This window comes from Candidatus Dedyshia acidiphila (genome assembly GCF_051025295.1).
Lineage (GTDB): Bacteria > Acidobacteriota > Terriglobia > Terriglobales > Acidobacteriaceae > KBS-83.
Map to the genome: position 1 here is coordinate 1 of NZ_JBMGJV010000021.1, position 57,671 is coordinate 57,671.

Here is a 57,671-nt window from a genome sequence, read left to right on the forward strand (position 1 = left end):
GCCGCAAATCGAAGCGACCCTTCCTGATCAAGTGCAGGCAAAATCCTGCGATCAGCAACTCAAAAACGTATGCCAAAATCTTGGGCATTCTTCGTCTGAATGCTCTGACCCGGCTGAGTTGAAAAAAAGTTCGCGCTCAGATCCAGTTTGCCTGTGACCCGGGTCCATCTGCTGACGAGTTGAGGCAACAGGAAATGCGGGAGGCGCGCGCAAACCGCCTCGTCGTTGTCGGTCAGGGCGATTTACCCTCCCACCGGCTCGACAAGCTCATGCTCGTTGACTACGACACGGAAGCTGTCCTTCTCGAATTGCCACCGGATGCTCTGGCCGGCAAGATCTATTGGAAGCCGCTGGTCCAATCGCAATGGATCAAAGCAGCCGCGCCTGCTGGCGAGAATGGTGCAATTGCCGCTGTCCCTCGGATGAGTGCGCCGCCCGTAGCGAACGGTGAGGATTCATCGATTTCGAACGCGCTAAGTGCATGGGCCCGTGCGGAAGAGTCCAACGATCCCGCCACGCTCGCCGACTGTTATGCAGCCGAGATGGACCGCTACTTCCTTCGTCGCCATGTCTCGAGAGAATACGTTCGTGACTATCTGACGAACTTGTTCCGGCGGGACAGTCGCAGGGTCGTCACGTTCGTGCCTAAGGTCGTCGCGTTCGAAGATCAGTCCCCAGATGAAGTAAAAGTCCGATTGATGAAGGACGTCCTCACTACGGATCAGCAGGGAACAGTTGAGCACCTCATCCGCTCAGTGCTGTACCTCAAAAAGGAAGGCTCCCAGTGGAAGATCTTCAGTGAGCAGGACTTGAAATAATTGCCAGTTCGCACCTGATGAAAGGAATGAAACGCCGGAATCCGCATGAATTTACTGTGAACTCCGCTGAAGCCGTCGCCATTTTTCATCGCATCGCAACTCGCACCACCTATCGATAGTCGGGGCGGATGGTTCTGCTCCGGCTTCTCTCCTGAGGACTTCTCTCCCGGGCGCCAGCCGGGCGATCCGCTTCGGCATTGCGCCGGAGCCAGCGGTCTGTTCTCAAGGAGACAAGCATGACTTACGAAATCGCGCGGAAGGCCATCGCGCTCAGCGCAGCACTTTGCGTCGTGGCATCTACTGCAGCCCCAGTTCTGGCACAGAACGATGACTTCCCGACCCGCACGCCCATCAAGCACGTCGTCGTCATCTTTCAGGAGAACGTGTCGTTCGACCACTACTTCGGCACTTACCCGCACGCGCAGCCCAACAAGAACAGCACGGTCTACTTCGGCCAGGCGAGGCGTGACACGCCGCGGGCCAACACCCTGTTGAGCGCCGGGCTGCTGACCGCCAATCCGAATGGCGCCAATCCGTTTCGCATCGACCGCAGCGTGCCGAATACCTGCGATCAGGACCACGGCTACGGCGACGAACAGTTTGCCTTCCATGGCGGCCTGATGGATCGCTTTACCTCGCCGCTGCCCAACGGGCGCAACTTCAGCTGCAACGATCCGGTGCTCGGGCCAAACAGCACGCTCGGCTACTACGACGGCAACACCGTCACTGCCCTCTGGAACTACGCGCAGCACTACGCGATGAGCGACAACTCGTACGGCACCAGCTTTGGCCCGTCCACCCCTGGACTGCTCAACCTGGTCGCGGGCACCACGTATGCCGCCACCATCACGAATGGCCTTTCCCCGAACGGCAACATCGCGAATGGCGCAACGACTGGCGCTGTGATCGGCGACCCCGATCCGGCTGACGATGTCTGCTCGAACCCCAAGCGCGCGCAGATCAGGATGAGCGGTGAGAACGTGGGCGACCTGCTCAACAAGGCAGGCGTGACGTGGGGCTCCTTCATGGGCGGCTTCGCGGATTGCGCGCATGTCTCGACCGGCATCACCGGGCTGACGACTGGCGATTACATTCCGCACCACGCCTTCTTCCAGTACTGGAAGTCGACGTCCAACCCGAACCACACCCGCCCCACGTCGGTGGCCCTGATCGGCCATGCCTCCGATGCCGCCAACCACCAGTACGACATCAACGACTTCTTCTCGGCGCTGAACGCGAACAATCTTCCGGCAGTCAGCTTCCTTAAGGCGCGGGCGATTGAAGATGCGCACGCCGGCTACTCGGATCCGCTCGACGAACAGAAGTTCCTCGCCGAGACGATCAACGCCATCGAGCGCAGCCCGGAGTGGAAGGAAACAGCGGTCATCGTCGCGTACGACGATTCCGATGGCTGGTACGACCACGTGATGGGCCCGATCGTGCACCAGTCGAACGTGGCTGAGGATCAGCTTCTCGGCGCCGGCAACTGCGGCACCCCGAAGGCTACCGGCGATACTGGTGTGCAGAACGGACGCTGCGGTTACGGTCCGCGTCTGCCGCTGCTCGTGATCTCGCCGTACGCGAAGAAAAACTACATCGACCACCGCGTTACGGATCAGGCATCCATCACCCGCTTCATCGAAGACAACTGGAACCTCGGACGCATCGGCAACGGCTCGGCCGATGCCATCGCCGGCACTCTGAACGGCCTCTTCGACTTCGATGACAAGGGGAAGGGCAAGAATGCGCCACTGTTCCTCAACCCGATTACTGGTCAGCTGCTTGACTCCGAAACCGAATAACAACTGCCTTGCACGCAAAAAGCCCCGGCACCGTGCCGGGGCTTTCTGCTGTCCGCTTCTGCTGGACGTCTAGCTCTGCTTCGCCTTCTGGAAGCGCTCGTTCACGTTGTCCCAGTTCACCGTGTTCCACCAGGCCTTCAGGTAGTCGGGGCGCTTGTTCTGGTACTTCAGGTAGTACGCGTGCTCCCACACATCATTGCCCAACACCGGGTACTTGCCTTCACTGATCGGGTTGTCCTGGTTGGGCGTGGTTACGATCTCCAGCTTGCCGCCGGACCAAACCAGCCAGCCCCAGCCGGCGCCGAACTGCGCCGCGGTCTTTTCCTCGAACTGCGTCTTGAAGGTTTCGAACGAACCGAAGTCCTTCCTGATCTGGTCCGCGATCGCGCCCGTCGGCTCGCCGCCGCCGTGCGGCTTCATGATCTCCCAGAACATCGAGTGGTTCAGGTGGCCGCCGCCGTTGTTGCGCACCACTCCGCGCACATCGTCGGGCACCTTCGAGAGATTGCGGATCAGCTCTTCCGGGCTCTGGTTGCCGAGCTCTGGATGCTTGTCCACGGCGCCGTTCAGCTTGGTCACATAAGCCGCGTGGTGCTTATCGTGGTGCAGCTTCATCGTCGCTTCGTCAATATGCGGCTCGAGCGCGGCGTAGTCGTAGGGAAGCGGTGGCACTTCGTAGGCCAAGGGAGTCCTCCTTGCGGGTGTCTTGGGCTGGGGGCCGAATCTGCGGCCGATGTGATGCCAGAACGAGCATGCCGTACAGCGGCGCCATGCCGCGTCTCAGCATCTCTTTGTATACACAAAGAGGAGATGCGCGAGCAGCGCCGCCGGTCTCACTACCTGTGTGCGTCTCGTCATGCTGCTGCAAATGATCGGGTTCCGTGCGAGTCTAGATTGCAGGGCTCCCGCGCTCGAGCAGTCCGCTTGCCGGCTCCCGGATTTGCTGTTGCGCTGGACCTTCGGACCGTTTGCCAAGACGACGCATAACTCGACGCGATCTGCTGCGCGATGCCGGGGCCGCCGGCGTGCTGGCGCTGGGGGCTCCCGCCACTGTCGCCAGCGCGCTGCAGAATCAGCCTGCTCCGCCGGCCGGCAGCACGGCCCCGAAACCGCAGGAGCAGGCGGCCGAGCAGTATCGCCATCCCCCCGGCGTCTTCATCAACCGGCCGCTCACGCAGGTGCCCAAGGCTGCGGAGGCGCTGCTCGATGACATGGAGGGTCGCAACTGCGACTTCTTCTACAACGAAGCTCACCCCAAGACTGGCCTGGTGCGCGACCGCGCCCCGTCGAATGGCCGCTCGCTCAGCCGCGCCGCTTCCATCGCTTCCACCGGCTTCGGCCTCAGCGCCATGTGCATCGCGCACAAACGCCACTACCTCCGCCCGCTCGACTGTGAGCAGCGCGTCGAGAAGACACTCGCCTACCTGCTGAACGACTGCCCGCACGAGCACGGCTTCCTCTACCACTTCATCGACTGGGAGAGCGGCAAGCGGATGTTCAACTCCGAGCTGTCCTCCATCGACACGGCGCTGCTCATGTGCGGCATCCTGCACTGCCGCACCTACTTCGACGGCAACGCTCGCATCGCTAATCTGGCGACCACGCTCTACCGCCGCGTCGACTGGCAGTGGATGCTCAACGGCGGCGACACGCTCTCCATGGGCTGGCTGCCGGAGCAGGGCTTCCTGCGCCATCGCTGGGACATCTACGCCGAGCTGACCACCATGTACCTGCTGGCCATCGGCTCGCCCACGCATCCCGTCACGGCCGCAAGCTGGGAGGCGCTGCAGCGCCCCATCGTGCCCTATGGCGGCATCGACTACATCACCGGCGTGGCGCCGCTCTTCATCCATCAATACCCGCAGGCCTGGTGTGACTACCGCGGCGTCCGCGATAAGCACGCCAACTACTTCACCAACTCCATCGCCGCCACCCGCGCCCACCAGCTCTGGTGCCTCGTGCTCGGCAGCAAGTTCCCTTGGATCGATCAGGACCTGTGGGGCATCTCGGCCTCGGACTCGCGGCAGGGCTACCGCGTCTGGGGCGGACCACCCGAGATGGGTCAGCCCGACGGCACTCTGGTGCCCTGCGCCTGTGCCGGCTCCGTCGTCTTTCTGCCCGCGGAGTGCACCCACGTCCTGCTCAACATGCGGCAGCGCTATGGCGACCGCGTCTACCAGCGCTACGGCTTCGTCGACGCCTTCCAACCCACCGCCGGCTGGTTCGCCGAAGATGTTATCGGCATCGACGTCGGCATCGGCCTGCTGATGGCCGAAAATCTCCGCAGCCAGTTCGTCTGGGAGACATTCATGAAAAACCGGGAGATCCAGCACGCCATGCGCGACTGCGGCTTCCGTGCAGACCCCGACGCCAACTCGCAAGTCCTCTGAAACCAAATCCGTTTCCCGTGCTCTTATGTCTGGCAGCCACACCCCGCTGTATGAATGCGCGGTGAATCGCGGTGAGTTCCCGGTGGCAGTGCAGACTGGCTCTTGTGCCGGCGCCTGGTACCGCCGACGATGGCTAAGAAAGTGGAGAGGATGCAAAGCGAGTGAGCGAGAACTCAGTGCTGTACCGCTGGATCGATGGTCACGGCGAGGCGCCCGGCGCGCCCGGGCTCGAGCCGCGATGGACCTCCAGCCAGAAGGATGTGGTCGGCACTGCTTACTCGGCCTCGAGCAAGGTCTGGTGGACCTTGTCGCACGGCACCGTCAACGAGATCTATCACCCCACCATCGATCGCCCCCAGATCCGCGACCTCGAGTTCCTCATCACCGACGGTGACACGTTCGTTCACGAGGAGAAGCGCGACCTCGTCCACGACTTCTCCTACATCGCCCCGCATGCTCCCGCGGTTCGCATCATCAACAGCGACCCCGGGGGACGCTATCGGCTGATCAAGCGCGTCATCAGCGACCCGCACGCGCCGGTGCTGCTGATCGACGTCACCGTCGAGGCCCCGCCCGAGCTGCTGCGCAAGCTGAAGGTCTACGCCCTGCTCGCGCCGCATCTTGAGGTCGGCGGAGCCGACAACAGTGGCCGCGTGCTCGATGTCGCCGGCCGCACCATGCTGCTCGCCTGGAAGGGCAACGCCGCACTGGCCATGGCGGTCGATGGCGGATTCTCCAACGCTAGCTGCGGCTTTGTCGGCGCCAGCGACGGCTACCAGGATGTCACTCGTCACTACGGCATGCGCTGGCATTACGGGTCGGCGCTCAACGGCAACATCGCGCTCACCGGCGAGATCGATGTCGCCGCGCACCCGCACTTCCTGCTCTCCGTCGGCTTCGGCTCGGCTCCGCACTCCGCGCTGACCCGTACCGTCGGCTCGCTCAATGTGCCCTTCGACGAGCAGTTGTCCCGCTTCATCGTGCAGTGGGAGCGCGTCAAGCCGGTGGTCAAGCTGGCCGGTGCGGCGCAGGATGGCGGCGAATTGCTCAACACCAGCTACCAGGTCCTGCTCTCCCACGAAGACAAAACTTACGCCGGCGCGTTCATCGCCTCGGCCTCCATCCCCTGGGGGCAGGCGCGGTCCGACAGCGACCTGGGCGGCTATCACCTGGTCTGGACCCGCGACATGACCCAGACCGCGACTGCTCTGCTCGCCTGCGATCACCAGTCGAGCGCCATGCGCGCCCTCACCTATCTCGCTGTCACGCAGAAGGCCGACGGCAGCTTCCCCCAGAACTTCTGGGTCAATGGCGCGCCCTACTGGTCGGGCGTCCAGCTCGACGAGACCGCGTTCCCCATCCTGCTCGCCTGGCGTTTGTGGAAGCTCGACGCACTCGGCATCTTCGACCCCATGCCCTTCATCGAACGCGCTGCCGCCTTCCTGGTGCGCCATGCGCCGGTCACCATGCAGGAGCGCTGGGAGGAATGCGCCGGCTACTCGCCCTCTACGCTGGCCGTGGTCGTCACCGCGCTCGTCTGCGCTGCTGACCTGCTCCGCTCCCGTCACCGGCCGGAGCTGGCCGCCTTCCTCGAAGAGCAGGCCGACTGGATCGAATCGCACCTCGAAGACTGGACCGCTACCAACGATGGCATCCTGGTTCCCGAGGTCCGCGAGCACTACATGCGCATCCGCCCCGCGGAGCCTGCCGGCGCTGAGCCGTACATCCATAGAGGCCCCGGCACGGAGACGATCCGTATCGCCAATCGCGCGCCCGGCGAGCGCTACGAATTCGAAGCGCGCGCCGTCGTTGACGGTGGCTTCCTCGAACTCGTCCGCTACGGCGTTCGTCCCGCGGATGATCCGCTCATCGCGGCCAGCGTGAAAGTGGCCGATGCGGTCATCCGGCGCGAGCTTCCGCAGGGTCCGGGCTTCCGCCGCTACAACCACGATGGCTACGGCAACCACCCCGACGGCGCGCCGTTCGACGGCTGGGGACAGGGCAACTGCTGGCCTTTGCTCACCGGCGAGCGCGCTCACTATGAACTCGCGCGCGGCCGCAAGGTCGCGGACCTGATCCGCACCATCGAGGGCTTCGCCTCCACAGGCCACATGCTGCCCGAGCAGGTCTGGGATGGCGAGGACTGCCCGCCCTGCGGCATGTTCAAAGGCCGCCCCACCGGCTCTGCCATGCCGCTCGTGTGGGCGCACGCCGAGTACATCAAGCTGCTGCGCTCCGCCACCGACGGCCGCGTCTTCGACCGCGTCGAGCCGGTCGCCGAACGCTATCGTCAGCCGCGCTCGCACGCCAATCATGAGGTCTGGCGCCTCGACCGGCAGGTCGCGCGTATGGCAGTCACGCGGAAGCTCCGCATCGAGGCAGAGAACGCCTTCGAGCTGTCATGGTCCGGGGATAGCTGGCAGACGACGGGGTCCATTCGTGCCACCAGTGTCGCGGCAGCAGGCTTCTATGCCGACCTCCCGCCCGGCGCCGGCGACGCGCTCGAGTTCACGTTCTACTGGCCGGGACAGGCGCGCTGGGAGGGACGAAACTTCCGCGTGCTCATCGAACGAGGTGGGGCAACACGTGGCGATTAGCACGCCTCTTGGTGTGCGCAATCCGCACAATGGTTGCCTCGCCGACCTGTGGACACCCTTGTCATCAGACACGGCTGCAGAGCATGTAGAGTTGAGTGGTGCGCGCCCTTGGCGCGGTGTCAAGATGAAGGTCCCGAATCGATTGCACGCGCTGTTCCCGCCTGTCTCGCAGAAACGCGAACGCGCAGCGCCCGCAACCCCACTGAAAGAAAGCGAGCCCGCACATGAGTGACATTCAGCAAACAGCCATCAACGCACTGCGCTTTCTCGCCGTCGACGCGGTCCAGAAGGCGAACAGCGGCCACCCTGGCGCGCCGCTCGGCGATGCTCCCATCGCCTACCTGCTCTTTCACAATTACATGCGGCACAATCCGAAGCACTCGAAGTGGGCGAACCGCGATCGCTTCGTGCTCTCGAACGGCCACGCGTCGGCGCTGCTCTACGGCGTGCTCCACCTGTCCGGCTACGACGTCACCATCGATGACCTGCAGTCGTTCCGCCAGTGGCATTCGCGCACGCCCGGTCATCCCGAGTACGGCGACACGGACGGCGTTGAGGTGACCACCGGTCCACTCGGCCAGGGCTTCGCAATGGGCATCGGCATGGCCGCGGCAGAGCGGCACCTCGCGGCGGTCTATAACAAACCCGGTTACGACATCGTCGACCACTACACCTACATCCTGTGCGGCGATGGCGACCTGATGGAGGGCGTCTCGCACGAGGCCGCCTCGCTCGCGGGCACACTTGCGCTTGGCAAGACAATCGTCCTCTACGACGACAACCTCATCTCGCTCGACGGCCCGACTGAGCTCTCCTTCACTGAAGACGTGCTCAAGCGCTTCGACGCCTATCACTGGCACACCCAGATCGTCGAAGACGGCAATGACCTCGAAGCCATCGGCAAGGCCATCGAAGCCGCCAAGGCAGTTACAGACAAGCCCTCGATGATCGCGGTGCGCACGGTGATCGGCTACGGCAGCCCTAAGGCCGGCACCAACAAAGCCCACGGCGAGCCGCTCGGCGCAGAAGACGTCACGAAGACGAAAGAGAAGCTGAACTGGCCCGCGGACAAGACCTTCTACGTTCCCGAGGACGCCGCCAAGCATTGGCTCGAAGCCGTCGACAAGGGCGCGAAGGAAGAGCAGGGCTGGAACGATGTCTTCGCGCGCTACGCGAAGGAGTTCCCCGAACTCGCCGGCCAGTTCCGCCGCACCATCGATGAACAGAAGCTGCCGGACGGCTGGGAGAAGTCGCTCCCCGTCTTCGAAGCGACCGCCAAGCCCATCGCCACCCGCAGTGCCGGCAACACCGTCATGAACGCGTTCGGCAAGGTCGTCCCCGAAGTCTTCGGCGCGCCGCCGACCTCACCACCTCCACCAAGACCATCTTCAAAGACGGCGGCAACTTCCACGTCGACCCCGCAGGTCGCAACGTGTTCTTCGGCGTGCGCGAGTTCGCCATGTGCGCCATGGTCAACGGCATGGCCGTGCACGGCGGCCTTATCCCCTACGGCTCCACCTTCTTCAACTTCGTCGATTACGCCAAGCCGGCGCTGCGCATCGCGGCCATCATGAAGTCGCACTCCATCTTCGTGTTCACGCACGACTCCATCGGCCTCGGCGAAGACGGCCCCACGCACCAGCCCATCGAGCAGCTCATGATGCTGCGCGCCACGCCCAACCTGATCGATCTGCGGCCCGCGGATGCGAATGAGACAGCCGCCGTCTGGAAGGTTGCGCTCGAGACCAAGGCGCCGTCCTTCATGGCGCTCTCTCGCCAGGACCTGCCCATTCTCGATGCAGCCAAGCTGAACGTCATGGCAAACGTGGCCAAGGGCGCCTATATCGTCGAGCAGGGTGGCGAGCAGCCGAAGCTGCTGATCGTCGGCACCGGCGCTGAAGTCTGGCCCGCCATCGAAGCCGCGAAGCGCCTCAGCAGTGAGGGCATTCCGACGCGCGTGATCTCGATGCCGAGCTGGCGTCTCTTCGAGCAGCAGGACGAAGCCTACAAGGACTCGATCTTCCCGGATCATCTGCCCAAGCTCGCTATCGAGGCCGGTTCGCCGCTCGGCTGGTGGAAGTGGGTCGGCCGTCACGGAGATGTCATCGGGCTCGATCGCTTCGGCGCCTCGGCTCCCGGCACCACCGTGCTTGAAAAGCTCGGCTTCAATGCAGAGGGCGTCTACCAGCGCGCGAAGAAGCTGCTCGATCGCTATCAGCACGAGACCACCGCCTCCTCGAGTAAGGGCACACCCGAGCCGGTCGGCACACGATAGCTGCAACCGGACCGCCAAACCACCTCACAAACCCATGCGGGGACTGCGTCTATCGCGGTCCTCGCCGCATCCATAGGCCAGCGAGCGAGCAGGAACGAACGGATTCGCCATCATGCCCACGGAAGCATCCCCGCACCAGCCAGCCCCCGGCGACGCACGCATCCAGGCTATCTATTGGGACATCGGTGGCGTTCTGCTTACCAATGGCTGGGATCATGAAGAGCGCGCCCGCGTGCTCGCGCAGTTCTCAATCGATCGCGCTGAGTACGAGCCGCGTCACGAAGAGGCGAACGACCGCTGGGAGCGAGGCGAGATCAGCGATCGGCAATTCCTCGAGCAGACCGTCTTCTTCAAAGAGCGCAGCTTCACGCCAGAGCAGTTTCTTGCTGCCCTGTGGCGCGAGTCGCAGTGGCTGCCCGGCGGCGCGCGCAACGTCATCACCGCGGCGCGGCAGCACAGCGGGCTCAAGATGGCGATGCTCAACAACGAGTCGGGCCCGCTCAATGACTACCGCATCGATACCTTCGGGCTGGCGCAGTTTTTCGATGGATTCTTCTGCTCCGCGTATCTTGGAATGCGCAAGCCGGAGCCGCGCATCTTCACCACCGGGGCCGCGCTGCTCCATGTTGCCCCGGAAGCCTGCTGCTTCATCGACGATCGGGAGAAGAACTGTGCAGCCGCAGCATCTGTCGGCATGCATGCGATCCAGTACAAGGGCGAGCAGCAGTTAACCGAGAGCCTTCGCGCACTCGGTGTGCGATTGAACTAAGAGTTTCGACAAGCGTGAGCAGCGGAAGCTGAGAGGAGACACGATGGAATTGGGAATGATCGGTCTGGGCAAGATGGGCTTCAACATGGCGACGCGCCTGCGCGAGGGCGGTCACACCGTCGTCGGCTTCGACTTCAACAACGACGTCGTCAACAAGCTGACCAGCGATGGCTCGAAGGGTGTCCATACCCTCGAAGATCTGGTGAAGGGCCTCAAGACGCCACGCGCGATCTGGCTTATGGTTCCATCGGGCGATCCCGTGGATGAGACCATCGCCAAGCTCGAGCCGCTGATGGAAAAGGGCGACATCTTTATCGATGGCGGTAACTCGAACTACAAGGACACCCAGCGCCGCGCCAAGGCCGAGGAGGCCAAGGGCTTCCACTTTGTCGACTGCGGCACGTCCGGCGGCGTGTGGGGACTCAAAGAGGGTTACAGCATGATGGTGGGCGGTCCCGAGGATGTTGTGAACCACCTCCGGCCCATCTTCGAAACGCTCGCGCCCGGCAAGGATCAGGGCTGGGGTCGTGTCGGACCGGCAGGCGCCGGTCACTACGTCAAGATGGTGCACAACGCCATCGAGTACGGCATGATGCAGGCCTACGCCGAGGGCTTCTCCATCCTCGAGCACAAGGAAGAAATGCACTTCGACTTGGCACAGATTGGCGAGATCTGGCGCTACGGTTCGGTCATTCGTTCGTGGCTGCTCGACCTCACCACCGAAGCGCTCCAGAAGAATCCGAAACTCGATGGCCTCGAAGCCTACGTGGTCGACTCGGGCGAAGGGCGCTGGACCGTCATGGAAGCCATCGACCTCAACGTCTCCGCGCCCGTCATCACCGAATCGCTGATTCGTCGCATCCGTTCGCGGGAAGACAACAACTTCTCCGACCGCATGCTCGCCATCATGCGCAACGCGTTCGGCGGACACGCCATCAAGAAGGCCTAAGTCGGTCGGCTCTAACCAGAATCGAGCAGGAGGATGCAAATGGCAGCAGCAGCGGTGACACAGGCCCAGGTCGATCCCGAGACAATCAAGCGTGCGCGCGGACACGAGCGTACCCCCGAGCCCACCGTGGTCGTCATCTTTGGCGCGTCGGGTGACCTGACGAAACGCAAGCTGCTGCCGGCCCTGTTTCATCTCGAGCAGGCGGGCCTGCTGCCGCAGCAGTTTGCGGTGGTCGGCGTGGCGCGGCGTCCGCTCGGCGACGGCTTCGCGAAGGACATGCGTGAAGGCATCGTTGAATTCGGCGGCGTCAAGGCGGACGACGCGAAGCTGAATGAATTCATCCAGAAGGTGAGCTATCACCAGATGGATTTCGACGATCATGAAGGCTACGCCAACCTCAAGAAGTTGTTAGACCAGATCGACCAGAAGCAGGGAACCAAGGGCAACCGTCTCTTCTACCTCGCCGTCGCGCCCGAGTACTTCGCCGACATCATGAACCAGCTCGGCGAACAGAAGATGGCGCAGCCGCAGAAGGGAACCGTTCACTGCATTATCGAGAAGCCGTTCGGTCACGACCTCGAGTCCGCGCGCAAGCTGAATGACGATGTCAATTCGGTCTTCCGCGAAGAGCAGGTCTTCCGCATCGATCACTATCTCGGCAAGGAGACGGTGCAGAACATCCTCGTCTTCCGCTTCGCCAACGGCATGTTCGAGCCGGTCTGGAATCGTAACTACATCGATCACGTGCAGATCACGGCAGCCGAAGAGATCGGCATCGAAGGCCGCGGGCCCTTCTACGAAAGCGCCGGCGCACTCCGCGATGTCATCCAGAACCACGTCATGGAACTGCTCTCCTTCGTCGCCATGGAGCCGCCCGTCTCCTTCGAGGCCGACGCGCTCCGGCGTGAGAAGGTCAAAGTCTGGCGCGCCATTCAGCCCATCCCGCTCGAGGACACAGTCCGCGGCCAGTACGGCCCGGGCAAGGTGAAGGATCAGGACGTCAAGGGCTACCGGCAGGAGGAGCGCGTCGATCCGAACTCGGTGCGCGAGACCTATGCCGCCCTGCGAGTCGAGATCGACAACTGGCGCTGGGCGGGCGTTCCCTTCTATATCCGGGCAGGCAAGCGCCTGGCCAAGCGATCGACCGAGATCGCCATCCAGTTCAAGCAACCGCCTCAGTTACTTTTCAAGGACCTGGGCGGCCAGTGCAGCGAAATCCAGCCGAACATCATCAGCATGCGCATCCAGCCGAACGAAGGCATCTCCCTCCGCTTTGGCGCGAAGGTGCCCAGTCCGAACATGGAAGTCTGTCCGGTCATCATGAACTTCGACTACTCGCAGGCCTTCGGCAAAAACTCGGCCAACGGTTACGAGCGCCTCCTGCTCGATGCCATGCTTGGCGACGCCACCCTGTTCGCCCACCGCGAAGGCGTCGAAGCAACCTGGTCGCTGCTGACTCCCGTGCTTGAGAAGTGGGAGGCAAACAAACCCACCGACCTGCCCAATTACGCAGCCGGCACCTGGGGACCCAAGGCAGCCGACGAGCTGCTCGGGCGCGATGGCCGCGCCTGGCGGAGGGAGTAGCCGTGCCCAGGCCGATCCGCGTCGAGTACCACGTCTTCGACAATGGCGATGCGTTCACCGAGGGCGCAACCGACTACTACGCGAACCGCCTCGCGGAGTTTGGCTCCACCGTGCCCATCGTGCAGCAGATCAACATCGCCTTCTCCGGCGGCACCACGCCGAAAGCGATCTTCGAGCTCCTCGCCGATGACACAAAGCCCTATCGAGCATTGGTCCCCTGGGAGCGGCTCGGGTTCTTCTTCGTCGACGAGCGCAGCGTGCCGCCCGACAATCCGGACAGCAACTACGGCATGGCCGAGCGCGCCCTGCTCAGCCGCGTTCCCATCGAGCCCTCGCAGGTGCATCGCTTCGCCGGCGAACTCGATCCGGAAGAGGCCGCAGCCAAGTATGAGTCGGCGATCCGCGGTGTCTTTCGCCTCGAAGGCGCGCAGATGCCCATCTTCCAGCTCATCTCCCTCGGCATGGGCGACGACGGCCACACCGCGTCGCTCTTCCCGCACACCGAGGCTCTGCATGAGCTCGGCCGCATCGCCGTCGCCAACCAGGTCCCGCAGAAGGACACCTGGCGGCTGACCCTGACCTGGCCCGTCATCAACCAGGCGCACGATGTCTCCTTCCTCCTCAAGGGCGCCGCCAAGGCAGAGGTCTTGCGCCGCGTGTTTCTCGGCGGCTACGATCCCGAAGCACTCCCCTCGCAGCTGATCCGACCGGCCTCTGGACGGCTGACACTGCTGCTGGACCGCGATGCGGCGGCGCTGCTGCCCCCGCCCGACGCAACCGGCCGAGGAGTGCTGGAGGTCACGCATTGATTCTTGCTGGCGACGTCGGTGGCACCAAAGTCGCGCTCGCGCTGTTCGATTTTCAGGATGGAAACCTGCATCACCTGGCCGAGGAGCGCTATCCGGCGAAGGACTACGCCGGGCTCGAAGAGATCGTCCGCACGTTCCTGAGTCAGTACAAGCAGGAAGGTCAGATCTCGGCTGCCTGCTTCGGCGTGCCCGGCCCCGTGCGCCATGGTGTGCTGCGGCTCACCAACCTTCCCTGGACGCTCGACAGCCGCAAGCTCTCGCTCGATCTCGGCATCGACCATCTCTTCCTGATCAACGATCTCGAAGCCAACGGCTACGGCATCCCGGAGCTCAAGTCCGAACAGATCTTCACGCTCAGCCCTGGTGATCCGAGCGCCGCGGGCAATCGCGCTCTCATCTCCGCCGGCACCGGCCTCGGCGAGGCCTTCATCATTTGGAACGGCAAGCGGCACATTCCCATGGCGTCCGAAGGCGGTCACTGCGACTTCGCCCCACGCAATGAGGACGAGATCGGGTTGCTGCGCTATCTGCAGAAGAAGCTCGGCGGACGCGTCAGCTATGAGCGCGTCATCGCCGGCGTCGGCATCAAGAGCGTCTACGAGTACCTGCGTGACGATCAGAAGATGGACGAGCCGAAGTGGCTGCGCGAGCGCATGGAAACAGAAGATCCGAATGCTGTGATTGGCGAAGTCGGCGAAGCAGGCCAGAACGAGCTCTGCGTCAAGACGCTCGACATGGTCGTGAGTGCCTACGGCGCCGAAACCGGCAATCTTGTCCTCAAGATCCTCGCCATCGGCGGTGTCTACCTGGGCGGCGGCATCGCCCCGAAGATCCTCAGAAAGCTCCAGGATGGTTCCTTCATGCGCGCCTTCACTGACAAAGGTCGCCTCAGCGACCTGCTCGTGCAGACCCCGGTGCGCATCATCCTCGAAAGCCGCGCTGCGCTGATCGGCGCTGCGGCCTTCGCCGAAGCACGAGCTACAGAACTCAGCGGGCACTCCGAGCGGGCGGCATCCGTTGAAGGATGACACTGCGCTCACAACCCCCGCCAAGGCCTCCGCAGCGAAACGCCGCGGGCTGAGTTACGTAGTGCATCTCGCCTGCCTCCTGCTCCTGCTGCCGGGTTCTCTCTGGGCCCACGCCGTGCTTGTGCGGTCCACGCCCGCGGACCATACCAGCATCAAGCCAGGTCCGCAGACCATCACGCTCACCTATAACTCGCGCATCGATGCTGCGCGCTCGACGCTCGTGCTCGTTCGGCCGGACGGCACACGCCAGACACTTCCGCTCGCGCCAAAAAGCGCCGTCAACATTCTCGCGACGCAAACAGATCTTTCGCGCTCGGGTGACTACCAGGTGCAGTGGCAGGTCCTTTCCGTCGATGGCCATATCACGCGGGGCACTCTGCAGTTTCACGTTGAGTAGCCTGACTATTCCGAGTAACCGACACCCTCCGCAGTCCCGCTTAGCCCTGCGCGCATCCACTGGTGCGGAACGGGTCATCGCTGCTTGATCTGGCTGCTGAACGACTTCGATCTGCTCTCTGTCCTGCTGCACGCAATCATCCTTGCGCTTGAGTCGCTGCTCGTCGGTGGCGTCCTGTTCGTCCTCGTCGTCGCCCTCCCCGCCGGCTCACCTGCGCCCGCGCTCGCGGCGTCTCTCCGCGGGCTGCGCATCGCGGCCGTCTCCATCGCTGCTGCTCTCGTGCTCTCGTTTCTTCTCGCGGCGGCCATCCTCGTCGGCAGCGCAGGCGTCAGCGTTCGCGAAGCCGTCTCTGCCGGCCCGCTGCTGGCGCAGGCGTCCGCTGCTCTGTGTGCGTTGCTGGTCTTCGCACTGGCGCGTGGGCAAGCGCTCCAGCACCGTGCGATCCGTGTGCTGTTGCTCTCACTCGCCCTCGGTCTCACCGCGGCACTCGTCTCACTCAGCCATGCGGCCGCCCAGATGCAACATCGAGCATGGCTGCTGCTGCTCACCAGCGCGCACCACCTTGGCACTGCCGCTTGGGTCGGCGCCATGCCATTCCTGATCGTCACGCTCCGTCGAACAGAAGATCTGCCGGTCGCGCGACGCATCCTCCGCCGCTACTCCGCGATGGCGCTGGCTGCCGCCACATCGCTGGTCGCCGCAGGCCTCGGCCTTGCGTGGGCCTATGTCGGCACAGTCGACGGACTCTACGGCACCACCTACGGCGTCATGGTGCTGGTCAAGGTTTGCCTGCTCGCGCTCATGCTCTCGCTCGGTGCTGCCACTGGTACGCCGTGCGTGAGATCGACCGCGCCCCGCAACCGCTGCTGTTGCGCATCCGCCGTTTCGCCGAGGTCGAACTCGGCCTCGGCCTCACCGCCATTCTGGTCGCCGCCTCACTCACGTCGCAGCCGCCCGCCATCGACATCGTGCAGGGCCGGCTCACGTGGGCGGACATCGAAGCGCGCCTGCACTGGGAAGCGCCTCGCCTCCACAGTCCGCCGCTCCAGGCGCTCGCTCCGCCCACCAGCCTCGACCAGGCCGTGCAGCAAGTGCAATTTGGCAAGACTGCCGACAGCGATGCCAACGATCGCGCATGGTCGGAGTACAACCACCATTGGGCCGGCCTGGTCGTCCTGCTCGCGGGTGCGCTCGCGCTGGCCAGCCGCTCAAACACATTGCGTTGGGCGCGCCTTTGGCCGCTCAGCTTTGCCGGCCTTGCGCTCTTTATCCTGCTTCGCGCAGATCCTGAAAATTGGCCACTCGGACCACGCCCCTTCTGGGGCAGCTTCTTCGCGCCCGATGTGCTTGAGCATCGCCTCGCCGCCCTGCTCATCCTTGCCTTCGCCGTCTTCGAAGGCATGGTGCAGTTGGGCGCGTTGCGCAGAGCGTGGGCCCGGTACGCATTCCCCGCGATGTGCGTGCTTGGCGGCGCGCTGCTCCTCACGCACAGCCACAGCTCCACGACCGGCCGAGACGAACTGCTCGCCGAGATCACCCACAGTGCGCTTGCCTTGTGCGCAGCACTTGCCGGCTGGGCGCGTTGGCTCGAGTTACGGCTGCCGCCCGAGCAGGTGCGCGCACGCCGCATCGCCGCGTATGTCTGGCCGATCGCCCTGATGATGGTCGGTGTCGTTCTGCTCGACTACCGCGAGATATAAGTCACAATCGCTCGCTGCCCACTCTTCCTTTACATTGATTGGTTGTGCCCGAGTTCCCCCCCGGGCTGATTCTGGCTCTTGAGGTCGTCCATGTCGCTTCTTGTCTCTGCGGTGCGCCGCAGCCTTCTTCTCTCGAGCGCTGTTCTCCTTGCGTGCTCTGCCTCATCGATCCACGCCCAGCGTCTGCCCGACAACGTGCGCCCGGAGCACTACACTCTCCACCTCACGCCGGATCTCGACAAGGCCACCTTCGGCGGTGATGAAACCATCGATGTATCGCTGGCGAACGCCGCTGACACGATCACGCTGAACGCGCTCGAGATCCAGTTCCAATCTGTCACAGCGACTGCGGCAGGCAGCGCAGTAACGGCCAAAGTCACGCTGGACGAGCCGAAGCAGCAGGCCACCTTCACCTTTCCCAGGCCACTCCCGGCCGGCCCGATCAAGCTCAAAATCGCCTACACCGGCATCCTGAACGATAAGTTGCGCGGCTTCTACTTATCCAAGGCGAATGGTCGCCGTTACGCCGTCACGCAGTTCGAGAGCACCGACGCACGGCGCGCCTTCCCCTCCTTTGACGAGCCTGGCTACAAGGCGACCTTCGCGATCACCGTGACCGCGCCGAAGGACGACATGGTGATCTCGAACGCGAACACCATCGCCGATAAGCCCGGCCCCTCTGCCGGCGAGCACACCGTGCAGTTTGCCCCGACGCCGAAAATGTCGACCTATCTCGTCGCGGTGCTCGTCGGCAACTTCGCCTGCACCTCCGGCTCGAGCGACGGCGTTCCCATCCGCGCCTGCGCCACGCCGGAACATGTGCAGTACGCACATTTCGCCGTCACTTCGGCGGAGTACATCCTCCACTACTACAACTCCTACTTCGGCATTCGCTACCCCATGCCGAAACTCGACATGATCGGCATCCCCGACTTCGAAGCCGGCGCCATGGAAAACTTCGGGGCCATCACCTATCGCGAGCCCGCAATGCTGGTCGACGAAAAGAACGCGCCTGAGTCGGCCCGTATGGAAGTCGCCTCCGTCATCGCGCATGAGATGGCCCATCAGTGGTTTGGAGACATGGTCACCATGGCCTGGTGGAACAACATCTGGCTGAATGAGGGCTTCGCTACCTGGATGTCGAACAAGCCGCTCGAGGCGTGGAAGCCGGAGTGGCACATCGAGGACAACGTCGCCGCCTCCTTGAACGGCGCCATGAACCTCGATTCGCAGCGCACCACGCGCACTATTCGTGCCGAGGCAAATACGCCGGACGAAATCAATGAGATGTTCGACGGCATTACCTACCAGAAGGGCGCGTCCATTCTCCACATGGTCGAAAACTATGTAGGCGAGGAGGCGTTCCGGCAGGGCATTCATAACTATCTGGCGGCCCACCTTTACGGAAACGCGACAGCAGAAGATTTCTGGAGCGCGCAAACCGCCAACAGCCACAAGCCCGTCGACAAGATCATGGAGAGCTTCATCACCCAGCCGGGTGTTCCGCTGCTGACCTTCGGCAAGCGCGAAAACGGCGCCGCGTCCGTCACGCAGAGCCGCTTCTTCCTCAACCCACAGAACGCTCCCGAACACAGCGATCAGACCTGGACCGTGCCCGTCTGCATCCTGAACGGCACAAGCGGCAAGCAGTGTGACCTGGTCAGCGGCGACCACGCCGACCTGAAGGGCTCGGACGCGACGCCCTTCTTCGCAGATCGCGGCGCCACCGGCTACTACCGCTCCGCGTACGCGCCGGAGGATTACAAGGCGATTCTTGCGCATGCCGAACAGGCGCTGAGTGCCCCCGAGCGAATCCGTTTTGCTGGCGATCAATTGGCTCTCATGCGCGCCGGTAAGCGCACCGCCGGCGACTACCTCAGCCTCGCTGCAAGCCTCAAAGACGATAGCAGTCCAACCCTGGTCGAGAGCCTCAATGGTGGCCTCGTCACTCTATGGACACGCGTGGCATCGACACCTGCAGAGCGGCAACAACTCTCTCGCTGGATCGTCTCCACCTATCAGCCGCGCCTCGCCAGCCTCGGCCAGCCGAGCGCTACAGACACGCCAGCGCAGCAGCAACTCCGCGCCGATCTCTTCGGCCTGCTTGGCGGGATCGCCGATGATCCCAAGGTCATCGAGCAGAGCCGCACGATCGCCACTCAGTATCTCGCCGGCTCTGGAAACGTGAACCCCACGCTCGCCGAGGCAGCTCTCGGTGTCGCGGCGAAGCACGGCGATGCGACCTTCTTCGATCTCCTGCAGAAAACCGCAGAGACATCGAAAGATCCCGTGCTATCCACCCAAGCCCTCTACGAACTCGCGCGCTTCGACGATCCTGCTCTGAGTCGGCGTGCTCTGGACTACGCCGTCTCGGGCAAGGTGCGCAATCAGGACTCCGCGCGGCTGTTCAGCATCGCACTCCAGAACACGCAGAATCAGCAGAACACCTGGGACTACATTCAGCAGAACTGGCCGAAGGTCTCAGCACAGTTCACCACGGCCAGTGGCGGCGGCGTGGTCGCATCCACCGGTGTCTTCTGCAGTGCAGAGAAGCGCGACGAAGTGACGCAGTTCTTCGCCACGCATCAGGTCCCCTCCTCTGCCTCGGCTCTCAATCGTGCGAAGAATGCGATCAACGACTGCATCGCTCTCCGCTCGGAACAGCAGAGCAACCTGCAGCAATGGCTGTCCGCGAACTCTTCAACGGGCGCCGCTGGTCAGCGCTGATCGATCAGATCACGTGGAACTTTCGCAGGGCGGCGTCAATGCTTCTTCTCGTCGCCCTGACCTTCCTCATGCCGTGTGCGCCAGAATGACTCCTGCACCCGCGCACGATCGTTCCCCAGCAGCTCGTTCAGTCGCTGGTGCGCCAGCGCCGCAGGCAGCTCTTCCACGCTGACCACCTCAATCCGCCGTACCTCGTGCCACGGATAAAGATACCGGCCATGCAGCAGAAAGCCGGACTCCGACCAGCTCTGCACCAGCGACTCCACTTCGTGCTTCACATCGCGCTCATGCTGGATCGGCAGTAACTCCAACGACTCGCCACTGACCAGGTGAGCACGCACTTGGGCAATCAGCAGCACGGCCGGTTGGTGCTGTTGTTTCTCGTCCTGGGCTGAAGCAGATGTGGCCACTGAGACTCTCCTGTCATTTCAAGAATGCTGATGTAAGTCGAGTTCACTTCTGCAGTGCAGCTCAGGCGACCTCGGGATGTCGTCTGTTCTCAGGCACAGCCGCCGTATCGAATCCGCGCGCCAGCCCATGCAACTGCTCCGTCGCCGCTTCACCTGCCAGCGGCTTCCCATGCCCCGGTGCAAGGATTGCCGGCTCCAGCATCGCGAGCTTCGCGACCGAGGCCTTCGCGGCCTCCCAGTTAGACGTGAAGTACGCGGGCGGCCCGTGCAACTCCGGCGATTGCGTCACCGCAGCCTCGAAGAACGCTTCCGGCTTCGTCGTGCAGAAGGCGTCGCCAGGGAGCAGGCAGCGATCCTCTGCGCGGAAAAAAGAAACGTGTCCCGGCGTATGTCCAGGCGTCTCGATCACCTGCCATCCGGCTAACTCCGGTATCTCCCCGCTCACCGGAATCTCGCGCAGGCGCGTGCCCAGGTCGACCGGGCCACGCGGATACAGCGGGGATAGCAGAGACATCGCGCCCCCACCCGCACCCACGTTCGGCGCCGGATACTCATGCCGCCCCGTCAGGTACGGAAACTCCAGCGCGTGCGCATAGATCGGCACATCCCAGTGCTGCATCAACTCTGGCGCGGCGCTCACATGGTCGAAGTGGCCATGCGTCAGCACCAGAGCATCCGGTGGCCTTGAGTAAGTGTGCTCTGCCCAGTGACGAATCCGACTCGCACTCCCCGGAATGCCGGCATCGATCAGCGTCCAGGAGCCATCCGGGCGAGAGATGCCGAACACATTCACAAACACAATGCGCAAACCGCGCACGCCCGCCGCAATCCGGTCGAGGGGAACTACCTCACTGTCCTGAACCCTATAGCCGTCCATAGCTACCTCTGCTAGCTACGATGCGGCTGCGTTCTCTTGAGAGACGCCGCGGTCTGCTGCGGGTGTGGACTGGACGGAAGATCGAACTGCATAAGGGTGATGCGGACCCGCTTGGGTTAGTCAGCAGCTCTCGGCTCGGCCTAGAAGTGTGCTCCACGCAATCGAGCAGTTCCTGCGTACTACTCGCAGCAACACCCGTGCCTTCACCAGCGACACAGAGTCCGCCATCGCTGCGTCCGTCCCATGGCTCATGGTGTGGCGTTCCGTTCGCGCATGCGTCCGGCGATGACCTCGACTCCCGGTATCGCCTGCCGCGCGATGTGCCGCTCTCTCGGAGCTCGGCTCGCCGAGTGCCTCGTTGAAGCTGGCCGCCTCCGGTCCGTAAGACTCACCAGGCCGGACAGCGCGAGATTTGCGAAGCAGAATCAGCATGACCACGCCCGCCTGCCGGAGAGGTCTCTCTCCCGTGCTCCTATTGCATAGGATGCACATGAAAGCCGCGTAAAGTCTGGCGAGAAATGCCATTCCGGCGGTTCCATCTTGAAAATGTGCTCGTCGTTGCGACGTAATTCGTGCTCGCTTCGAGCGCACGCATGTCAGAAGTACGCAGCACGCGAGTAACACGTGTAACTTTGGCGGGGGCTCCTGCGAGAGACAGCACAGAAACGGTGTAGAAGATTTACGGATCGCTCCGCACGCACTCAGTCATCGTCGTCTGAACAGGTTTGCAGACGCGATCGTGGATTCTCGGTATTGGTGCGGATAGATAAGGAGAGGGCTGGTCGGGGCGGAGGGATTCGAACCCCCGACCCTCTGCTCCCAAAGCAGATGCGCTACCAGACTGCGCTACGCCCCGACGCAATGCGATTGTACCAAGCCCTCCACGCAAGTCCGTCATACCATGGGGTGGGCCTCGGCCCTTCGGAGATCGCTGCTCTTGTCGTTTGCCCGCCCAACATCCTTTCTCTCCCGCCTCGTTCGCCTCCCGCGCGTCACGCTTCTCCCGCTCTGCTTCGTGGCCTGCTGCCCGCTCTCCCTCGCGGCCCAGGGCAACTCGATCCACTGGCGAGGCACCGTCACTCGGGCCGATGCCGCACCTGCCTCTGGCGCACCTCTCTCCCAACTGATCGTCGAACTCACTACCGCGGACCGCCACTTCCGCGCGGACGTCGCCCCTGACGGTCACTTCTTGTTTGAGACTCTGCAGCCCGGCACCTATCACCTTCGCGTGCTCGATCACGGCCGCAGTGAGGATGCCGCGGCGCCCCTCGTTCTGTCAGAGCAGCCTACCCCCGCTGCGCTGACCCTCTCTGCGAACGGTGTGCTCACCTTCGTCCTGCAGCCGCGAGACTCCGCAAGGAGTGGGGGCGAGAATCTCTCGAGTGACAAGGTCAGCGAGATCCCGCTCAATAAGCGCGACTTCGGACAGCTTCTCCTCCTCGCTGCCGGTACATCGACAGATACGAATGGCGCCGCGAACTACACGCAGCAGTTCGCCATCAACGGTCAGCGCGGCGTTGAAGCGACCTTCGCGCTCGACGGTGCCGACGCGAGCGATCCCGAACTCGGCGGCGCTACCTTCACCAACTTCAATGTGGATGCCGTGCAGGAGATCCAGTCCACCTCTGGCTGGATGCCGGCAGAGATCGGTCGCGGCGCTGCCGGATACACCAACGTCGTCACGCGCTCCGGCACCGACGCGCTGCACGGCTCCGTCTTCGAGTTCCTGCGAAACTCGGCGCTCGATGCCCGCAACTACTTCGATTTCCCGTCGCCCACCAACCCGGGGCGCATCCCGCCATTCCGCCGCAACGAGTTCGGCTTCACCAACGGCGGTCCGGTGTGGCTGGGTCGCCTCTATGACGGCCGCAAGCGGACATACTACTTCGGTGAGTACCAGGGCTTTCGCCAGGTGCTCGGCACCACGCAGGTATTTCCCGTGCCCACCGCTGACGAGCGTGCCGGCCTCGATAGCACCGCCTACCCCGGCGACACGCTCATCGTTCCCGTGGACCCCGCCATCGCGCAAGTCCTGGCTCGCTATCCGCTTCCGAACTACTCGCAGGGGGCATACGGTGTGCACACGCACGCCACCTCCTCCAAGGTGACCACCAACGCCAATCAGTTCTCGGTGCGTGTCGATCACCAGGCCGGTGCCAACCACTTCTTCGGTCGCGTCTCGTTCGACAACCTCACCGGCCCCACCACCAATCCCGACCAGACCGTGCTCGATCCCACCTTCGGCATCCAGTATGTCGACCGCCAGCGCAACCTCGCCTTCGACTGGACGCGCAGTGTGGGCAAGCAGTGGCTGTTCGACACGATGTTCAGCATCACGCGCACCACGCCGCAATTCGTCACGCCCAACCAGACAGATCCCGCCGTCAAGTTCAACGACAGCCTCTATGAGGCCTTCAACGTGGCTGGCGGCTCCGTCATCGCCGCGTTCAACAACCTGTTCGCACTGCGCGAGAGCGTCGCGTACACCACACCCCGGCACGCCTGGCGCTTCGGTGGAGAGGTGCGTCTGAACCGCGACACCACTTACTTCGGCACCAGCCCCAACGGTGAGTACGACTTCGGCGGCGGCACCGCATATGCCCGCTCCGAGCTCGTCTCCGCCAGCGGCGCGCATGTCATTCATCCAGGCGATCCGCTGCCGGACACGCTCTCCGCCTTTCTCAGTGGCAGCCCCTTCGCCTACACGCGTGCGCTTGCGCCTTCGTACTTCTCGAACGGTTCGCACATCGGTCCCGCAGCCATCAATCGCAACGCGTGGGACATCTACGTGCAGGACGCCTGGAAGATCAGCCCAACCCTCGTGCTCAACTACGGCTTGCGCTACGAGTACTACTCGCCCATCGAAGAGCGCGCCCACCGCACCTCATCGATTCGCCAGGCAAACACGCCGCCCGGTCAGGCCTTCGTCGTCAACCCGCAGCCCGGCTACGTCAGCGACAGATACGGATGGGCCCCGCGCGTGCAGCTTGACTGGCGCGCCACCCCGAAGACCACAGTCCACGCAGGCGGCGGCCTCACCACCATCCCGCCCAACATCTGGCAGGACAACATGCTGACCGGCAGCACGCCCTTCGTCATCTACCCGCGCATCACGTCAACGCCCGGCGTCCCCGTGCCTTACGGATTTCAGATCGAGCCCGGCCAACTGCCTCGCGCCTACAGCACCTCGGGCCAGGATCTCTTTCCCAACAACAATCCCAAGGCAGTCGCGCCCAACACGCCGATGGATGTGGACCGCTACGAGCGTGATGTCGCCGCCGTGCTGCCCAGCCATCAGATCGCGCCGCTCAACGTGGCCGGCATCGACCGCAACTTCGGCAACGCCTATCTCAGCACCTGGACGCTCGCCGTCGAACGAGCCATCGGTGGACTCACGGCCAACGCCGCGTATGTCGGCACGACTGCAGTTCACCTCGCGCGATCCAGCTTTCCCAACGGCTATCCCGGTGCCGACCAGGCATTCGCGCCCTACACGGAGTTCGACAACACCGGCAACGTTGCCGGTGGCTTCGGCACAGAGATGATCATCACCTCCACCTCGCACTCCGACTACCACGCACTGCAGACGTCGTTGCAGGGAACCGTGCCGCACGGTGGCCCGGGCGTGCAGGCCAGCTACACCTGGTCGAAGTCCATCGACGACGTCAGCGCCGTTACCGGGGGCTTTGTCGCCGGCGCCTCCGGACCCGTCGCTCAGGCGCTCCCGCAGAACCCCTTCGACACGCATAGTGAGAAGGGCCCGTCCACCTTCGACGTCGCGCATACCTTCACGCTCAGTGCGGCACAGGATCTACGACTCGAACGCGCAGCACTGCTCTCGCATGTGCCTCGCAAGCTCACCAAGGGCTGGGAGCTGCTCAGCATCTCGACCATCACCAGCGGCGCACCGTTCACCATCTACTCTGGCGTGCAGCAGACCGGCGTCGGCTCCAACGGTGTCGATCGGCCAGACCAGGTGGCGAAGCCGCATCTCTCGTCGGCCGGCGGATCGCAGCGTCGCCGCGAAGACTACTTCGGCCGCGGTGAGCAGAACACCTCCTTCTTCTCTCTCCCCGTCCATTTGCCCGGCGGCACGGGTCCGAACGCAGGTCGCTTCGGAGCACTCGCACGCAACAGCTTCCGCGGTCCTGCGTATTACGACTTCGATTACTCGCTCATCAAGGACACGCCCCTCGGCACACGCCGTGGCGGGTCCGAGCTGACCGTGCTGCAGTTCCGCGCAGAGTTCTTCAACCTCTTCAACATCGCGAACCTCGGGCTGCCCGCCAACGTGCTCGCAGGCTCTGGCTTCGGCGTCATCAGCCGGACCGCAGGCACATCGCGACAGATTCAGTTCTCGCTCAAGCTGCTCTACTAGCGCTGCGTCACCGCACCTGCAGCCCGAACGCAAGGTGCAGCAACCACGCAAGCACCAGCACCGGCACCGCCAGAATCGCGCACACCAGCAGCCCGATCCCAGCCAGGAACAGCCAGTCGCTCGCGTGATGTTGCCGCGGCTGCTCCAGGTGGCGGACGAGCAGCGCGTAGTTGCGCCGGTTCGCCTTCCACGCGATATCGAACGCATCGCCGAGGAAGGGAATCGCGCCGATAATCACATCGAGCGCGAGGTTCAGCAACATGCGCGCGATCGTGACATACGCCGCACCGCGCACCCACGCTGCGATGATGATGACCGTCGACGCCAGCCCCGCGACCACATCGCCGATCCCCGGAACGAGCCCGATAATTCCGTCCAGACCAAACCGGATCGTCGTGCCCGGAATGCGAAACCACGTGTCCAGCGCGCGGCTCAGCAGGTCCAGATTCTCATCGCGAAACAGTCTGTCGGCACCGCTGCCAAGCCGGCCAGCGGCTCGGCTCCCGTCCGGCACATCCGCTCGACGAGTAGGCGGAAAAATCTCGGGATCCGGCTCGGATTGCGCTCGCATTAGCATCCTTTTCTGCGCTCCTGGCGAAGCCCGCAAGGCTTCGGAGCGCCCCGCAGCCGATGTTACAATCGCAGAGTTGCGACGCGAAACGTCACGGCGGCTATAGTTCAGTGGCAGAACACCGGTCTGTGGCACCGGGTGTCGTGGGTTCGATCCCCACTAGCCGCCCCAACACCCCTCCCAAATGCCTGACACCTCGCACCGCGTCTACGCTGGCACCTCCGGCTGGGCCTACGCGAGCTGGAAGCCGGGCTTCTATCCGCCCAAAACACCCGCGGCGAAGATGCTGCCCTGGTACGCCTCCCAACTCAACTCGGTCGAGGTGAACTTCACCTTCCGCCAACTGCCGTCTGGCCAGCAACTCACCAACTGGCTCGATGCCGCCGGCGAACACTTCCGCTTCAGCTTCAAGGCCCCGCAAAGCATCACGCATCTCAAGCGCCTGCGTGAATGCGACGAGGCGCTGGCCGCCCTCTCCGGCGCGCTCGCCCCCGCCGCTCAGGCCGGCAAAATGGGCATCGTGCTCTTTCAACTCCCGCCGAACTTCCGCGCCGATCTTGAACGGCTGCAAGGCTTCCTCGCCGACCTCGCGCGCCATCCCATCCAGGCCGCATTTGAATTCCGTCACCCCTCCTGGTTCGATGAGCCCGTCTTTCAGGCGCTCGAGTCGGCAGGCGTTGCTGTATGTATCGCCGAGAGTGACGAATTGCAGACTCCGCCCCGCCGCACCGCGGAGTTCACCTGCTACCGCCTGCGCCGCTCCACCTACTCTGAAGCAGACCTCTCCCGCATCGCGCGTCAGCTCACCGCCGATGCCACGCGCGGCAACGTGTATGCCTACTTCATGCACGAGGACGCTCCCGACGGCCCACTCCGCGCGCGCGCCGTGCTCGAAAGCATCCGCGCCGAGGCGATCCGCGCCCGATGAGCATCCTCGACGACGCAGCCGACACCGCAGGCCACGCCATCAGCGACACAGTGGCCGCCTGGCAGAGCTCCTTCACGCCCCGCCGCCTGCTGCGCAATCCCCATCTGCAAACACTCGCCGGCAACTTCCTCCCGCGCCGCTCTGTCCTCCCTCCTGCAGACGATGAATTCATCGTCGTGGCGCCCGCGACCGGCAAGTATCCGCCAAGCCGCGTGCTCTGCCAGAGCCATTGGCAGACTGAGTTCGGTCGTCCCACCGTTTTGCTCATCCATGGTCTTGAGGGATCGTCACAGTCACAGTACGTGCGCGGCAACGCGGCCCGCTTCCTCGCCGCCGGATGGAACGTCGTCCGCATGAACATGCGCAACTGCGGCGGCACCGAGCGCGAGACGCCAACGCTCTATCACTCCGGGCTGTCGCAGGATGTGCAGGCGGTCGTCGACCACTACCGCGCCACCCGCGATGCCAACCGCTGGGCCCTGGTCGGCTACTCCATGGGTGGCAACCTCGTGCTCAAGCTGGCCGGTGAGCTGGCCTCCGCGGCAAAGCCTCACATCGTTGCTGCCACCGGCGTCTCCCCAGTGCTCGATCTCGCGCCCTCCTCCGACGCGCTGCACGAGCCCGCCAATCGCGTCTACGAGTGGAAGTTTCTTCGCGGCCTCGTGCGCCGTTATCAGCGCAAGTGCGAACTCTTCCCCGAGATCTACGATCCCCGGCGCACCCGCGGCATCCGCTCGCTGCGCCAGTTCGACGATCAGGTCATGGCACCCTACTCTGGCTTCACTGGCGCCGTCGACTACTACGCTCGCGCCTCCAGTGCGCGCGTCGCCGGCAGCATCGCGATCCCCACGCTCGTGCTGCACGCGCTCGATGACCCGTTCATCCGCATGCTCCCTGCCACCCGCGCCACCCTGCGCGCGAATCCGAGCGTTCACTTGATCGAGACGCAGCACGGCGGCCACTGCGCCTTCCTCGCGCCCGCCACCGCCTACGACGGATACTGGGCAGAGCGGCTGCTCTTCGACTTCCTCACCACGCAAGCCGCCGGAGGCTGAATGGAAACCGACTGGAGTGTCGCCGCAGGTCCTGACGACCCGATCATCGAGTTGCCTTGGTCCGATGCCGAGAGCGGAACCGCCTGGGTCGACCTCCGCGTTCCGCCGGATCTGCAGGCTCAGCGGATCGCCGCCCTGCCGGAGGCTCACCGCATCCCCGCGCTCGCCCGCGCACTCGAAGCATGGAACGCCCCGGCTGGCCTGCTGCAAACCACCAAGTGCGATCACTGGCCGCTCGATGCGGAGGAACTCGCCGACACTGCGGACCTGCTCGACGAAGCCGCCGCGGCGTTTGGCTTCGGCAGCTACATCGATGTGCTCTTCGCGCCACCTGCGGCCATGGCAGATTTCCTGCTGCACGAAGAGTGGGCGCGCACCACCGCACGCCGCGCGGCGGCTGCGTCCATCGCGAACGCTCGCATGGAACTCATCGTGCGTCCTGCACGCGCCGCAGAGGCTTGGGGTTTCGGCGTGACTGTCTACTGCTACGCGGTCGGGGACATTGAGCAGCAAGCGCTCGCATCCTGGGCGCAAACGCTTGAAGCCACCGTCCCCCTCCTGATCGCCGCCGCAGACGAGCTTTTGCCGATCGCCAATGGCCTGTGAGCAGCCGGCGCTACAATATCGCGAGGCTCCCGGTGCGGGCGAGTAGCTCAATTGGATAGAGCATCAGCCTTCTAAGCTGACGGTTACAGGTTCGATCCCTGTCTCGCCTACCAACCCTCACAACCCAGTCACACGCGGCGCACAGAGATCAGCGCAAACATTGCGAGCTTGTCCATCTGCGGCTTGCATAGCGACTCCGCCGCTCGCCACATCGGCGTCGCCATCGCCGGCATCAACGTCCGCATCGAGACTCCACCCGAGACGAGATAGCGGAAGGGCATCGTCGGCCGTACCTCTTCAATCTTCAGCGCCGGATGCTCCTCTTCAAATCGCGCGCGATCCCGCTCGAAGACGATCCACGGCAGTGCTCCGTTCGCCCCCGACAACGGGCCCCCTGCCGGCAGCTCCCACAGCTTCGCCTCCGGCTCAAATGGCTCGTGATGCAAATGCGTGTAGATCCACCGTGACCACGTTGAAACCCACGGCTCGATCATCACCAGCGCGCCACCGGGCCTCACGCAGCGAGCCGCCTCCTTGAAGAACGCAGCCACATCCGGAATATGGTGCAGCACGTCCGTCATCACGATCGCGCGCAATGCGCCGCTCGCAAACGGAAGGTCACGCGCATCTGCGATCAGATCGACTCCCTCGCACGCGAACACCTCCGACGTGATCACATCCGGAACAAACTCCTTGAAGAAACCCGCGCCTGACCCCAGCTCGAGCACCGCTCCATCGCCAGCCGGCAGCCGGCGAACGATCTGCCCGTACCAGTCCTCGTAAATCGCACGCAGAAATGGCTTGGACAAAATGATGTTGCGCCGAAGCTCCGTTGTCCCCGGATCATCGATAGATCGGCCACGTGTCAATGGATGTGCCAATATCGAACGGATCATGTGCCCTTTCGCCGTGTCCCAGCGCTGCCTCCCCACCATGCTAGCGTCGAACGACGAAAGCTGGAACCATCAACGGTGATTCTGCGCCACTCCGCCAGATCCGCCTGAATCCAGCTCAGCCACACTTGATGCTCGGCACGAACCGGGTTCGAGTAAACTGCGACGCATGGCGATCACTCCTACGCAAGCGCGGACTGTCACCGGCCTCTACTCGCTCGCCCGCCAATCGGGCATGCTTGAGAGCACCATCGGGGCACGGCTCTTCAGCGCGTCGTACTTCATGTACAAGCGCTATCTCGAAGACCCGTTCGCAGGGCTCGCCCGCCGTCACCCTCATCTGTTTCGGAACGGTGACATCCTGGATATCGGCGCCAACATCGGTTACACCGCCGCCCTGTTCGCCGCGTCCGCAGACCCCGATGCGACGATCTACGCATTCGAGCCGGAGCCGTTCAACTTTCGCCTGCTCCAGGACAACATCCGCCGCCGCAAGCTGCAGGGTCGCGTCACGACCGTTCAGGCCGCTGTGGGCAGCGCGGATGGCGAGATCGAGCTCTGGATTAATGAGCATCACCACGCAGATCACCGCATCGCCACCGACCGTCTGCGCACCAGCGAAAATCGCGCTCAGGACGGATATGTCAGCGTGCCCATCTTCGCCATCGACTCATTCCTAGCGCGGCAGCCTACAGCACGACCGATCACCCTCATCAAGATCGACGTACAAGGCTACGAATCGCAGGTATGCGCGGGAATGGTGCAGACCGTCGAGAACAACCCGCAAGCCACCATCGCTGTCGAGTACATGCCCGCTGCCATGCAGGATCTCGGCTACGATCCGCTCTCCCTGCTGAACTGGTTGGAGCAACACCGCTTCAAGCTCTACACCCTCGGCAAGAGCGGCACGCTCTCGGAAGGAGTCAGCGATGAACTCACCACGAAGGGTTACGTCGACTTAGTCTGCATCCGCTAACACCGGGCCGTCCCACATGCCCCCGCCCCTCTAGGATGGCAGCGCTTCGCCATTCAACTCATCCACGCGCGCATCCTGGATGCCTGTACGGCTCGCCGCCCACGGTCCCCTGTCTCCATCAAGGTCCGCAAACAGCGTGCTCGGCATCGGGTGCCGTGCGGCCGTCCATACGATCATCGCCAGAAAGATCGTCTTCACCTGGGCTGCGAAGAGGGCAGACGCCCCAACCTTCAGATAGCCCAGCGGCACAAAGCAAACCGCACACGAGAAAAGAAACCAGTACGTGGCGCTTCGCGGTAAATACGCTCGGCCAGCCGAGAGATCCGTCACCGCAAAAATCAGGAAAGCTCCCCACGCCAGATAGAGATGTACCAGCGTGTATTCATAAGAGACGTATGGCAGCGAGATAGAAATCGCGATGTACGCGATGAACTGGTTCAGCAGCGGCATCTTTCGCAACCGCAGCCACCAAAGCACGCCAAACCCCAGCGGGGCCGCGATGCTATACAACCGAAGGGAGACCCGGAAAGCCAATGCTTCGGACCAGCCTGCCCCTCCCAGGTGTAAGAGGTATGCAGCATGGATGAACTGCTTAACAGCCATGAAGCCTGAGTGATCGAACTGCGGCACGGATCGGATCAGAATGTAATGCTCACTGAGAAATGCGGCCGCCTTCCCGCTATCCACCAGCTTCTGGTGCAGCGGTGGCCCTAGCCCGACCAGAGCAAGCAACGTGAACACTGCCGTCAGTGCGACCGCTGCTGCAAACTTCCCATACCGCCGCTTCGCGACAAACATCAGGAACATTAGACCCGGAAAGATCTTCATCGATGCTGCCGTGCTCCATGCCAGCACGGCGAGCCAGTCTCTTCCTCGTAGAAAGGCCATCAGTCCCAACAAAAGCAGTACCCAGATCACTGCCTCGATATTTGCCCGGTCGAACAAGAAATAGAAAGGAAATGCCAGCAGCAGGGTGAGCCAGACCGCAGCCTCTGCAAGCTGCTGGCCCGACACTCGTTTCACATACAACGAAAACCAGGCGGTAGCCAGAAGAACGAAGACAGCAACAAAACCCAGGTAAAGACGCAGCGGATGATCGGATAACTTCCGAAACAGCAGGAATGCATAGATGGACGGAACAGGGTACGGATAAGGAACCTTCAGATCCGTCCGCGAAAGCATATCCGGCTCGCCGAAGTGGACAACGCGTCTGTCCAGGTCACGATAATCGGAAAATTCAGCCCCATGGCAGCAGAACAGCACATCATGTGTGCCCGCTTTATGCAGCAGGGACCTGTGTGTCACGACCACGCCTGCAGCAATCAGGCTCAGCACGCAGAGCGTCAGCATGTAGACCAGCAGCGCGTTTCTGACCGTCCGCGTCTGTCTCTGTGCAAGTTCTTCCATCGGGGCAGCCAGGCTCGTCTCCACCTTGATCCAGAGGGGTTGGGATCATCCACGCGCGAATGCGTTGAGCTCATCGTCCGCCGGGAGGGGAACACCTTCCGGAATGCCCGATTGACACGCCTGTTTCTGCTGCTAGGCTTTGTGTCATGCCATCCTCCCAGACCGATTCCCCCGAGTCAACATTCGTCACGCCGACGGACCAGCGCACCTCCTACACAGAGGAACGCCGGCAGTACTGGGATGAGTACGGGCGAACATCGCAGCGCTGGAATCGCTACCGCCGCTATTACCGTCAGCGGCTGGCAGAGCTCTTTCGGCTCTCCGTCCCGCCCGGCATGCGAATTCTGGAGCTTGGCTGTGGCGACGGCGGACTCCTCGCCAGCCTGCGCCCATCGTTTGGACACGGCATCGATCTATCCGCAGAACAGATCGCCGAGGCGCGGGCCGCCTTTCCAGGACTGCACTTTGAAGTAGCCGATGCAAGCACGATTGAGCTCACCGGCGAGTACGACTTCATCGTCCTCTCGGACCTGCTGAACGACCTCTGGGACGTCCAGACAGTGCTCGAAAAGATTCGTCCTCACTGCCACGCGGGCACCCGCATTCTCGTCAACTTCTACAGCAAGCTCTGGGAGTGGCCGCGACGCGTGGCCGAGGCGCTCGGCATCGCCAAGCCGCAGCTGACCCAGAACTGGCTCACCAAAGGCGACATCGAAAACCTGCTCAACCTCTCTGGCTTCGAGGTCATACGTACCTCGCCGGAGATCATGTGCCCGTTCCGCATCCCCTTGTTAGCAGGTTTCTGTAACCGCTATCTCGTCAAAATCTGGCCCTTCCAGTGGCTCGGGCTCACGAATTTCCTCGTGGCGCGTCCCATGCCGGCACTCGAAGTCTCCGCCGAGCCGGTCGTCACCGTCGTGGTGCCCGCACGCAACGAGGCCGGCAATATCGCCGCCATTCTCGACCGCGTCCCACAACTCGGTGCCGGCACCGATCTCATCTTCGTCGAGGGCAATTCCTCCGACGACACCTACGCCCGTATCGAGCAGGAGATCGCTGCCCGCCCCGGCTGCACCGCGCGCCTCTATAAGCAGACCGGTCGTGGCAAGGGCGACGCCGTCCGCCTCGGCTTCGAGAAAGCCGCAGGTGACCTGCTCATGATCCTCGATGCCGACCTCACCGTTCCACCCGAGGACCTGCCGCGCTTCTACACAGCCTGGCGTCAGGGCCGCGGCGAGTTCATCAACGGCGTCCGCCTCGTCTATCCCATGGAGCAGAAGGCGATGCGCTTCTTCAACCTGCTCGGGAATAAGTTCTTCAGCGTCGCCTTCTCCTGGCTCCTTAGCCAGAGCGTGAAAGACACCCTCTGCGGAACAAAGGTTCTCAGTAAGTCGCACTACGAAACCATCGCCGCCAACCGCGCCTATTTCGGCGAGATAGATCCCTTCGGTGACTTCGATCTGCTCTTTGGCGCAGCACGCTACAACCTCAAGATCGTCGGACTCCCCGTGCGTTACCGGGAGCGGAAGTATGGCGAGACCAACATCCAGCGTTGGAAGCACGGCCTGCTTCTGCTTCGCATGGTCATGCTGGCCTCCCGGCGAATCCGCTTCGTCTAAGCCGTCGTTCTTCTCGTACGAGCAGCCCGGGCCAGACCTGGCGCCCAGCCAGTCGCTCCTCCACGCCTGCCCACCAGTGCGTCTGCTACTCCGATTTGCTCTGAGAACGATCCCGGCTTAGGATGGCGGAGCTTCTTGTTGGCACCTGCGCAAACGGAGATCCATTCTGCCCATGTCGGACTCGGTCGTGAGCTCGTTTTTCAATCGTCGGCACTTCCTCAAAACAGCGGCCCTCGCTGCCGCTGCGACCCAGGTTCATCCACTGCTGGCCCAGGAGGCCACAGCCGCCGCCCCGCGCTCTGCGAATGACAACATTCAGCTCGCGCTCGTCGGCGCCGGCATCCAGGGGCAGCACGACACCGCCATCGCCCTGCAGGTGCCCGGCGTGAAGCTCGTCGCCGCGGCCGATTGCTACGACGGCCGCCTCACGCACTGCAAAGAGCTCTGGGGACAGGACGTCTTCACCACGCGCGACTATCGCGAAATCCTCGCCCGCAAGGATGTAGACGCTGTCCTGATCGCCACGCCGGATCACTGGCACAAGCAGGCCGCGATCGACGCGATGAAGGCAGGCAAGGACGTCTATCTCGAGAAGCCGATGATCCATCTCTACTCCGACGGACCGGAGATCATCGAGGCCGCCCGCTCCACCAATCGCGTCCTGCAGGTCGGCAGCCAGCGTGTCAGCTCGATGGTCTACGCGAAGGCGAAGGAACTGCTCGCCGCCGGTGCCATCGGCAAGCTCAACATGGTCAGCGCCTACTGGGATCGCAACTCCTCCATCGGCGCCTGGAACTACACCGTCCCGCTCGATGCCTCGACCGAAACCTGCGACTGGCCGCGCTTCCTCGGCACCGCGCCCAAAATTCCGTTCTCCGCCGAACGCTTCTTCCAGTGGCGCAAATGGAAGGACTACGGCTCCGGCGTCGCCGGCGATCTCTTCGTCCACCTCTTCAGCGGCACCCACTTCATCACCGGCGCGCACGGGCCAACGCGTGCCATGGCCACCGGCGGCCTGCGCTTCTGGAAAGACGGACGCGACGCCGACGACGTCATGCTCGCGCTGTTCGACTACCCGGAAGGCTTCAACCTCAGCCTCCACGTCAACTTCGTCGACGGCGGTGAAGAGAGCGAAGGCTTCCTGTTCACCGGCTCCGAAGGACAGATGCAGATCGCCAACAACACCGTCAAGGTGATGCGCACACCTCCCGAGAAAGAGCCCGGCTTCACCGTCTCTACCTTCGCCGAAGCCATGCAGAAAGAGACGATCGCGGCCTATCGCAAGAAGTATCCACTCGAGCATCCGAGCGGCCCGCCGGCGCAAAGCGTCGAGAGCTTCTCAGCGCCAGAGGACTACTCCGACAGCTTCGACCACTTCCGCAACTTCTTCGCCTCGGTGCGCAGCCGCAAGCCGGTCGTTGAGGATGCGGTCTTCGGCTTCCGCGCCGCAGGCGCTGCACTGCTCAGCAATCTCAGCATCGAGAAGAAGAGCATGGTCAGCTGGAACCCGGAAACCATGAAGCTGGCCTGATCCGCGCTGAACACGTAACAGGAGCCTATACCTTATGTTCCATCGCTCTCTTCGCCTTGCACTGCTGCTTCCATTGCTGCTCCCCATTGCGGCGCGCGCTCAGGATCCGGCTCACGCCAAAGAGTTCCGCATGCCCGAGGCGGGCAAGGGGCCGGGTGGGGAGCCGCGCATCGCGTTCCTTGCTCACCGCCTCGGCACCGATCACTCGGAAGGCATCTCCATGCTGGACATGAATGGAGACGGCTTCGTCGATCTGCTCAGCGGCGCCTACTGGTACGAGAATCCCGGCGCGAACGGTGGCGAGTGGAAGCGTCACCAGTTCCGCACCGTCGGCCTCCACAATGAGTTCATCAACGACTGCGGCGAGTGGATCGTCGACGTCGATCACGACGGCCTGCCTGACCTCGTGACCACCGGTTGGATCGCCAACGGTCTCTGGTGGTATCGCAACCCCGGCACCAAGGCCACCGCTGCCGGTCAGATGTGGATAGCCGAAAAGATCACCGACAGCTTCGACACTGAAGGCGGCGCCTTCTTCGACATCAACGGCGATGGCAAGCCTGACCTCGCCCTCGCGCACTACAACCGCGCCGGCGTGCTCTGGATCGACTTCAGCGGAGCCAAGCCGCGCGTCCATCACCTCGGCAGCATGGAGCAGGACGGCCACGGCATCGGCGTCGCGGACATCAACGGCGACGGCAAAGCCGATGTGCTCACCCCGCACGGCTGGTTCGAACAGGTCGACGCGAACAACGATCAGTGGAAGTGGCATAGCGACTGGACGCTCGGTGACCCCGGCTTCCCGATCCTCGGCTACGACGTCAACCACGACGGCAAACTCGACCTCATCTACGGCCAGGGTCACGGATACGGCCTCTACTGGCTTGAGCAGGCAGGCACTCCGTCGGATCCCAAGTGGGTCCGTCACGCCATCGACGAATCGTTCTCGCAGTCGCACGCCCTGGCATTGATCGATGTCGATGGCGATGGACAGGTCGAACTCGTCACCGGCAAGCGCTACCGCGGCCACTCCGGCGCAGACCCCGGCTCCTACGATCCCGTCGTCGTCTACGCGTATAAGTTCCCGGCCAAGGATCAGTTTACGTCCGGGTCCGGCGATCCGCTCTTCACCCGATTCGCTCTCTCCGTCAACGGCACTGCCTCCGCTGGAACGCAGTTTGTCTCTGCAGACTTCGATCACGACGGCGACATCGACATCGCGAGCGCTGGCAAGCTCGGCGTCCACGTCCTCGAAAACCTGAAGATCGAAAAGGTCCCCAAGCAGGTCCGCGAAGACATGCAGCCCATCGAGCGCAAGTGGCCCTTCCCCGGCGAAGGTAAAGAAGTCCCGCAGGAAGACGGCCCCGACCCCAAGTAATCGTCGCAGCTACATAGAAGCCAGGCGGCAGCCGCGTTCTCTTGCTCAGAGAAAAGCGCGTCTGCCGCCTCTTCTTTTTATGCGGCGTTCTTAACATTGCCTCCGCGGTCCTCGTTTCCACACGCATCCAAGGCATGCACCCCGCCCAACCCAGCAAGCCCGCAACGCCCATCTATCCTGCTCTCCCGTCGCATCCCACCAGTGTGGGCGGCGACTGCGCGCTCGCGTGACATCTTCAGGAGAGAGACATGGCAAACAATCTCGCCGTCGTAACCGGAGCCTCGAGCGGCATCGGCTACTCACTTGCCAGAGACCTGGCAAAGCGCGGCTACGATCTGGTCGTCTGTTCCGCAGGACAGCGCCTGCAGGGTGCAGCGCAAACATTCGAAGGCCTCGGCACAGAAGTCATCGAGGTCCAGGCCGACTTGGCCACACGTCAGGGCGTGGACGAGCTCTGGTCGAGGCTGCAGCAAACCGGCCGGCCCGTGGACGTGGCCTGCCTCAACGCCGGCATCGGTGTCGGCGGCCTTTTCGCGGAAACCAGTCTCGATCAGGAACTCAACATGATCGAGCTGAACTGTGCCGGAACCGTGCAGCTCGCCAAGCACCTGGTGCCTACCATGGTCGCCCGTGGCGAGGGACGTCTCCTCTTCACCGCGTCCATCGCGGGTGAAATGGTAGCGCCCCGTGAGGCGGTCTACGCCGCCACCAAGGCATTCGTGCTCTCCTTTGCGCACAGTCTGCGCTACGAATTGCGCGACACCGGCGTCACAGTCACGGCCCTCCAACCCGGACCCACCGACACCGACTTCTTCCACCGCGCTGGCATGGACAACACCGAGGTCGGTCAGAAGGGCAAGACCGAGAGCGAGCCCGATGACGTCGCGCGTCAGGGCCTGGATGCGCTCTTCGCTGGCCGCGATCACGTCTACAGCGCGTCCATGAAGACCAAGGTAGAAGGCATGATGGCCAACGCGGTCCCAGGTGCCGTCAAGGGAGCCATGCACGAGAAGATGGCCAAGCCGACCAACCAGGGCTGATCACGAAAAGCATTCATGCAGGGCGCGTGCACATCGAAGGTGCGCGCGTCCTGCCATGCAGGCCAGCACCGCTCACCAAATCATGGAGAGATGAAATGACCGATCCGTTGCAGGAGAAGCCACAGGCAGAGCCGCTACCGCGCTTCGGCGCAGTCAGCACATTTCAGGACGGCCGCTACATGCCGCCGCCATCGGACAGCGATGGCAAGCAATGGGTCCGCACCAGCGCGCTCATTCAGCGCAACCCGCAGGACCTCTACGCCATGTGGCACGACATCGAGCAAGCCCCGCAATGGCAGGAGCAGATCGAGCGCGTCGTCCGCACCGGCGATAAGACCACGCACTGGGTCATGCGCACCGACAAGGCCACCATCGAGTGGGACGCCGAGATCATGGCAGACGAGCCGGGCAAACGCATCGCCTGGCGCTCCATCGGCGGCGACACGCAGGAGGCGGGCGAGGTCGTCTTCGAGCCGGCGCCGGGTGGCCGCGGCACCTTCGTCACCCTCCTGCAGGAGTTCGGCATGAGCAAACTCGCCAGCGCAACAGAGACGCTCACCAGCCGCAACCCCAAGCAGGCCGTCGTCGAAAACCTGCGTCACTTCAAAGCGCTCGCCGAGGCAGGCGAGATCCCGCGCAACGAAGGCCAGCCGCATGGGCCGCGCGGCGTTATCGGCAAAATGAAAGAGTCGCTCTACGCCGAAACCGTCAAGACCCCGCCCAATCAGCGCCGTGCCAGCTAAACGATCCCGCGCGGGTTACAGAACGAACCAGCCGCTCCGCTCATGCGGATGCGAAGGAGAGAAGCAATGAAAGCAGTCTGCTGGATGGGCAAGAGCAAGATCGAGACACTCCAGGTGCCAGACCCGGAGCTCCTGAATCCGCGCGATGCCATCATCCGCGTCACGCGCACCGCCATCTGTGGGTCCGACCTGCATCTCTACGACGGCTTCATCCCCACCATGGAGGCCGGCGACATCCTCGGCCATGAATTCATGGGCGTCGTCGAGGAAGTCGGCAGCGCAGTTACAAATCTCAAGCGCGGCGATCGCGTCGTCGTCCCCTTCACCATCGCGTGCGGCAACTGCTTCTTCTGCAAAAAACAGCTCTGGTCCGCCTGCGATAACTCCAACCCCAACGCCCACCTCATGGAGAAGGCCTACGGCTACTCCGGCTCAGGACTCTTCGGCTACTCGCACATGATGGGTGGCTACGCCGGCGGACAGGCCCAGTACGCGCGCGTGCCCTATGCCGACGTCGGCCCACTCAAGATCGAATCCGATCTGCCCGACGACAAGGTCCTCTTCCTCACCGACATCTTCCCGACCGGCTACATGGCTGCCGAGCACGCGCAGATCGAGCCCGGCGACACTGTCGCCGTGTGGGGCTGCGGACCCGTAGGGCAGTTCGCCATCGCCAGCGCCTTCATGCTCGGCGCAGCGCGCGTCATCGCCATCGATCGCTTGCCGGAGCGGCTCGAGCTCGCGCGCTCCCTCGGCGCGCTCACCATCGACTACAGCGAAGACGACGTCAGCGTCCTCACCGCGCTCAAAGACCTCACCGGCAACACTGGCCCGGACTCGTGCATCGACGCCGTCGGCCTCGAAGCACACTCGAACGACCTGCAGGGTGTCTACGACGTCGTCAAGAATGCGCTGCTGCTCGAAACCGATCGCCCCAGCGTGCTCCGTCAGGCCATCCAGGCCGTGCGCAAAGGCGGCACGCTTTCCATCCCCGGCGTCTACGGCGGACTGCTGGACAAGGTGCCCTTCGGCGCAGCCTTCGGCAAAGGCATCACCATGAAGATGGGCCAGACCAACATGCATCGCTACATGAAGCCGCTGCTCGAGCGTATTGAACAGGGCCAGATCGACCCTAGCTACATCATCTCTCACCGCATCACGCTCGATGAGGCGCCAAAGATGTACGAGATCTGGCGCGATAAGAAAGAGCGTGTCACCAAGATCGTGATCGACCCCTGGGCAGAAGGCAAAGCCGCATAACTCGTAACGCCAGCAATAACAGAAGGGCTGCCCGCGGGCAGCCCTTCTGTCGTTCCTATTCGCACATGCGTCAGTGCTGATTCCACTGCGCGGCATCCTTCTGCGTCAGGCTCTTGATTACGCTTGAGGTCGGTGCCTGCGTATCCTTCCCCCGCACAAATGCGTCTGGCTTCTTTGCAGGCGACGGCAGCACGCGATTTACCAGGCCCAGCAGCGTATCCATCAGCTCCGGCGCATTCTGTCCAACGAGCGCCACGGCCGAAGCTAGCGGAGAAATCAGCAGCTCACTCCGCCGCTGCGCCGTCGCCTCCACAATGCTCTGCGCCGCACTCTTCGCCGAGACTGCAAAGTAGGGAAGCGACGCACCCAGCGCAAACCATGCATACTCGCGTGAGCGCTTGCCGCCCACCATCGCATGCAGGTGCGAGCCCGTCCGCATCAGCCACGGGCACACTGTCAACACATGAACGCCGTCCGCGCGCAGCTCCGCATTCAATCCGCGCGACAACCCCACCATCGCAAACTTGCTCGCCGTGTACGGCAGCAGGTGCGGCACCGCGACCAGCCCGCCGATCGACGCAATATTCACAATCGTGCCCGCGCGTCGTGCGCGCATCCGCGGCAGCACAGCAAGTGTTGTATTCAGCGCGCCGTAGTAATTCGTATTCATCGACTGGTGATAGCTCTCGAGCGGCTGATTGCTCACCGGTGCCACCGTGATAATCCCGGCATTGTTCACCAGGATGTCGATATCCCCCAGCTCTCTTGCGGCCGCTTCCAGCGCTGCCGCCACCGCCGCCGGATCCGTCACATCGCACACCACGGAAAACACCGCGCGCTTCTGCGTCCAGGAGATGCCCCTCTGCAGCTTCTTCTCCGCCTTGTCCAGCTGCTCACGATCGCGCGCCGCAATCGCCACGCGGCAGCCCGCGCGCAGAAACTCCTCCGCCATCGCCAGCCCCAGCCCGCGTGACCCGCCGGTGATGAACACCACCTTGCCCGCCAGCGGCGCCTCGCGCCGCTTGTGCAGCGTGCTGAAGTACAGCCCCGAGCCGGCTGCGATGCCCAGTCCGATCAGGGGAACAAGATTGCGGCGAAGCATCTGCGCCGCCGTGCTGCCGGACTGCGCTTTGGGTCGTTGGCTCGTAGGCGTCATGCGGCTTCCTCGGTCCTGATGGGCTGAATAGCTTTCGCTAAATGAGTGGATGAAGAGCAGGTGAAAAATCGAAGGAGCAGCGCAACACTCCTAGCGAGTGAGAGTAAGCCGCCTACAGCGAAGTTGTCTCGCAGCCATCGCGCTGGGTTGACAGGATGGGGGCAAGCCGATAGCGTTTTCCTACGGAGTCCTGCACGCATGAACGCAACACGCCATCATCGCCCCCATCACCATCATCGCGCGGCGGGCGTGTCGGCGGACTCTTCGGAAGCATAAGCAACACCCGAATCCAGGTCCCACGCAGCCCGCCAGTGCATCGCACGGCGGGCTTTCTTCTGCAACCTTCACTCTGAGAGGGCAATGTGAGCAGCAGCACCCAGGCAACGCAACAGACCATCGATTTCGAAAAAATGGACGGCCTCGTTCCCGCCATCGTGCAGGACGCCGCCACCCGCGAAGTGCTGATGGTTGGCTTCTGCAACCAGGAGAGCTACCGCAGCACGCTCGAGAGCGGCTTCGTCACATTCTGGAGCCGCACGCGCAAAACTCTGTGGCGCAAAGGCGAGACCAGCGGCAACCGCCTCCGCATCGTGAAAGCCTCCACCGACTGCGATCAGGACACGCTGCTGTTTGAAGTCGTCGTCGAAGGCGATGGCCTCGTCTGCCACGAGGGCACCATCAGCTGCTTCACGCGTCCCGTCGCCGTTCCCGGCCAGGTGAGCGCATGAAGCTGAAGCTCGGTATCCCCAAGGGCAGCCTGCAGGACGCCACCATCGCACTGTTCGAGCGCGCCGGCTGGCGCATCTACGCGAACGGCCGCTCCTACTTCCCGCAGATCGACGATGCCGAAATCGAGTGCATGCTCATCCGCGCGCAGGAGATGGCACGCTATGTCGAGAAGGGCGTGCTCGACGCCGGCCTCACCGGCATCGACTGGGTCGTCGAGAGCGCACTCGACGTTGAAAGCATCACCAGCCTCACCTACGCCAAGCAGAGCCGCAGCAAAGTTCGCTGGGTGCTCGCCGTGCCAGAAGACTCCCCCTTCAAACGCGCCGAAGATCTCGAAGGCAAGACCATCGCCACCGAACTCGTCGAGGTATCGAAGCGATACTTCGCGCAGAAGGGCGTCAACGTTCGCGTCGAGTTCAGTTGGGGCGCGACGGAAGTCAAGCCGCCCACGCTCGCCGACGCGATCGTTGAGGTCACCGAGACCGGCAGCTCTCTCCGCGCCAACCGCCTGCGCATCATCGACACGGTGATGGAGAGCGAGACGCACCTCATCGCGAATCGCACCGCCATGCAGGATGCATGGAAACGCGAGAAGGTCAGCAACATCGCGCTCATGCTGCGCGGCGCCATCGAAGCGCAGGGCCGCGTTGGCCTCATGTTGAATGCGCCGCGCCAGAGCCTCGACGCCGTCCTCAACGTGCTGCCCGCGCTCAATTCGCCGACCGTCTCCTCATTGCATGACCCCGCATGGGTCGCCGTCAACACCATCCTCGAGGAAGGTGTCGTGCGCGATGTCCTGCCGCGCCTCAAGGCCGCCGGCGCCACCGGCATCGTCGAATACCCACTCAATAAAATCGTCATCTAGTTGGTCGTTTTGTCTTCGTTGTTTCTAGTCTTGAGGAGGTGCTGCTTGAAAATCCTGACCACCGCTGGTCGCGGAGCGAAGAAGACAGAGCAAGTGCTCCGCGCCCTCGAAGACCGCGGCGCGACCAGCCTCGATCGCGTCGATCGCCAGGTCGGCCGCATCATCGACGACGTGCGGCGTGGCGGCGATCGCGCCCTGCTCGCGGCGCGCGCAGACTTCGACGGTGTGTCGCGCCGTCAGCCCCTGCGCGTCTCTGCTGCGGATCTGCATCGCGCCTGGCAGCAGACCGACCCAAACCTCCGTGCAGCATTGCAGCAGGCCGCCGGCACCATCACTGAATTTGCAAAGCGCCAGATGCCGCAGGACTGGGACACCGCTCCGGCAACCGGCGTGAGCACAGGCCAGCGCGTCCGCGCTCTCGGTGCGGTCGGCTGTTATGTGCCCAGCGGCCGCCACCCGCTCCCGTCGTCGCTGCTCATGACCGTGCTTCCCGCGCAGGTCGCCGGCGTCAAGCGCATCGTCGTCGTCTCGCCGCGTCCTGCAAAGGAGACGCTCGCCGCCGCTGCTCTCCTCGGCGTTGATGAGTTCTACCAGGTCGGCGGGGCGCACGCAGTCGCCGCGCTCGCCTATGGCACGCAGACCATCGCGCGCGTGAATAAAGTTGTCGGCCCCGGCAGCCTCTACGTTACCGCGGCCAAGCGTCGCGTCGCCTTCGACTGCGGCATCGATATGCTGGCCGGGCCGACAGAGATTGTCGTCGCCAGCGAACGCGGCCATCCGGAGGCGATCGCCGCCGACCTCGTCGCACAGGCCGAGCACGACAGCGAAACCCTCAGCATCCTCGTCACCTCGCGGCCCGAGCTCGCAGACTTCGTCGCGCAAGAGGTCAAGGAGCAGTCTCGCCGCAATCCGGTCGCTCGCGAGGCATTGCGCAACCACGGTTACATATTCGTCGCCTCGTCCGTCGCTGAAGCTCGCGTCATCACCAACCGCCTCGCTGGTGAGCACCTCACCGTCGACACCGAAGACGATCTCGCCTGGGTTGAAAATGCCGGCTCCGTCTTCATCGGCAACTGGTCGTCGCAGGCGCTGGGTGACTACGTCTCGGGACCCAACCACACACTGCCCACCGGCGGCGTCGCCAAAGTTCGCGGCGGGCTCAGCGTCTTCGACTTCGTCAAGCTCATCACCGTCCAGCGCTACACGCCGGAGGGCGTGCAGGCGCTCGGTCCTTCCGCCGTCGCATTGGCGCAGGCGGAAGGTCTCGAAGGTCACGCAGCCGCGGTCAGCCGCCGGCTGGAAAGAGCCAGCGCCCGTGTCTGACACCACCGCGCTTCAACTCCCCGAACCGCGCGCGGGCGTGCGCCGCATCAAGGAGTACCACCCGCCCGTTGCCGGTCGCGACGGTCTCCGTCTCGACTTCAACGAGAACACGCTCGCCTGCTCGCCGCATGTGCTCAAGGCGCTCTCTCGCATCACTGCGGCTGACCTCACGAAGTATCCCGAGCGCGCCGGCGTCGAGGCGCTCGTCGCCAAAACACTCGGCGTCGCTCCGGATCAGGTGCTTCTCACCAACGGTGTCGACGAAGCCATCCACGTGCTCTGCCAGGCCTATCTCGATCGCGGCGACGCCATGCTCCTGCCCGTCCCCACCTACAGCATGTACGAGGTGTACGGCTCCATCGCAGAGGCTCGCATCGACGCTGTGCCTGCGGACGCCCACTTCCGCTTCCCCCTCGGAGCACTGCTTGCGCGCATCGACACCCGCACGCGCCTCATCGCCATCGCGAATCCGAACAGCCCCACCGGCGCAGTCGTCTCGCGTGCAGAAATCCTCACCGTCGCCGAGCGCGCGCCGCACGCCATCGTGCTCGTCGACGAGGCCTACTACCACTTCTTCGGCGAGACCGTCATCGACCTCATCGGCACCGTCCCGAACCTCGTCGTCGCGCGCACCTTCTCCAAGGCCTACGGACTCGCGGGCCTCCGCCTCGGCGCACTCATCGCGCCCGTCGAGACGATGCAGTGGCTGCGCCGCGTCATCTCGCCCTACAGCGTCAACCAGCTCGCGCTCGCCTGCCTCCCCGCCGCCCTCGCCGACACAGGCTTTCTCGACAACTACGTCGCCGAAGTAAAAGCAGCACGCGCCGAGTTATCCGACTTACTCATGCACCTCGCCATCGAGCACTGGCCCAGCCACGCCAACTTCATCCTCATCCGCATCGGCGTCCTCCATGCCGCCTTCGTCCGCGCCATGCGCTCGCGCGGCATCCTCACCCGCGATCGCTCCGCCGACCCCGGCTGCGACGGCCTGGTCCGCATCACCGTCGGCACCCGCGAACAAATGCGCGACGCACATCGCGCCATCGAAGAATCGCTGAAGGAGATAGCATGGCGCGCATAAAGCAGCAGCCGCGCACTTCGCGCACCGCTCCGAAACAAACCCTGCGCACCGCCACCATCGATCGCACCACGAACGAGACCGCGATCGCCCTGCGCCTCACCATCGAGGGGCAGGGAAGATACACCGTCAAAACCGGCATTCGCTTCTTCGATCACATGCTCGAGCTCTTCACCCGTCACGGCGCCTTCGATCTCGACCTCACCTGCAAGGGGGACCTCGACGTCGATCAGCACCACACCGTCGAAGACGTCGGCATCGCGCTCGGCGAGGCCTTCGATCGCGCCCTCGGCGACAAGAAGGGCATCCTCCGCGCCGGCTACTTCGTCATGCCCATGGACGAAACACTCGCCGTCGCCGCCATCGATCTCAGCGGACGTGTGGCCTCCGTCATCAAAACAAAAGTCAAAACACGACTCGTCGGCGACCTCCAAAGCGAGCTCGTCGAAGACTTCTTCGAAGGCTTCGCCCGCGGCGCGCGCGCCAACGTTCACCTCAAGGTCCTCTACGGTCGAAGCAACCACCACAAGATCGAAGCCACCTTCAAAGCCTTCGCCCGCGCACTCCGCGTGGCCTGCTCGCGCGATCGCCAGCTCGGCGACATGCTGCCCAGCACCAAGGGGCTCCTGTGATTGCAGTCGTTGACTATCGGGCCGGCAACATCACCTCCGTAGTCAAGGCCCTCAAGGCTCTCGACGCCGATGTCTGCGTCACCGCCGACCCCGCGAACGTGCGCTCCGCCGAGCGCGTCGTCCTTCCCGGCGTCGGTCATTTCGCGGCCACGCAGCGCCTTCACGCCACCGGCCTCGCCGCCGCCGTGCGCGATGTCATCGCCCAGGGCACGCCCTTTCTCGGCATCTGTGTCGGGCTGCAGTGGCTCTTCGAAGGCAGCACGGAGGCGCCGGAGGTCTCCGGTCTCGGCTTCTTTCCGGGCCGCTGCGAGCGCTTCGCAGACGCAGTCAAGGTCCCGCACGTCGGCTGGAACACGCTGAACGCGCACCCTGACCCGCACAGCCCTTCGCGCCTCCTCACCGGCTTGCCACCCGGCGCCTTCGTCTACTACACCCACAGCTACCGCGCCCCGCTCGTACAGGGCACCGTAGGTGTGACGAACTACGACGGTCAGTTCAGCGGCGCCGTCGAACGCGACAACCTCTTCGGCGTGCAGTTCCATCCAGAGAAGTCCGGCGACGCCGGCCTGCAGGTTCTGCGCAACTTCCTCGCGGTGGATCACGCATGCTGACCAAGCGCATCATCGCCTGCCTCGACGTCACCGCCGGCCGCGTCGTTAAGGGCGTCCGCTTCCTCGATCTCCTCGACGCCGGCGATCCTGCCGAACTCGCGCGCCGCCACGCCGGCTCCGGTGCGGATGAGATCGTCCTGCTCGACATCACCGCCACGCACGAAGGCCGCGGCACGCTCGTCGACACCGTCGCGCGCACCGCACGCGAAATCTTTGTCCCCTTCACCGTCGGCGGCGGCATCCGCACCGCCGAGGACGCAGCCGCCATCTTCTCCGCCGGCGCGGACAAGATCAGCGTCAACTCTGCGGCCATCGCAAACCCCGCGCTCATCGATGAGATCGGCCGCGACTTCGGCTCTCAGGCCGTTGTCGTCGCCATCGACGCGCGTCGCGGCTCCACACACCCCGACGCGGCGGAAGTCTTCGTCAACGGCGGTCGCAAGCCCGCCGGCCGCCGCGTGCTCGACTGGGCGCGCGAAGCAGAAGACCGCGGCGCAGGCGAGATCCTGCTCACCTCCATGGACGCCGACGGCACACGTGCCGGCTTCGATTGCGAACTCACCTCCGCCGTCAGCCATGCCGTGCGCATCCCGGTGATCGCCTCGGGCGGCGCAGGCAACGCGCAGCACTTTGTCGACGTATTCTCCACCGGCTGTGCCGACGCCGCCCTCGCCGCCAGCATCTTCCACTTCGGCATCGCGGATGTCCGCACGCTTAAGCAGGAGCTCGCGCAGCAGGGCGTCCCCGTGAGGTTGCCATGCTGATTCCTTCGATCGACCTCATGGGCGGTCGCATCGTGCAACTCGTTCAGGGCGCCGAGCTCAAGCTCGCCTTCGACGACTTCGCGCACTGGGTCGCGCGCTTCTCCACCTATCCCATGGTGCAGCTCATCGATCTCGATGCAGCCATGCGCCAGGGCTCCAATCGCGAGCTGATCGAGCAGATCGCCCGTCAACTGCCGTGCCAGGTCGGCGGCGGCATCGGCTCCATCGACCGCGCGCAGGAGGCTCTCGCCGCAGGCGCACGCCGCGTCATCATCGGCTCCGCGCTCTTTGACACATCGGCGCCCGCCGTCGATGACCCCGCATCGCTCGTTCGTGTCGACTTCGCGCGCGCGCTCGCCGCGGCCGTCGGACGCGAGCATCTCGTCTTCAGCGTGGACACCCGCGCCGGTCGCATCGCCGTCAAGGGCTGGAAGCAGCAGGTCGATCTCTCGCCCACCGCGGCCATGGCTGCGCTTGAGCCATTCTGCGGCGCCTTCCTCTACACCCACATCGATCGCGAGGGCACCATGCAGGGCTTTCCCATCGACATCGCGGAGCAGCTCCGCGCCACCACGCACAATCAGTTGATCGTCGCGGGCGGCATCCGGGAGCAGAGCGAAATCGAGCGCCTCCACGCCATCGGTGTCGACGCCGTCGCCGGCATGGCCGTCTATCTCGGCCGCTTGCCCGCGTAGCGCGCAGCCGCTGCTGCCGCATCCCGCCGGCCAAGCTGCACACCCAGCACCAGGAACAGCACAGCCACCGCCCCCTCCACCGCCGCATTCCCGCCGCGGTGGTGCATCCAGCCCGCCAGGGCCAGCGCTCCCCACACCAACGCTAATCCGTACCAGACAAAGTGACGTTGCACGTGCATAGTATAGGTGCGATCGTGCGGTTCACGTCGCCGCCGATTCTCCTCGCAATCGGCAAAAGGGGCACATCATGCGTCGCCTGGCCGGCTCTCTCAGTCTCCTCCTGGGTCTCCTGCTCTCCACCTGCTGCATGGCACAGGATGCATCCGTGCCGCCTCCGGGCTTTCGCTTGCAGGCCAACTCCCGCGTGGTCCTGGTCGATGTCAGCGTTACCGACGCGCAGGGCAATCCGGTGCAGGGGCTCAAGCAGACCGACTTCGCCCTCCTCGACAACAAAAAGGTGCAGTCCATAGCGACGTTTGAGGAGCACCGCCCCGGCTCCACCCCCGAACCGCGTCCCGTCGCGCTTGCCCCCGGCGTCTTCAGCAACGACTATCTGGCGCATCCGGCCGCCACCATTAACGTTCTGCTGCTCGATCTCGCCACCATCTCGCTGCCCGACCAGGCCTTCCTGCGCTACCAGCTCGATCGCTTCTTCGACCGCATGCGTCCTGAGGATCAGGTCGCCGTCTACGTTCGCGTCGGACGTCTCTGCACGCTCGTTCAGGGCTTCACCTCGGACACTGAGCGTCTGCGCGCAGCCGTCCACAAAGTCGTCCCCCATTTCGCAGTCCTGTACGGCGGCGTCCGGGAGGAAGAGGTTCTCACCCAGGTCGCCTCGCTCGTCGGCGCCATGCCGGGGCGCAAAAACGTGCTCTGGTTCTCTGGCGGCAGTGCCATCTCGTTCGACCCGCCCACCCTGTTTGCCACCGTCCGCAACCCACTGCAGCCGCTGTACGATCTGCTGGAAGAGAACCGCATCGCCATCTACCCGATCGATGTTCGCGGCCTCATGGTGTACCCCTCCCGCTTCCTGCTGGCGCAGCACGCTCTCATGTCCGAAGAGGCCGAGCAGACCGGCGGCCTCGCCATCATCGACAACAACGGGCTGGCCCTCAACGCCGCGCGCATCATGCAGGACAATGCGAGCTACTACACGCTGACCTACAGCCCGCACGACTTCCGCTACGACAACTCCTTCCACCACATCCACGTCGAGCTGCCCGGGCGCTATCTCACGCTCAGCTATCGCCGCGGCTACTACGCCGATCCGACCATCGCCAACGAACTCAAGACCCCGGAGACGAAGCGCACCCGGCTGCTTCCCGGTGGCCTGCGCAAGGAAGAAATCATCTCGCAGTCGCAGCCCATCGTCTTTGCAGCGTCCGTCCAGCGCAAGCCCGCCGACCCCGGGAGTCCGCCTCGCAAGAAACGATCCAAGGAGCCGGTTATCGTGCACTTCACGGTGCCGCTCGACGCCTTCACGATGGAGCCGGCACACGGCCGGCAGGTCGTGCACTGCGCCGCCGCCGTCTACGCCTTCAACCTCTCCGGCACTACCGCGGACGCCCGCGCGCAGGAGGTCACCTTCCAGCTGACGCCCCAGGCCGTCGCCGACCCCGCCGGGCGCACGCTCCCCCTTGATGTCGAGGTATCGCTGCCATCCAGCGTCGCCATGCTGCAACTCGTCGCCTGGGACAAGGGCAACGGTCATCGCATCGGCACACTCGAAATTCCATTCGACAAATCCCTGCTCGCCGCCCCCTGAACCGCGCCTCTTCCCTCTCGCGCTATCCTGAAGAGTCGCACTCCACACACAGCAAGGGGAACGCATGACCACGGCAGCCAGCGGCCATCGCTTCCGCACAGCGAAGCGGCTCGATGAAGTAGGGTTCTCGGACATCGTCGTCATCCGGAACAAGGTGATGGAGCTGCGCGCCGCGGGCCAGCCCGTCTTCGCCTTCCACGGCGGCGAGCCCTTCTTCGAAACGCCCGACCCCATCAAGCAGGCGCTCTACGCCTCCGTCGAAGAGAACAAGACACGCTACGCGCCCTCCTCCGGCATCGCTCCACTGCGAGCAGCCCTCGTCGCGAAGCTTGCCGCGCGCAACCGCATCACCGCAACGGAGGATCAGGTCCTCGTCACCGTCGGCGGCGCGCACGCGCTCTACTGCGCCTTCCAGGCCGTGCTCGATCCCGGCTCGGACTGCCTGCTCTTCTCGCCATACTGGACGCCCATCGCCGACATGATCCGCGGCGCCGAAGCGCGCCCGCTCTTCGTCCCCACCAGCTCCGCCCGGCGCAACGGCATCCGCGCCACGCTCGAGCAGTTCGTCACCCCCGCCACGCGCGCCATCTACTACAACACCCCGCAGAACCCCTCGGGCCTCGTCTTCACCCGCGCCGATGCGGAGGAGGTCGCCGCCTTCGCACGCAGCCGCGACCTTGTCGTCATCTCCGACGAAGCCTACGAAGACCTCATCTACGACGGCGAGCATGTCTCCATCGCCTCGCTCCCCGGCATGGCCGAGCGCACCATCTCGACCTACACCTTCTCGAAGAGCTACGGCATGACAGGATGGCGCATCGGCTACGCCGTCGCGCAGGAGCCCTTCATGAACGGCATGCGCAAGCTCGTCCTCTACTCCACCAACGGCGTGCCCACCTTCGTGCAATGGGCCGCGCTCGCCGCGCTCAAAATCCCCGAGGACTATCGCCTCGCTCGCCTCGCCGAATATCGCGAGCGCCGCGACCTGCTCGTCTCCGGGCTCAACGAAGCCGGCTTCCCCTGCGAGCTTCCCGCCGGCGCCTTCTATGCCTTCCCCAGCATCGACCGCCTCGGCAAGGACAGCCGCAAGGCCGCCGCTCGTCTGCTCGAAGAAGCGCACGTCGCCACCATCCCCGGCGCCGTCTTCGGCAGCCAGGGTGAGGGTCATGTCCGCTTCGGCTATTCCACCTCGCTCACGACCATTCAGCAGGGCCTCGACGCGCTTCGCAAGCTCTAGCCATCTCGCACGAAACAATGGCAAACGCTCTCCGTCTGCCGTACAGCAAACTTTTGCAGCCGTGTCCCACCGGGTGGAATCCTATTCGCAATATGCAAATGTCACGGTATCTCTTGATCGCGACCCTCGCCTGCACTCTGCCGGCCGCTGCCCTCGCGATCGTCAACGGACCGGAGCCATCCGCGCCCGCTGCGCCTTCTCTCGCCGCGCCCGTCCCGAATGCCGCGCCACGGCTGCCCGATGTTCCCGACGCCTCTGACCTCCAGAACTCTTCCAGTAGTTCGCAGAGCACTTCCCAGACCACGACACCAAAAGACGAGCAGCATCAGGGCGATCCCATCGAGCCCGGCACTGACCCGCGCAAGCTTGGACCCGGCGCCGGCCTGCCGTCCCCCGGACTTGAAGGCCATCAGACCAAGCGCATCCTCGGCGTCGTCCCCAACTTTCGCTCCGTCAGCGCCAATCAAAAGCTGCCACCCCAGGGCGCGAAGGAAAAGTTCGTCACCACGCTCGAAGACAGCTTCGACTACTCCGCCGTCATCTTCTCCGCCACACTCGCCGGCGTCGCTCAGGCGCAAGACTCTTATCCGCAGTTCCATCAGGGAGCCGCCGGCTACGGCCGCTACTTCTGGCACACCTTCGCCGACCAGACCAACGAAAACCTCTGGGTCGAGGCAATCATGCCGTCGCTCCTTCGCCAGGACACGCGCTTCTACACCCTCGGCCATGGCGGCTTCGTCAAGCGCGGCGCCTATGCGTTCTCGCGCGTCCTCATCACTCGCGGCGACGATCAGAAACCGCAGCCCAACTTCTCCGAGGTCGTTGGCGCGGGCATCGGCTCCAGCGTCTCCTCCCTCTACTACCCGACCGCCGACCGCACCTGGACAAAGATCGGCCAGCGCTGGCTGACCAACGTCATCATCGATGGCGCGACGCTCACCTTCAAAGAATTCTGGCCGGACATCAACAACAAGACCTTCCATCAGAAACAATAGAAGGCATGCACGTCGGCCTTCCCGAAGCCATCGACCCCTCGCTCCTCCGCCACCTGCCGCAGGGCGTCACCGTCACCCGCATCCCCGACGACGCCTCCGCAGCTTCGTCGCCGTTCGATCTAGACATGTGGGTCCTGCCCTATTACGCCCGACAGGCCGCCACGGCACGGCAGCAGATTCGCACCGTCAAGGTCGTGCAATCGCTGCTCGCTGGCGTCGATGCCTATCTGCCAATCGTGCCTGCTGGTGTGACACTTTGCGATGCGCAGGGCGTCCATGACCTCCCCGTCGCCGAGTGGATCCTCACCGTCATCCTCGCCTCGCTCAAATACATCCCGTTCTTCGTCCGTATGCAGGCGACCGGCGACTGGCGTCAGCGCAGTGGTGCCGAAGACCTCTTTCACGAATCGCATCCAGACGAACAGCGCCTGCTCCCGCTGCCGCTCACAGACGAGCTCGCCGGCAAGACCGTCCTCATCGCCGGCTACGGCTCTATCGGTCGCGCGACGGAGGCCCTGCTCGCGCCCTTCGGCGTCAACATCCTGCGGCTCAGCCGCAGCGGCGGCGACGGCATCGCCTCGGAAGATCAGCTCGACACGCTCCTGCCGCAGGCCGACGTCGTCGTGCTGCTCGTGCCGCTCACCGGCCACACACGTGGCTGGATCAACGCGCCCCGCCTCGCGCGCATGAAGCACGGCGCCCTGCTGGTCAACGCCGCCCGCGGTCCCGTCGTCGATACGGACGCCCTCGTCGTCGCACTCCACACGCGCCGCATTCATGCCGCTGTCGATGTGACAGATCCGGAGCCGCTGCCGCTCGGCCATCCCCTCTGGTCCGCGCCCAACCTGCTGCTCACACCGCACGTCGCCGGCGCCAGCCCACGCTTCGCCGATCGCGCCATGCAGTTAGTCGGTGACCAGTGCCGTCGCTTCCTCGCCGGCGAGCCGCTCCGCAACATCGTCGCCAACGGCTACTGACCGCGCGCCTCGCACCGCACGCAACTACTCGAGCCCGGCCGCCAGCACCTCGGCCACATGCAGCGCGCGCCGGCTCGTGCCCTGCGCTATCTGCTCGCGGCAACTGAACCCGTCCGTCACAATCAGGTCTCGCTCCCCCGCCTCCCGCACCGCGGGCAGCAGCACGCGCTCGCCCAGCGTCTGCGACACCTCATACTTCTCCCGCTCAAACCCGAACGGCCCCGCCATCCCGCAGCATCCGGAGTCCAGCAGATCCACCGCCGCGCCGCTCCGCTCCAGCAGCCCCCGCTCCGTCTTCATCGCAAACACCGCCTTGTGGTGACAGTGCCCATGCAGCACGATGCGTCGTCCGTCCAGCTTTGGCGGCTGCCACCCCGGCGCACGCTGCGCCAGAAAATCAGCCAGCAGAAACGTCTGCTTCGCCAGCCGCTGTGCTCGCGCGTCCTTCGGGTAGAAATTTCGTAACTCTTCCACAAATACACTCGCGCAGCTCGGCTCCAGCACCACAAACGGCAACCCCGCATCGATCTGCGGCCCCAGCCGCTCGAGCACGCGCCCCAGGTACCGCTTCGCCTCATCCAGAAATCCAAAATCATAAAGCGGCCGCCCGCAGCAGATATGCCGCCGCGGAAACACCACGCGAAACCCCGCGCTCCGCAGCACGCGCGCCGCCGCATCCAGCACCTGCGGCTGCAGGTAGTTGTTCCACGTGTCCGGCCACAGCAGCACCGTCTGCGCATCCGTCGGTGTGCTCGCCGCTCGATCCTGCTCGCTCGTGAATGACCGCTGCGCAAACCGCGGCAACGTCCGCTTCGGCGCAACACCCGCCACCCGCTTTGCCAGCGCCTCCACACCCGGCAGCATCAACGACCCATTCGCAACCCGCGGCGCAAACGCCGCCAGCCGCGCCCACTTATCCATAAAGCCGAACAGGTAGTGCGGCACCGGATGCACCCGCCCCGCATAGTGCTTGGCCAGGAACTCCGATTTGTAACTGGCCATGTCCACTTTCACCGGGCACTCGCTCTTGCATGCCTTGCACGACAGGCACAGGTCCAGCGCCTCGTGCACCTGCTCGTTGCGCCAGCCGTCCGGCAGCGTGTCGCCCTGCATCAACTCCCACAGCAGGTGCGCCCGGCCGCGCGTCGAGTGCTGCTCCTCACCCGTCGCCATGTAACTCGGGCACATCGTCCCGTGGTCCGCCTTGCGGCACGCGCCCACCCCCACACACCGCATCGTCGCGTTGCCGAACGAGCCGTCATCATCGGGAAAATGAAAGTGCGTCTCCGGTCGCGCCGCCGCATACCCCGGCCCCAGCCGCAGCTTCTCGCCTGGCTGGTAGATCTGCGGCTCCGCGGGCGTCCCCATCATCTTGCCCGGGTTCATCTTGTTGTCCGGATCCCACAGCGCCTTGAACTCGCGAAACGCCTCCATCAGCTCCGGCCCAAACATCTTCGGGAGCAGCGCCCCGCGCGCCTGCCCATCGCCATGCTCGCCCGAGAGCGAACCGCCTAGCTCCAGCACCAGGTCCGCCGCCCGCTCCAGGAACTCGCGAAACCGCTCCACGCCCTCCGCCGTTCGCAAATCGTAACTGATGCGGGTGTGAATGCAGCCCTGCCCGAAGTGACCGTAGATCGGCATCACATAGCCGAACTCATCCACCAGCGCCTGCAACCGCCGCAGGTACTCACCCAGCCGCTCCGGCGGCACCGCCGAATCCTCCCAGCCCTCCCACAGCTCCGGCACCCCCGGCACATACGTCACCGCGCCGAGTGCAGACTCGCGCACGCCCCAAACCCGCGCCGCCTCGTCGCCATCTCTGCGGATCGCCGCCGCCGGCGTCTCCCAGCCCCGCGTCGCCTCCACAAACCGCTCTGCCTGCTGGAGCGCATCCTCCGCCGTGTCCGCGCCAAACTCCACCAGCAGAAACCCGCGCCCCGGCGGCAACAGCGCAATGTCATCCTCCAGCAGCTGCTTGCGTCGCAGGAAATCGACCAGCAACCCATCGAACCCCTCGAGCCCGATCGGCTTCGACCGCAGAATCTCCGGCACCGCATCCGCCGCAAGAAACGCATCCGCAAACCCCAGCACCACCAGCTGCCGATGCTGCGGACTCTTCACCAGCCGCACCGTCGCTTCGAGCACGGTCACGCACGTCGCCTCGGACCCAACCAGCGCCCGCGCCACATGGAATCCGTTCTCGGGCAGCAGTTGATCCAGGTTGAACCCGGACACCCGCCGCGGAATATCCGGGAACCGCTCCCGCACCAGCACTGCATACCGATCGCGAATGCGCTTCAGCCCCGCATAGATCTCGCCCGCGCGTCCCCCCGCAGCGATCGCCGCATCCAGCTCGGCCTCGCTCATCGCGCCCACCTGCATCCGCGTCCCGTCGTACAGCAGCACCTCCAGCGACTCGATGTTGTCCACCGTCTTGCCGCCCATCAGCGCATGCACGCCACAGGAGTTGTTACCAATCATCCCGCCCAGCGTGCACCGGCTGTGCGTCGCCGGATCCGGAGCAAACGTCAGCTCGCCCCGCTCCGCCTCCTCGCGCAGCCGGTCCAGCACAATCCCCGGCTCCACGCGCGCTCGCTTCGCCGCATGGTCGATCGCCACCATCCGCCGCATGTGCTTCGAGAAATCCAGCACCACGGCCACATTGCAGCAATTGCCGGGAATGCTCGTGCCACCGCCACGCGGCAGCACTGCCGCGCCAAACTCGCGGCACGCCGCCATCGTCGCCACCACATCCTCTGCGTCCAGCGGCAGCACCACGCCGATCGGCACCTGCCGGTAGTTCGACGCATCCGTCGCATACATCGCGCGCGACCCCGCATCGAACCGCACCTCCCCCCGCACCCTCGCGCGCAGCCGCGCCTCAAGCGCCGCATGCTGCGCAAAGTCCTCGTGCGGTAAGTGCGTCTCCGGCCGGCGCTGCGCATCGGCTTGCAGAATCGGAAGCAGGGCTCGTTCCATGGCTACACCTGGTTCAGCGTGGGTGGCGGCAGCGGCGCCTCGGCCACTCCCGTGTTACGAATGCCTGCCGCTTGCGCAAGCGTGGCGACCAGCAGGTTGATCGCGACAGCCGGCAGCGCCGCATACAGCGCAACCGCGTGCCCGGCGATATGCATGCTGTACACCGAAGACTTCATGCCCGTCGAGGCCACCATCGCCGTCCCCGCCAGCATCCCCGCGGCCCAGCCCAGCAGCAGCGCGGTCCCGCGATACCATCGGCCAAACAGCCCGAACAGCACCGCCGGCACCAGTTGCATAATCCAGATACCGCCCAGCAACTGCAGCTCGATCGCATACTGCGCATGATTGCTCAGGATGAACACCAGAGCGCCAAACTTCACCACCAGAGACACGACCTTCGCCATGCTCGCCTCCTGCGGCGGCGTCAGCGGCGTCCTCGCAAACTCGCCCCACAGATTCCGCGTAAACAGATTCGCGGTCGCAATCGACATGATCGCCGCCGGCACCAGCGCGCCAATCCCGATCGCTGCCAGGCAGAACCCCGCAAACCACTCCGGAAACAACTTCACGAACAACAGCGGCACCACCGCCGACGTGTCCGTCGAACGAATGCCCGCCGCCAGCGCCATCAGCCCCAGCAGCGCGATCAACCCCAGCAATATGTTGTACGCCGGCATCAACGCGGCATTGCGCCGGATCACGTTCGCGCTCGACGCGCTCAACGTCCCCGTAAATGTATGCGGATAAAACAGCAGCGCCAGCGCCGACCCGATCGCCAGCGACGAATAGCTCCAGTACTGCGCTGGGCGCAGCAGCAGCCCACCCGGCGGCGTGTGCGTCGCCAGCGCATGCCCCGCGGCTGAAAACACCGCCGCATAGCCACCCAGCTTCGCCGGGATCACGACCACCGCCGCGATCACCATGATGTACAGCATCACGTCTTTCACAATCGCGATCGCCGCCGGTGCGCGCAGCCCGCTCGTGTAGGTGTACGCCGCCAGGATCACGAACGCCGCCACCAGCGGCCACTCCCCGTGAATTCCCAGCGCCGCGATCACCTCGCGCATCCCCACCAGTTGCAGCGCAATGTACGGCATCGTCGCCAGAATGCCCGTCACCGCGAACGCCACGGACAGCCACCGGCTCCCATACCGCCCGCGCACATAGTCGGCCAGCGTCACGTAACGCTCACGGTGGCAGATACGCCACAGCGGCGGCAGCACCAGCATCATCAGCGGGTACGCCAGGATGCAGTAGGGAACCGCGAAGAAGCCCGGCGCTCCCGCTCCATACATCGCCGCCGGCACCGCAATGATCGTGTACGCCGTGTAGAAGTCCCCGCCGATCAGGAACCACACCACCAGCGTGCCGAACCGGCGTCCCGCCAGCCCCCACTCCTCCAGGCTGTGCAGGTCCGCGCGTCGCCAGCGCGCCGCCAGAAAGCCCGCCACCGTCACCAGCACAAAGCAGGTGCAGAACACAGCCAGCGCCGTAGTGTGGACCGAGGGAGGCATCGTGGAAGTGATTCTAATCAGCGGCCGCGCAGGCTGCGAACGCTCCACGCGCTCGACCCGCTCACCACCAGCGTCAGCAGCGCGATCAGGTACAGCACGATCAACTCGCCATGATCGCCCGCGGCGCGTCCGAAGAACGCGAACCGATGCACCAGCGCCCACGCCACCAGCAGGTTACAGAAGCAGAACAGCGCCACCCACCGCGTCGCAATGCCGAACACCAGCAGCAGCGAGCACACGAAGTCAGACACGAACGCGATGAAGAACGACGCCTTCGACCCCAGGTGCACCGGGTCAGGGAAGTGCGCCAGGAACTGCGCCCAATGCATCGGCTGCTTCTCCCACCCATGCCGCAGAAACAGCGTCAGCCCCGTGCCGATGCGCAGAATCGCCAGCCCCGGCTCTCCGCTGCCATCACCCGCGCCTTGCGTCGCCATCGTGTCGTCTCCCCGTCAGTGCGGCAGTCCGTTGCCGGCCGGCGCATTCCACTCGTCCACCACCACGTCCAGATCGTTCACAATCCGGATCGCCTGCTCCACATTGCGCCGCACCTGCACGCGATCCTGGCGTGACACCGTGGGCGACTCCTGGATCGCGACCACGCGTCCATACGGCCACGCAAACTCCGGCACCGCCGCCAGCCCCTCCGGCAGATCGCTCATCCGCAGCTCCAGCTCCTGCCGCCGCGCCGCCTCCGGGTGCAGCATCGTGCCCGCATCCACCGGGCTGTTCGTCTGTCGCGGAAAGATCACGCGCAGCGTCATCGAATCGCGGTGCACCGTCAGCAGCGGATTCTCCCAGGCATCCGTCGAGTGCACATTTACATATTTGTGC

48 protein-coding genes, 3 tRNA genes and 2 pseudogenes (1 of these 53 running past the window's edge) are annotated in these 57,671 nt (G+C 64.2%); 39 read left to right on the plus strand and 14 right to left on the minus strand.

What is annotated here, in order from left to right:
* Positions 1–179: 179 nt before the first annotated feature.
* Positions 180–818 carry a hypothetical protein gene (locus AC5IJH_RS10230; protein ID WP_491902718.1) on the plus strand — a complete coding sequence of 213 codons (639 nt, stop codon included), beginning with the start codon at positions 180–182 and terminating at the stop codon, positions 816–818.
* Between the two features lie 236 nt (positions 819–1,054).
* Positions 1,055–2,620 (plus strand): phospholipase C, encoded by a 1,566-nt coding sequence (locus tag AC5IJH_RS10235; RefSeq protein ID WP_491902719.1) that lies wholly within the window; start codon positions 1,055–1,057, stop codon positions 2,618–2,620.
* Positions 2,621–2,689: 69 nt separating this feature from the next.
* Here AC5IJH_RS10235 and AC5IJH_RS10240 read toward each other — a convergent pair whose 3' ends face one another.
* The gene (locus AC5IJH_RS10240) at positions 2,690–3,304 is read right to left on the minus strand and encodes a superoxide dismutase (RefSeq protein WP_491902720.1); all 615 of its coding nucleotides are present in this window, start codon (positions 3,302–3,304) and stop codon (positions 2,690–2,692) included.
* A gap of 284 nt (positions 3,305–3,588) precedes the next feature.
* Between AC5IJH_RS10240 and AC5IJH_RS10245 the strand changes: the two genes are divergently transcribed.
* The 9 genes and pseudogenes from AC5IJH_RS10245 to AC5IJH_RS10285 all read left to right on the plus strand — a co-directional run bounded on the left by AC5IJH_RS10245 (position 3,589) and on the right by AC5IJH_RS10285 (position 15,418).
* On the plus strand, positions 3,589–5,010 hold the full coding sequence (locus tag AC5IJH_RS10245) for a glucoamylase family protein (RefSeq protein ID WP_491902721.1): 1,422 nt from the start codon (positions 3,589–3,591) through the stop codon (positions 5,008–5,010).
* Between the two features lie 161 nt (positions 5,011–5,171).
* Entirely contained in the window at positions 5,172–7,607 is a 2,436-nt protein-coding gene (locus AC5IJH_RS10250) for a glycoside hydrolase family 15 protein (protein WP_491902722.1), read from the plus strand.
* A gap of 224 nt (positions 7,608–7,831) precedes the next feature.
* Positions 7,832–9,882: pseudogene (tkt, locus tag AC5IJH_RS10255) on the plus strand (transketolase).
* A gap of 112 nt (positions 9,883–9,994) precedes the next feature.
* Complete coding sequence (locus tag AC5IJH_RS10260) at positions 9,995–10,651, plus strand: HAD family hydrolase (protein WP_491902723.1); 657 nt, start codon at positions 9,995–9,997, stop codon at positions 10,649–10,651.
* A 43-nt stretch (positions 10,652–10,694) separates the two neighbouring features.
* The gene (gene gnd, locus AC5IJH_RS10265; RefSeq protein WP_491902724.1) at positions 10,695–11,600 is read left to right on the plus strand and encodes a phosphogluconate dehydrogenase (NAD(+)-dependent, decarboxylating); all 906 of its coding nucleotides are present in this window, start codon (positions 10,695–10,697) and stop codon (positions 11,598–11,600) included.
* Between the two features lie 39 nt (positions 11,601–11,639).
* Positions 11,640–13,184 (plus strand): glucose-6-phosphate dehydrogenase, encoded by a 1,545-nt coding sequence (gene zwf, locus AC5IJH_RS10270; protein WP_491902725.1) that lies wholly within the window; start codon positions 11,640–11,642, stop codon positions 13,182–13,184.
* Positions 13,185–13,186: 2 nt separating this feature from the next.
* Complete coding sequence (gene pgl / locus AC5IJH_RS10275) at positions 13,187–13,993, plus strand: 6-phosphogluconolactonase (RefSeq protein WP_491902726.1); 807 nt, start codon at positions 13,187–13,189, stop codon at positions 13,991–13,993.
* A complete protein-coding gene (glk, locus tag AC5IJH_RS10280) occupies positions 13,990–15,021 on the plus strand; it encodes a glucokinase (protein ID WP_491902727.1) in 1,032 nt (343 codons plus the stop codon). The genes pgl and glk overlap by 4 nt, the downstream gene beginning before the upstream one ends.
* Complete coding sequence (locus tag AC5IJH_RS10285) at positions 15,011–15,418, plus strand: copper resistance CopC family protein (protein ID WP_491902728.1); 408 nt, start codon at positions 15,011–15,013, stop codon at positions 15,416–15,418. Before glk ends, AC5IJH_RS10285 begins: the two co-directional genes overlap by 11 nt.
* Positions 15,419–15,625: 207 nt before the next feature.
* Here the strand turns inward: AC5IJH_RS10285 and AC5IJH_RS10290 are convergent, their stop codons facing one another.
* Positions 15,626–15,853 (minus strand): hypothetical protein, encoded by a 228-nt coding sequence (locus AC5IJH_RS10290; RefSeq protein ID WP_491902778.1) that lies wholly within the window; start codon positions 15,851–15,853, stop codon positions 15,626–15,628.
* A 231-nt stretch (positions 15,854–16,084) separates the two neighbouring features.
* Between AC5IJH_RS10290 and AC5IJH_RS10295 the strand changes: the two are divergent.
* The 3 genes and pseudogenes from AC5IJH_RS10295 to AC5IJH_RS10305 all read left to right on the plus strand — a co-directional run.
* A pseudogene (locus AC5IJH_RS10295) lies at positions 16,085–16,204 on the plus strand (copper transporter); the annotation flags it as partial.
* A gap of 47 nt (positions 16,205–16,251) precedes the next feature.
* Entirely contained in the window at positions 16,252–17,118 is an 867-nt protein-coding gene (locus tag AC5IJH_RS10300) for a hypothetical protein (RefSeq protein WP_491902779.1), read from the plus strand.
* A gap of 90 nt (positions 17,119–17,208) precedes the next feature.
* Complete coding sequence (locus tag AC5IJH_RS10305) at positions 17,209–19,845, plus strand: M1 family metallopeptidase (RefSeq protein ID WP_491902729.1); 2,637 nt, start codon at positions 17,209–17,211, stop codon at positions 19,843–19,845.
* Between the two features lie 35 nt (positions 19,846–19,880).
* Here AC5IJH_RS10305 and AC5IJH_RS10310 read toward each other — a convergent pair whose 3' ends face one another.
* The 3 genes from AC5IJH_RS10310 to AC5IJH_RS10320 form a co-directional block, all read right to left on the minus strand.
* The gene (locus tag AC5IJH_RS10310) at positions 19,881–20,255 is read right to left on the minus strand and encodes a hypothetical protein (protein WP_491902730.1); all 375 of its coding nucleotides are present in this window, start codon (positions 20,253–20,255) and stop codon (positions 19,881–19,883) included.
* A 61-nt stretch (positions 20,256–20,316) separates the two neighbouring features.
* Entirely contained in the window at positions 20,317–21,132 is an 816-nt protein-coding gene (locus AC5IJH_RS10315) for an MBL fold metallo-hydrolase (protein WP_491902731.1), read from the minus strand.
* A 779-nt stretch (positions 21,133–21,911) separates the two neighbouring features.
* Positions 21,912–21,988 (minus strand) — tRNA-Pro (locus AC5IJH_RS10320).
* A gap of 159 nt (positions 21,989–22,147) precedes the next feature.
* Here AC5IJH_RS10320 and AC5IJH_RS10325 point away from each other — a divergent pair.
* Complete coding sequence (locus AC5IJH_RS10325) at positions 22,148–25,510, plus strand: TonB-dependent receptor (protein ID WP_491902732.1); 3,363 nt, start codon at positions 22,148–22,150, stop codon at positions 25,508–25,510.
* 7 nt (positions 25,511–25,517) lie between these two features.
* Here the strand turns inward: AC5IJH_RS10325 and AC5IJH_RS10330 are convergent, their stop codons facing one another.
* Positions 25,518–26,081: a DUF4112 domain-containing protein gene (locus AC5IJH_RS10330; protein ID WP_491902733.1), complete on the minus strand. Its 564-nt coding sequence runs from the start codon at positions 26,079–26,081 to the stop codon at positions 25,518–25,520.
* 96 nt (positions 26,082–26,177) lie between these two features.
* Here AC5IJH_RS10330 and AC5IJH_RS10335 point away from each other — a divergent pair.
* The 5 genes from AC5IJH_RS10335 to AC5IJH_RS10355 all read left to right on the plus strand — a co-directional run bounded on the left by AC5IJH_RS10335 (position 26,178) and on the right by AC5IJH_RS10355 (position 28,783).
* Positions 26,178–26,252: transfer RNA gene (locus AC5IJH_RS10335), tRNA-His, on the plus strand.
* Between the two features lie 13 nt (positions 26,253–26,265).
* On the plus strand, positions 26,266–27,009 hold the full coding sequence (locus tag AC5IJH_RS10340) for a DUF72 domain-containing protein (RefSeq protein ID WP_491902734.1): 744 nt from the start codon (positions 26,266–26,268) through the stop codon (positions 27,007–27,009).
* Positions 27,006–28,064, plus strand: a complete 1,059-nt coding sequence (locus AC5IJH_RS10345; RefSeq protein ID WP_491902735.1) for a YheT family hydrolase — start codon at positions 27,006–27,008, stop codon at positions 28,062–28,064. Before AC5IJH_RS10340 ends, AC5IJH_RS10345 begins: the two co-directional genes overlap by 4 nt.
* The gene (locus AC5IJH_RS10350) at positions 28,065–28,670 is read left to right on the plus strand and encodes a hypothetical protein (protein WP_491902736.1); all 606 of its coding nucleotides are present in this window, start codon (positions 28,065–28,067) and stop codon (positions 28,668–28,670) included.
* 36 nt (positions 28,671–28,706) lie between these two features.
* Positions 28,707–28,783: transfer RNA gene (locus AC5IJH_RS10355), tRNA-Arg, on the plus strand.
* Positions 28,784–28,798: 15 nt separating this feature from the next.
* Here the strand turns inward: AC5IJH_RS10355 and AC5IJH_RS10360 are convergent.
* Entirely contained in the window at positions 28,799–29,479 is a 681-nt protein-coding gene (locus AC5IJH_RS10360; protein ID WP_491902737.1) for a class I SAM-dependent methyltransferase, read from the minus strand.
* A 253-nt stretch (positions 29,480–29,732) separates the two neighbouring features.
* Here AC5IJH_RS10360 and AC5IJH_RS10365 point away from each other — a divergent pair, with 253 nt between their 5' ends.
* Positions 29,733–30,539 (plus strand): FkbM family methyltransferase, encoded by an 807-nt coding sequence (locus tag AC5IJH_RS10365; RefSeq protein ID WP_491902738.1) that lies wholly within the window; start codon positions 29,733–29,735, stop codon positions 30,537–30,539.
* Between the two features lie 30 nt (positions 30,540–30,569).
* Here AC5IJH_RS10365 and AC5IJH_RS10370 read toward each other — a convergent pair whose 3' ends face one another.
* On the minus strand, positions 30,570–31,946 hold the full coding sequence (locus tag AC5IJH_RS10370; RefSeq protein ID WP_491902739.1) for a glycosyltransferase family 87 protein: 1,377 nt from the start codon (positions 31,944–31,946) through the stop codon (positions 30,570–30,572).
* A gap of 146 nt (positions 31,947–32,092) precedes the next feature.
* On the opposite strand from AC5IJH_RS10370, the gene AC5IJH_RS10375 reads away from it, so the two are divergent.
* The 6 genes from AC5IJH_RS10375 to AC5IJH_RS10400 all read left to right on the plus strand — a co-directional run bounded on the left by AC5IJH_RS10375 (position 32,093) and on the right by AC5IJH_RS10400 (position 39,517).
* Complete coding sequence (locus AC5IJH_RS10375; protein WP_491902740.1) at positions 32,093–33,565, plus strand: glycosyltransferase; 1,473 nt, start codon at positions 32,093–32,095, stop codon at positions 33,563–33,565.
* 172 nt (positions 33,566–33,737) lie between these two features.
* Complete coding sequence (locus AC5IJH_RS10380; RefSeq protein WP_491902741.1) at positions 33,738–35,096, plus strand: Gfo/Idh/MocA family protein; 1,359 nt, start codon at positions 33,738–33,740, stop codon at positions 35,094–35,096.
* Positions 35,097–35,130: 34 nt separating this feature from the next.
* Positions 35,131–36,474 carry an FG-GAP repeat domain-containing protein gene (locus tag AC5IJH_RS10385; protein WP_491902742.1) on the plus strand — a complete coding sequence of 448 codons (1,344 nt, stop codon included), beginning with the start codon at positions 35,131–35,133 and terminating at the stop codon, positions 36,472–36,474.
* Between the two features lie 248 nt (positions 36,475–36,722).
* The gene (locus AC5IJH_RS10390; RefSeq protein WP_491902743.1) at positions 36,723–37,514 is read left to right on the plus strand and encodes an SDR family NAD(P)-dependent oxidoreductase; all 792 of its coding nucleotides are present in this window, start codon (positions 36,723–36,725) and stop codon (positions 37,512–37,514) included.
* A 95-nt stretch (positions 37,515–37,609) separates the two neighbouring features.
* Positions 37,610–38,257 (plus strand): SRPBCC family protein, encoded by a 648-nt coding sequence (locus AC5IJH_RS10395; protein ID WP_491902744.1) that lies wholly within the window; start codon positions 37,610–37,612, stop codon positions 38,255–38,257.
* A gap of 66 nt (positions 38,258–38,323) precedes the next feature.
* A complete protein-coding gene (locus tag AC5IJH_RS10400; protein WP_491902745.1) occupies positions 38,324–39,517 on the plus strand; it encodes a zinc-dependent alcohol dehydrogenase in 1,194 nt (397 codons plus the stop codon).
* A 70-nt stretch (positions 39,518–39,587) separates the two neighbouring features.
* Here AC5IJH_RS10400 and AC5IJH_RS10405 read toward each other — a convergent pair whose 3' ends face one another.
* On the minus strand, positions 39,588–40,673 hold the full coding sequence (locus AC5IJH_RS10405; RefSeq protein ID WP_491902746.1) for an SDR family NAD(P)-dependent oxidoreductase: 1,086 nt from the start codon (positions 40,671–40,673) through the stop codon (positions 39,588–39,590).
* Positions 40,674–41,035: 362 nt separating this feature from the next.
* On the opposite strand from AC5IJH_RS10405, the gene hisI reads away from it, so the two are divergent.
* The 8 genes from hisI to AC5IJH_RS10445 are packed head-to-tail and all read left to right on the plus strand — an operon-like array spanning position 41,036 to position 47,370.
* Positions 41,036–41,401 (plus strand): phosphoribosyl-AMP cyclohydrolase, encoded by a 366-nt coding sequence (gene hisI, locus AC5IJH_RS10410; RefSeq protein WP_491902747.1) that lies wholly within the window; start codon positions 41,036–41,038, stop codon positions 41,399–41,401.
* Positions 41,398–42,267 (plus strand): ATP phosphoribosyltransferase, encoded by an 870-nt coding sequence (hisG, locus tag AC5IJH_RS10415; protein WP_491902748.1) that lies wholly within the window; start codon positions 41,398–41,400, stop codon positions 42,265–42,267. Before hisI ends, hisG begins: the two co-directional genes overlap by 4 nt.
* Positions 42,268–42,312: 45 nt before the next feature.
* Entirely contained in the window at positions 42,313–43,590 is a 1,278-nt protein-coding gene (gene hisD, locus AC5IJH_RS10420; RefSeq protein ID WP_491902749.1) for a histidinol dehydrogenase, read from the plus strand.
* Positions 43,583–44,671 carry a histidinol-phosphate transaminase gene (hisC, locus tag AC5IJH_RS10425; RefSeq protein WP_491902750.1) on the plus strand — a complete coding sequence of 363 codons (1,089 nt, stop codon included), beginning with the start codon at positions 43,583–43,585 and terminating at the stop codon, positions 44,669–44,671. Before hisD ends, hisC begins: the two co-directional genes overlap by 8 nt.
* Complete coding sequence (hisB, locus tag AC5IJH_RS10430) at positions 44,659–45,300, plus strand: imidazoleglycerol-phosphate dehydratase HisB (protein ID WP_491902751.1); 642 nt, start codon at positions 44,659–44,661, stop codon at positions 45,298–45,300. Before hisC ends, hisB begins: the two co-directional genes overlap by 13 nt.
* Positions 45,297–45,911, plus strand: coding sequence for an imidazole glycerol phosphate synthase subunit HisH (gene hisH / locus AC5IJH_RS10435; protein WP_491902752.1), 615 nt, complete (start codon positions 45,297–45,299; stop codon positions 45,909–45,911). Before hisB ends, hisH begins: the two co-directional genes overlap by 4 nt.
* Positions 45,905–46,675: an imidazole glycerol phosphate synthase subunit HisF gene (hisF, locus tag AC5IJH_RS10440; RefSeq protein ID WP_491902753.1), complete on the plus strand. Its 771-nt coding sequence runs from the start codon at positions 45,905–45,907 to the stop codon at positions 46,673–46,675. Before hisH ends, hisF begins: the two co-directional genes overlap by 7 nt.
* Positions 46,669–47,370: a 1-(5-phosphoribosyl)-5-[(5-phosphoribosylamino)methylideneamino]imidazole-4-carboxamide isomerase gene (locus tag AC5IJH_RS10445; protein ID WP_491902754.1), complete on the plus strand. Its 702-nt coding sequence runs from the start codon at positions 46,669–46,671 to the stop codon at positions 47,368–47,370. Before hisF ends, AC5IJH_RS10445 begins: the two co-directional genes overlap by 7 nt.
* Here the strand turns inward: AC5IJH_RS10445 and AC5IJH_RS10450 are convergent.
* Positions 47,346–47,543 carry a hypothetical protein gene (locus AC5IJH_RS10450; protein WP_491902755.1) on the minus strand — a complete coding sequence of 66 codons (198 nt, stop codon included), beginning with the start codon at positions 47,541–47,543 and terminating at the stop codon, positions 47,346–47,348. The genes AC5IJH_RS10445 and AC5IJH_RS10450 overlap by 25 nt on opposite strands.
* A 134-nt stretch (positions 47,544–47,677) precedes the next feature.
* Here AC5IJH_RS10450 and AC5IJH_RS10455 point away from each other — a divergent pair, with 134 nt between their 5' ends.
* The 4 genes from AC5IJH_RS10455 (at position 47,678) to AC5IJH_RS10470 (ending at position 52,344) form a co-directional block, all read left to right on the plus strand.
* On the plus strand, positions 47,678–49,135 hold the full coding sequence (locus tag AC5IJH_RS10455; protein ID WP_491902756.1) for a VWA domain-containing protein: 1,458 nt from the start codon (positions 47,678–47,680) through the stop codon (positions 49,133–49,135).
* 64 nt (positions 49,136–49,199) lie between these two features.
* The gene (locus AC5IJH_RS10460; RefSeq protein WP_491902757.1) at positions 49,200–50,372 is read left to right on the plus strand and encodes a pyridoxal phosphate-dependent aminotransferase; all 1,173 of its coding nucleotides are present in this window, start codon (positions 49,200–49,202) and stop codon (positions 50,370–50,372) included.
* Between the two features lie 98 nt (positions 50,373–50,470).
* Complete coding sequence (locus AC5IJH_RS10465) at positions 50,471–51,367, plus strand: hypothetical protein (protein ID WP_491902758.1); 897 nt, start codon at positions 50,471–50,473, stop codon at positions 51,365–51,367.
* A gap of 5 nt (positions 51,368–51,372) precedes the next feature.
* Positions 51,373–52,344, plus strand: coding sequence for a 2-hydroxyacid dehydrogenase (locus AC5IJH_RS10470; protein ID WP_491902759.1), 972 nt, complete (start codon positions 51,373–51,375; stop codon positions 52,342–52,344).
* 24 nt (positions 52,345–52,368) lie between these two features.
* Here the strand turns inward: AC5IJH_RS10470 and AC5IJH_RS10475 are convergent, their stop codons facing one another.
* The 4 genes in view from AC5IJH_RS10475 to AC5IJH_RS10490 are tightly spaced (at most 17 nt apart) and all read right to left on the minus strand, a layout consistent with a single transcriptional unit that may run on beyond the window.
* Positions 52,369–55,323 carry an FAD-binding and (Fe-S)-binding domain-containing protein gene (locus tag AC5IJH_RS10475; RefSeq protein WP_491902760.1) on the minus strand — a complete coding sequence of 985 codons (2,955 nt, stop codon included), beginning with the start codon at positions 55,321–55,323 and terminating at the stop codon, positions 52,369–52,371.
* Between the two features lie 2 nt (positions 55,324–55,325).
* Entirely contained in the window at positions 55,326–56,837 is a 1,512-nt protein-coding gene (mctP, locus tag AC5IJH_RS10480; protein ID WP_491902761.1) for a monocarboxylate uptake permease MctP, read from the minus strand.
* A gap of 17 nt (positions 56,838–56,854) precedes the next feature.
* A complete protein-coding gene (locus tag AC5IJH_RS10485) occupies positions 56,855–57,274 on the minus strand; it encodes a DoxX family protein (RefSeq protein WP_491902762.1) in 420 nt (139 codons plus the stop codon).
* 15 nt (positions 57,275–57,289) lie between these two features.
* Positions 57,290–57,671, minus strand: the 3' portion of a protein-coding gene (locus AC5IJH_RS10490; RefSeq protein WP_491902763.1) for a hypothetical protein. 203 nt of this gene lie beyond the right edge of the window; 382 of the gene's 585 nt are visible here — the last part of the coding sequence; its start codon lies beyond the right edge, outside the window; its stop codon occupies positions 57,290–57,292.

Coding starts and splice junctions, on each gene's coding strand:
- AC5IJH_RS10235 (WP_491902719.1), top strand. CDS start 1,055: ATGACTTACGAAATCGCGCGGAAGGCCATCGCGCTCAGCGCAGCACTT.
- AC5IJH_RS10260 (WP_491902723.1), top strand. CDS start 9,995: ATGCCCACGGAAGCATCCCCGCACCAGCCAGCCCCCGGCGACGCACGC.
- gnd (WP_491902724.1), top strand. CDS start 10,695: ATGGAATTGGGAATGATCGGTCTGGGCAAGATGGGCTTCAACATGGCG.
- zwf (WP_491902725.1), top strand. CDS start 11,640: ATGGCAGCAGCAGCGGTGACACAGGCCCAGGTCGATCCCGAGACAATC.
- AC5IJH_RS10305 (WP_491902729.1), top strand. CDS start 17,209: ATGTCGCTTCTTGTCTCTGCGGTGCGCCGCAGCCTTCTTCTCTCGAGC.
- AC5IJH_RS10315 (WP_491902731.1), bottom strand. CDS start 21,132: ATGGACGGCTATAGGGTTCAGGACAGTGAGGTAGTTCCCCTCGACCGG.
- AC5IJH_RS10330 (WP_491902733.1), bottom strand. CDS start 26,081: ATGCGAGCGCAATCCGAGCCGGATCCCGAGATTTTTCCGCCTACTCGT.
- AC5IJH_RS10340 (WP_491902734.1), top strand. CDS start 26,266: ATGCCTGACACCTCGCACCGCGTCTACGCTGGCACCTCCGGCTGGGCC.
- AC5IJH_RS10345 (WP_491902735.1), top strand. CDS start 27,006: ATGAGCATCCTCGACGACGCAGCCGACACCGCAGGCCACGCCATCAGC.
- AC5IJH_RS10350 (WP_491902736.1), top strand. CDS start 28,065: ATGGAAACCGACTGGAGTGTCGCCGCAGGTCCTGACGACCCGATCATC.
- AC5IJH_RS10365 (WP_491902738.1), top strand. CDS start 29,733: ATGGCGATCACTCCTACGCAAGCGCGGACTGTCACCGGCCTCTACTCG.
- AC5IJH_RS10370 (WP_491902739.1), bottom strand. CDS start 31,946: ATGGAAGAACTTGCACAGAGACAGACGCGGACGGTCAGAAACGCGCTG.
- AC5IJH_RS10375 (WP_491902740.1), top strand. CDS start 32,093: ATGCCATCCTCCCAGACCGATTCCCCCGAGTCAACATTCGTCACGCCG.
- AC5IJH_RS10380 (WP_491902741.1), top strand. CDS start 33,738: ATGTCGGACTCGGTCGTGAGCTCGTTTTTCAATCGTCGGCACTTCCTC.
- AC5IJH_RS10385 (WP_491902742.1), top strand. CDS start 35,131: ATGTTCCATCGCTCTCTTCGCCTTGCACTGCTGCTTCCATTGCTGCTC.
- AC5IJH_RS10390 (WP_491902743.1), top strand. CDS start 36,723: ATGGCAAACAATCTCGCCGTCGTAACCGGAGCCTCGAGCGGCATCGGC.
- AC5IJH_RS10395 (WP_491902744.1), top strand. CDS start 37,610: ATGACCGATCCGTTGCAGGAGAAGCCACAGGCAGAGCCGCTACCGCGC.
- AC5IJH_RS10400 (WP_491902745.1), top strand. CDS start 38,324: ATGAAAGCAGTCTGCTGGATGGGCAAGAGCAAGATCGAGACACTCCAG.
- AC5IJH_RS10405 (WP_491902746.1), bottom strand. CDS start 40,673: ATGACGCCTACGAGCCAACGACCCAAAGCGCAGTCCGGCAGCACGGCG.
- hisG (WP_491902748.1), top strand. CDS start 41,398: ATGAAGCTGAAGCTCGGTATCCCCAAGGGCAGCCTGCAGGACGCCACC.
- hisB (WP_491902751.1), top strand. CDS start 44,659: ATGGCGCGCATAAAGCAGCAGCCGCGCACTTCGCGCACCGCTCCGAAA.
- hisF (WP_491902753.1), top strand. CDS start 45,905: ATGCTGACCAAGCGCATCATCGCCTGCCTCGACGTCACCGCCGGCCGC.
- AC5IJH_RS10445 (WP_491902754.1), top strand. CDS start 46,669: ATGCTGATTCCTTCGATCGACCTCATGGGCGGTCGCATCGTGCAACTC.
- AC5IJH_RS10455 (WP_491902756.1), top strand. CDS start 47,678: ATGGCACAGGATGCATCCGTGCCGCCTCCGGGCTTTCGCTTGCAGGCC.
- AC5IJH_RS10460 (WP_491902757.1), top strand. CDS start 49,200: ATGACCACGGCAGCCAGCGGCCATCGCTTCCGCACAGCGAAGCGGCTC.
- AC5IJH_RS10465 (WP_491902758.1), top strand. CDS start 50,471: ATGTCACGGTATCTCTTGATCGCGACCCTCGCCTGCACTCTGCCGGCC.
- AC5IJH_RS10470 (WP_491902759.1), top strand. CDS start 51,373: ATGCACGTCGGCCTTCCCGAAGCCATCGACCCCTCGCTCCTCCGCCAC.
- AC5IJH_RS10475 (WP_491902760.1), bottom strand. CDS start 55,323: ATGGAACGAGCCCTGCTTCCGATTCTGCAAGCCGATGCGCAGCGCCGG.
- mctP (WP_491902761.1), bottom strand. CDS start 56,837: ATGCCTCCCTCGGTCCACACTACGGCGCTGGCTGTGTTCTGCACCTGC.
- AC5IJH_RS10485 (WP_491902762.1), bottom strand. CDS start 57,274: ATGGCGACGCAAGGCGCGGGTGATGGCAGCGGAGAGCCGGGGCTGGCG.